This is a genomic window from Methylobacterium sp. Leaf106 (assembly GCF_001422895.1).
In the GTDB taxonomy this organism is placed as follows: Bacteria; Pseudomonadota; Alphaproteobacteria; order Rhizobiales; family Beijerinckiaceae; genus Methylobacterium; species Methylobacterium bullatum.
Genome location: NZ_LMNB01000031.1, coordinates 1 through 56783 on the forward strand (window position 1 = coordinate 1; position 56783 = coordinate 56783).

Consider the following 56783-nt stretch of genomic DNA (forward strand, 5'->3'; position numbering starts at 1 on the left):
TGTCAAACAGCGTTGAACATTGACCCTGGATCGGCGTCGAACTTTGACCCCCCGGATGGGTATGGCGGGACGCCCCTGATCAGCCCGGCGAAGCGGGTCGGGGTGGCGCAGCCGGGCTGATCAGGGGTCCAGCAGGCGCGACGTGTGTGCCGGCCTCAGGCGCGGTTCTTAAAGCGCCAGCTCTCGTTGCCGGTCTCGACGATCTCGCAATGGTGGGTGAGCCGGTCGAGCAGCGCCGTGGTCATCTTGGCATCGCCGGCGAACACGCTCGGCCACTCCCCGAAGGCGAGATTGGTGGTGACCACGATCGAGGTGGTCTCGTAGAGCTTGCTGATCAGGTGGAACAGGAGTTGGCCGCCCGACTGCGCGAACGGCAGGTACCCGAGCTCGTCGAGCACCACGAGGTCGAGCCGGGCGAGATGGTCGGCGATGCGGCCCTGGCGGCCGGCACGTGCCTCGGCTTCGAGCCGGTTGACGAGGTCGACGACGTTGTAGAACCGGCCCCGCGCCCCGTCTCGGATGCAGGCTCGCGCGATGGCGATGGCGAGGTGGGTCTTGCCGGTCCCGGTCCCGCCGACGAGTACGACGTTGCGCTGGTGAGCCAGGAACTCGCCGCCGGAGAGCGCGCGTACCAAACCCTCGTTGATCGGGGTGCCGTCGAAGGCGAACTCGGCGATGTCCTTGGCCAGGGGCAGCTTGGCGATCGTCATCTGGTAGCGGATCGAACGTGCCTGCTTCTCGGAGATCTCGGCCTGGAGCAAGTCGCCGACGATCTGCTGCGGCTCGTGGGTGCGCTTGAGCGCGACCTTGATGATCTCATCGTAGGCGGCCTTCATCCCGAMGAGCTTCAGCTCGCCCATGGTGGCGAGGATGTTCTGGCGTTCCATCATGGGGGGCTCCTCAGGCTGTCGTAGCGGGCGCAATCCGCGACCGGCTCGTGGCGCAGCCGCAGGCTCTCGGGGGTCAGGATGGTGACGGGCGCGGTCGGCTCGCGCTGCCGGGCGAGGATGTTGAGGACGATGTCGGCCGAGTGCACGCCCTCGCGCAGCGCCTCGGCACAGGCCGCCTCGACGGCCGGCAACCCGTCGGCGAGCACGGCGGTGAGGATCTCAACCATCTGACGGTCCCCTCCGGCACTGCCGGCGAGCTTGCGTCGGACCCGGTCAAGGGCGGGAGGCAGGACCCAGTCCTTGAACGGTGCACCGTTCCGGAGCGCGCCGGGCTTGCGGGCGAGCACGGGGACATAGTGCCAGGGATCGAACACGGTCTGATCCCGCCCGAAGGCGCGCTCGTGCTCGGCGACGACGCGCCCGTCTTGCCGGATCTCGACGCGCTCKGCGTAGGCCCGTACCTCGACCGGCCGACCGATGGCCGAGGCGGCGACCGAGTAGCGGTTGTTGTCGAAGCGCACGAGGCAGGTCGTGGACACCGAAGCGGTGACGGCGTGGAAGCCGTCGAAGCGGCCGGCATAGGGAACGAGGGCTGCTCGCTCGGCCTCGAACCGCTCCCAGACGGTGCGCTCGCGCTCCTCAGGATGGGGATGGGCCTTGGCGTAGGCGATCACCCCATCGAGCAGGAGCGCGTTCAGCTCCTCGTAGCTCTTCACTCGGACACGCGGGGTGAAGAAGCGCTCGCGCACCAGTCCGACCTGGTTCTCGACCTGCCCCTTCTCCCAGCCCGAGGCCGGCGTGCAGGCGACCGGATCGACGAGGTAGTGCGAGCACATCTGCAGGAAGCGACGGTTGTAGGCGCGCTCGCGCCCGACGAAGATCGTCTCCACCGCGGTCTTCATGTTGTCGTAGATGCCGCGCTGGCAGGTGCCTTTGAAGAACGCGAACGCCCGGTCGTGAGCGTCGAACACCATCTCCTGGCTCTCGCGCGGATAGGCCCGCACGAACAKCATGCGCGAGTGGCASAGYCGGACGTGGGCGACCTTGACCGTGACGGTCGTGCCGCCGATCAGCACGATCTCGTGGCTCCAGTCGAACTGGTAGGCCTCGCCCGGGGCGAAGATGAGCGGCACGAAGGCCTGGGCCGTGACCGAGGCGCGCTCGCGCTTCCAGGTTTTGGCATAGCGCCGAACGGCATCGTAGCCGCCCTCGTAGCCGAGCCCGCGSAGCGCCTCGTAGATCCGGATCAGCGTCAGCCGCTCGCGGGCGAACTTGCCGGTGTTGGTGGTCAGCATCCGATCGAGATCGTCGCGCCACGGCCCGAGCTTGGGCAGCGGCTGCACTTCGCGCTCGTAGGCGAAGGCGGTGGCCCCCGAYCGGATGACCTTCCGGACCGTGTTGCGGGAGACRTGCAGATCGCGGACGATGTCCTTGATCGCGCGGCCGCGGGTGAAGAACTCGCGCCGGATGCGCGCAATCGTGTCCACGCCCTTCATCCCCCTACACCACCCTTCCGGCCGTACCGGAGAGCAGTCTGCGAGAACGAGGTTAGGGGGTCAGAATTGGACGCCGATCCCCCGCCTCACGGGGTCAAAGTTGCACGCCGAAACACATACCGGCGACCTGACGGTGAACCTCGACGAGAAGATGGCGGCCATTGCCGGCAACCGGGTGAGCCTCACCGGCAAGGAGTACCAGATGCTGGAACTCCTTGCGCTGCGGAAGGGCACGACCCTTACCAAGGAGATGTTCCTCAACCACCTCTACGGCGGAATGGACGAGCCAGAGTTGAAGATCATCGACGTCTTCATCTGCAAGCTGCGCAAGAAGCTAGCCAATGCCTCCGCTGGCAAGAACTACATCGAGACCGTCTGGGGACGCGGGTACGTCCTGCGCGATGGCGTAGCCGAGATGCAGGCCTTGGCCGGTTAGAGCCTCTCACGCGCGTTTTGCGAGCAGGCTCCAGAACCGTTGCGCGTCGAACAGCGGCGTCTGGCCGCCTATCGGACCAGCATGTCGGGGAACTATGCCGCCTCCGGTTGAGCTTGCGCGGCCGGTGTTCCGCCCATGGTCGCAGATCCACCCGCCGATTTCCGCCTGTAGGACGCTCGCAGCACTGAACAAGTGAGTTGCCCGAGCTTCCGTTGGCATCTGCCTCGGTGTCACCGGCCCGGCCGTAGCTGACGCACTCGACACACCGAACTGACCTCAGGGGATGAGGCTGCGTCCGGCATCCGCATGCCGAGGTGTCCCGCGGCCATTTGCTCAAGTCGTGAACCGCCGGGGCGAACCCTGACGGGGGCCGCTCAAGATACAATCGAATAATAGACGAACATTTGCGCTCCTCCCCGCCTGCGCGGCCGGATCGCTGAAGATGAGGGAAACACAAGGACAAGGTTTTGGCGAAGGTGACTTCGTCGAAAACCCCGGAAGGAGGGGAACAACGGAACGCGGCTCTCGGACAGAGCCCGCGGGACGTCGGCGCGGCTCCTTCGATCCTTTCCTCAACCTGAGAACCCAACATCATGACATCTGATAACGTGCCCCAGGGCGCGAACGCCGTCGCACGCCTTGCGGAGCCCACCGGCATTACGGTGCGCGCCGAGATCAGCCGGCTCCGCCGCCATCGGGACGGATGGCAATTCGAGCTCAGCCCCCTCGATCGATCGCGGGCGGGACGACTGAGCGCCTTCATGTCCGACGGCTTCGCCCAACAAATCGAAGACGCCTCCGGCATGCTGTTTCACGCCCAGGATCTCCTCGGGCAGCATGAGGTAATGTTGACGGTCAGCATGGATGCGTTGCTCGGACTGACCGCGCGCATCATCGGCCTCGATCGCGGGATCCTGGTCGAGGCCTGGAACCGGCAGGACGCGGCCCTCGAGGCGGCGCTCATCGCGGAAGGGGTCTGGCAGGCCCAGCGCGCCCTCTCGAGGCCGCAACGGCTGCGCCGCGTGTTGCTGATCGAACCGGACGCGGGCGCCAGTACAGGGGCGATCAGCGGGATCCTGTCTCGATGGGCCGATCTGGGGATGATTGCCCTGATCCGCTGGTCCGTCGCTTTCGAAGAACCCGGATCGCTCGAGGTTCTCCACCAGACCCTCGAGGCCGCGACAGATCAGGTCGAGTGGGGCACCGCCGACGCACTGATCGTCGATCGCGGCCCGGGTTACGCCTTCCGAGCCTTGTCGGACCCGGCTCTCGTCCGGCGGTTATGTCAGTTTCCAGTGCCGATCCTAACGCTGCAGGGGGGCCATCCGAACCTGCTCGATCGGCTGGCCTGGCACGCCTTCGAGACGACCGAGGCAATGGAGGCGGTCCTGACGGACATCCTCAGGGAGGAGGTCCGGCCGGCCGGCCGTGAACGCCTCGACTCGATCGTCCGCGAACTGGAACGGATCGCGGTCGCAGCCGCCATGGCCCGATCAGGGGCCCTCTACGACTGAAAGCTTTCCCCCGGCTGCCGATAGCGGCAGCCGGATCCCATGATCGGGCCTCTGTCGCTCGCTCATGAGCCGATTGCTCGCACCCGCGTTGCGGGCAGCGCCGGGAATGGCGCCGCACCGCTTTCACTTCCCTCAGATCACCCACCCCCATTTTGGAACCCACCATGCGTTACCGCAAAATTCCCGGCTGGCGCGCCGCGCTCCCGGCTGCCCCACCGCCTCGCCCGTTTATCGAGGACGGCGGTAGTCAGCCTCTTACGAGGGAGCTTCCCGCCGCCACAGAAGCCACCACCATCCCACTGCAGCACCTCCTGGCCTCGTTGCGCCAGCAGATGAAGGGCGACCACGTCGTTCATGCCAGCGTGCTCAGCGTCGAGGCGACCACACGGGATGGCTTTGTCCTGCTCCTCGGCGAGGCCGAGCCGGCCAGTCGAAGCGAACCACCCCGACTCGAAGCTCACCTCAGCGAGGATCAGCGAGCCATCATTGAGGCCGAGCTCGGACGGGCCTTCGATCCTTTTCTCCTCGCCAACCGGAGGATCGAGGTGGGGCTTCGAACCTCTTTAAAGCAGCGCTTCAGTCGGGGGGCGACGGTCCAGGCCAAGGTCATCGGCCTTACCGCGATCAGCGAATTTCCGATCGAGCTCGAGATCCAACGCGAGGAGGTGCTGAGATTGCTCCGAATCGGTGGTGTACGGTTCGGGCCGTCGACCTGGAAGGAGCCGGAGGAGCCCTACCACGTCGCTGTCATTGCCTCGGAAGTCGGTGACGCCCTACGCGACGTGGAGTATGTGCTGAAGCCCTTCGAGACTTTGGGGCTGCTCCTAATTCACCGGATCAAGGGCACCTTCGAGGGACCGAGCGCTGAGAGGTCTCTGATCGAGGCGATGGCCAAGGCCGAGGCTCTCCACGCCGAACACGGCTTGTCGGCCACCCTTGTCGTACGCGGCGGCGGCCCCGCCTCGTCCTTCTCACCCCTGAACGCCTGGGCAACCGCCGCGGCGGCGAGGCGCCTTCCGAACCTCGTCGTCGGCGTCGGCCACGCAGCGACGCCGCGCACCGTTCTCGACGACGTGGCGGGACGGTCCGTACCAACGCCGACCGCAGCGGCCATGCTGATCCGCGATCTCGTGCGCGGCACGGCGCTGCGTGCCGAACAGGCCCTCGCTGCGCTGGAGCGGGCTATCCATGAGGACATCGAACAAGAGGCACGCAGAGCGCTCGCACGGGTGATGGCGGCGTATGAAGACGCCGTCCGTCTGTGTGTCGCGAACGCCGAACAGCAGCTTCTGAAGCTCGGCCTGACGGTCGAGCGCAGCCTGCTCGCTTCCATCGCCTCTCACAGCGAGGTGTTGGTCGCAACCGAGATGACGGCCGTCGGCGACGACGAGCATGCTGCGGACCCACACGATGCTCAAGACCCTCTCGTAGAGGGCGGTTTGGCGATGGTCATCGAGGCCGAGACCGGTTTCGTGATGACCACGGCTGCGGATGCCCGTCTCGCCAGCCGCCTCATTCTACAATTCTCAGACGGCCTTATGGGCGTCTGGAATCACCCAAAATCGATCACAACACACTGAACCTCATCATCAAAAGGAGTTCCACCTCATGAACGACACACCGAACACCCCTATCCCCTTCCTCGAGGCACTTCGTCGAATCGAGGCTTTGACCCTAAGCATCCAACGTGAGCGGCTCGCCGCCTTTGAGACCGTCGAAGAAACTTATGCCGAGATGCAGAGCCTACGCCTTGTCCTGGTCGCCCGGGTCGCTGCGCTGCGCAGTGCGACGGGCTGAGCCCGTATCCCTAGAGGCTGTTATGAACCGCTTGCCAGTTGAGCGGCCTGTTTGAGCATGAGGCAGACGAAGGCGACGATGTGGAGATCGGCGAGCGTGCTGGGATAGCGCTCGTAATCCTTGACGAGGCGGCGAAAGCGCGTCGCCCAGGCGAAGGAGCGTTCCACCACCCAGCGTCGCGGCAACAGGACGAAGCCGCGCTTGGCCTCCGGGAGTTTGACGACCTCCAGTTCGATGCCGTGTTCGCGGGCGGCCTTGGCCGGCTTCTTGCCGGTGTAGCCCTGGTCGACATAAGCCAGATCGACGTTGTCCCCGGTGGCGGCCTGCACGGCCTTCGCCAGATGCCCGACCTGGGCACGGTCGTCGGCATCGGCGGGGGTGACGTGCAGGGTCAGGAGGTGGCCCAGGGTGTCGACGGCCAGGTGGACCTTCGAACCCTTTTTGCGCTTCGCCCCATCGTAGCCGGCCCGCTCGCCGCTCTCGGGCGTCGAGCGCAAGGTTCGGCTGTCGAGGATCGCCGCGCTCGGCTCAGGAGAACGCCCGGAGGTCAGGCGCAGGAGCGCCCGCAGATCGTCGGCGAGTTGCTCGAAGCAGCCTGCCGCCAGCCAGCGCTGGGCCTGCTGGTAGACGGCCTCCCAGGGCGGGAGGTCGTGGGGCATCCACCGCCAGGGTGCCCCCGTCTTCACCACGTAGCGCAGTCCGTTGAACGCCTCGCGAAGCGAAGACTCACGCTGCCCCGCATCCTCGCGCAGCAGCGTCAGGTACGGCGCGACCAGCGCCCATTCATCATCGGAAACATCGGACGGGTAGGCTTGGCGCGACGAGGTCATGCCTCCTCATCTGGATTCCAGCCGTCACAGGTCCATAACAGCCTCTAGGACGTTGTCGAACCGGATCAAGATTGAACAGTGACTGCCGGAACGGTCCATGATGGGCTGCTGCGGCTTTTCGATGAACTCCACCGCGCGGGGAGAGCGTCCCGCCGTCGATCACGGAGATCGCCTCATATCATAGTCGTCGATAGGACCGGACCGGGAGGATCCGGTCCATCGCGCATGAGTATCGATTAAAAGCCCAGGAGGACACGGGGTACGACAAGATGCTTGAATACTGGCTCATGGGCGCCCAGATCAGTCATATGTAGCAAGCGCCAGTCATCACCAGTCCATAGTTTGTTTCGTACGAAACATCCTCGGCGAAACGGACAAGCTCTAGAGGCATTGTTTCGTACGATATGATTGAGGTTCTGATGGACCCGACGACTCGAACGTATTCCGGTCTCACGGAAGCCTACGACTTCTTCAACGAGCGCCTGTTCTCGGCCAAGCTGCCGCCGTGCCTAATAACGATGCAGCGGAAAAGTAAAGCCTACGGCTACTTCGCCGGGCGCCGCTTTGGTACGCGCAGCGGAGAGGAAATCACCGATGAGATCGCATTGAACCCAAGTCATTTTGCCGATCGTACTACCGAGGAAACGCTCTCAACCCTGGTCCATGAGATGGTTCATCTGGAGCAGCATCATTTCGGATCGCCGTCGCGACCTAGCTATCACAACAGTGAATGGGCTCGAATGATGCGAGCGGTGGGACTGATCCCGTCCTCAACAAGTGAGCCGGGCGGTAAGGAAACCGGACAGCAGGTCAGTCACTATATTGAGCCAGAAGGACGCTTCTTGGTCGCGTGCGTGGAGCTCATCGACGAGAGGGGCTTCACGCTGCCATATATCGAGCTCTGGGACGAAAGCGAACGCGAAACGCGAGCGAAAAAGGCATCGAGCAAAACGAAGTACAACTGCCCGAGCTGCAGGGTGAACGCATGGGCAAAGCCTCAGACCCAGCTTGATTGTGGGCGTTGCAGATTGCCGATGCAGGCAACCGCAAAGTCCGACAATGGTTGGAGAGACGAGGTGTTAGCTGAAGGTTCGAACCCCATTCTGAAGCTAGCCTGTCATCAGCATTCGCGATGAGATCGTTCCCGAACGGAGCTGCGATACAGCAGGTTGCTCACAGCATCGTAACTCTCGAGCAGCGGATTGTCTTCAAAAGCGATATGGGACCGCTTGCATCTTTCGTAGACCTATGCCAATAAAGGCTTGTCAAGGCAATGAACGGGCCGAGACTAGGGATCTTGCCGACCTGCGGTTTGCATCTCGAAACGCTCAATGTCGCTCATGCGGCATTTATCCTCCGAGTTGGCCTGTGTTGGCACGGCGGAGCGGTTTCCTGGATCAAGCTTCGATCTAGACACCGATCCGACCCGCCCCTTGTCACCGGCATCCGACAGTCCCGTTCGTGGACGATACGCGGATGAACAGTTTGACTGGGTATGTCCCAGTCGCTGAAGGATTGCATTTCAGGCGCTTAAGAACCGGAGCCCTTCGTGGCTGGCGTGAACCGGTTCCCCCCCTCTCTTCCTGTGAGGTTGCGCCATGACACAGTTGCATAATCGTAAGCTTCGTTTTGTTTATGCCAAAGGGGGCGAGCCTCTTTGGCCACCCCGGTTGCTATCGCGCGTGCTCCACACACTTCGGTGAAGGGGGAGACGCTGCCCAATCTGAGCTGGGCGCTCAAGAAGGTCAGGGGCAGCGACAAACGGCTAAAGACCTGGATGTGGCTGCACCGCCAAGCGTTACTCGACGAGTATGGTGCTGGTCGCCTGGATCTTAACGAATTGCTGGCGGCAGTTCTTCTTCTTGGGTTGACCAACGACCGTGGAGATGAACCAAACAAAGATGTAATTTCTCGAACTATGCTTCGCGTTCGAAAGCGTGCAGCTGACGAGAAAGCGAAGTCTATGCGGGAAAAAGAGGTCCGCCTGCCCCTTGGAGTTGTCGTTCAGGAGCCGTCAAAGCGCTCAGGAACGAATCAACCTGTACCGAACACGGACAAACGACCATCTGAAGCGTCGTTACTCAATGGTCTGCCAGTCCGCGCTTCATCTCAAGAACGTGCTTCAGCGCAAAGCATTGGGGCTGAGCAACGGCTGACCGCTGCCGAGAAGAAGGAACGTGTTGTACGGCAGGCGCAAGCCAGCCATCAGCAACTACCTCGACACGACTAAACTATTCCATCTGAACGCATATCGCGTGAGAGAAATTATCGGAGATTTTTGATGAAGAAAATGATGGATAAGAATGTTTCGGATATTGGTATTGACTCTTCATTGCCCGATATCGGGCTTGGGAGTAGTGCTCTGATCAATGACCCCAACCAGCTACGTCATGAATCGAACATGGCGCTTGTCAGCGGTCGTGGACGCATTGGTAAGACAGGATTGCTGCGCGGTGTCGCCAGTCTTGCGCTCCTCGCCGGGAGATCAATCCGCCTGTGCGACTTTGACCGATCCAATGCGAGTATGAGTAAGTACTATCCCGAGTCCAAGGTTTTGCAGACGGCGTCTCAGCTGCCTATGGAGAAAAAAATCGAAGAGGTCATGATGGACTTTCTTGAAGGAAATCAAGGTTATGGCTTGGATATTGGCGGCAACGATAAGACCTTTGAAAAATTCCTGTCGGAAGGAGATATCTCTAAGCTACTGGATCGCCACGATAAATACATAACATGGCTTCAAGTATTTAGCACGGATGAAGAAGACGTTTCCTATTTTCGTACAGCCTATGATGCTCTCTCGTCACATCAACGCATTCGGTGGGTGATCTGCCTGTCATACGCCTCGGCCCCCGATGGAGATGAGGTGGGCCGGTTCGCTCCGATACGTGAGCATCCTTTCATCAACCAAGTGCTTGACGCAGGTGGGGAGATGTTCGGCATTCCCAAGCTTGCAATTCACGCCGAAGTAGTACGGCTACGTCTGCGCTATGAAGATGCAATCGCTAACAAGCCCGGCTCGGAAGGTCTTCGAATAGGTGAATGGAGTGCCACCCGGGTTGAGGCTTGGTTGGACCGCCTTCGTACATCAGTCGAGCCATTCAAGGGTTGGCTGCCATGAGCAACCTGGCAGCACCCCAACCACCGCCCGGGGAACCTACTGACCTCGAGAAAGCCATCGATCGGGTTCTCGAAGAGGCCCGTAAGTCTGGTATGCGAAAGGAGGATCCGCATTACGACTTTCTAGTCACCCTCATGGCTGCATCGAGAAAATTCGATACCAACGTTGCGCGATATACGCAGAAAATTGAGCGTCACAGCGGATTTATTAAAGATGTTACAGACGAAAATCATCAAATACTTGAATTTATTAAGCATTATAGAGTAGCTGTGGCAAAAGATACTGCAGAACGGAGTGAGTTTGAAATATCATTCGAGGAAAAGACTGTTCGCATCCAGCGCGCCACAAGCATAGACCTGCGCTCAACAGTCGCGGGCTACGGTATTGTACTTGGGTTAATCATAGCAGTGAGTCTGCTTATCGGGGTAAGTAGCGGCTACAACCTCGGCGTACGCGAGGTTTTTGGAAGCCGTTACACTGCGGCAGAGCGCCTAAAGTGGATATTCGGGCTCGACGAACTTTCCGCCCGAACCTGGAGTAGTCTTATCCCACTCAACGCCGATTTGGACGCACTTATCGCGCGATGCCATGAACAGCGCTCCTCCTTTGATAGTGAGCGTCGACGCTGCGTCGTACAATTGAACGTTCCCGCGCCGACTAAGAGCCCTAGCCCCTCGCCTTGGTGATACCACGCAGGAAGCTCGGTTGGACCGAGAAGTGGGCATTGCCGGACCTAATCCCTATCCGACACTGCCTGGTTTTCGAAGAGGGTTCCCCAAACCTTTAAGCCGTCAAAACGACGTGTCCGATCCGTTTCGGACAAGTACGCGACACGACGCCAATCGGACGATCCTCACCCTAAATTTCAACCCACAGACCAAGGCACCCCTTGGTGCAGGAAGCGATGAGATGCCCAACCCGACAGCCCGTCCCGTTCCTTCGGCGCCTCTCAATCTAGCGGATGACCCGCCCTGGACCCTAGACCGCCTTGCCGGGCTCACCGTAGCGATAATGCAGGCGCTGGATGCACTGACCGAGACCGCCAACCTCCATACCCAGCTACTTCGCAAGATAATGGAAGCCGCTACCTCTCCAGGGGAGAGCAGCGAGTTCAGCCCCCTTAATCGGAACCTGAGCCAGATCGCTCAGCTGCTCAAGGTAAACGGTGACCTCCTGACCCTAATCTGTCAGCAGGTCGGCGGATCTCCGCCGGCCACGCCGTAGGATCCGCGGCTGTGATGACCTACCTGACCGGGCGGGTCAGTACGCCCGGCCTCGCGATGGGGCGCCACCTCATGCAGGTGACCTTGCCGCCCGACCTCAAGGAGGTCGCCGCTTACTATGGTTGGGCGCATGACCTGGATGCCGGACCAGATGCGGGCCGACCGGTACCTCGGCTGCGTGCGGATCTCGACCCGCGCCTCGCCCGCGTGCTCGGACTCGATCCAGAAGCGCCGCTAGACCTTGCCGCCGTGGCCAACCTGCTCTCCGGGCACCGTGCCGACGGTCGGCCTATTCCAGGCAAACAGCTCCAAGCCGGGGAACGTGTCACCTTCATCGATTTGTGTTTCAGCGCCGATAAGTCGGTGTCGATCGCGTGGGCCCTGGCCCCAACCGAGGCGGAGCGGGCGGTGATCGCACTCGCTGTTCAAAACGCTGTCCAAACGACGATGGCCGACGCTGTCGCCCCACAAATTGGCCGGGCGCGCCGAGGCAAGGCCGGACGTGGCGGTTCCGAGGCCGGCGCGATCGCATGGTTGGCCTTCGACCACTGGACCAGCCGACCGACCCCTGGCGCTGTGGGGGACGCCCAGCTGCATATACATTGTCCGACCATGAATCTCGTTCTGACCCCTGATGGCCGGGTCGGAGGCCTCGACCTACAGCGCCTGCAGGGACGGGTGCACGAGCTCGGGGCGATCTTCCAGGCCCACCTCGCACAAAACTTGCGCCGTGCCGGGATCGCAGTTGCGCTCGATCCCAAACACGGTTCGGCCCGTATCACCGCGATCCCGGAGGATGTCCGCGCCGCTTTCGCCAAGCGCACCGTCATCGGCACGGCCGCCGCGTACGCCCAGGCCGAAAAGCTCGGCCTCGACTGGAACGAGCTCGATGAGCCCGCCCGCGTCGCCATGCTCAAGCAGGGGGTACAGGGTGACCCGCGGGCGGCTAAGCGGGATGACCTCGGCGATCGCGTAAGCTGGCAGGCTGAAGCGGCCGCCCTGGGGTACAAGCATTCCAGCGTGCTCGACACCGAGCCCGCACGACCGCCCCTGACCCGTACGCAGCGTCTGGACAATGCCTACGCGGTCACTCTCGACCTGCTCGAGCCGCAGCTGGACAACAATGCGGTGCTGCCGGAAAGTCGCGTGCGGCTGGCCGCAGCCCGCGCTCTGATCGCGACGGGGATCGATGTTCCCAGCGATGTCGCATCGGTACTCAACCTTATCCATACACGCGGCGTGCGCCAGGAGGGGCGGCGCGTCATGCTTCTCCCGGGCGCCCCCGATCCGGACTTGGATGGGTCAGGCTGGCAGCGGGCTGCTCGAAAGTACACCTCCGGGCTTCATGTCGAGCGCGAAGCCGAGCTGATGGAACTCGTGCGCGAGGCGGCCGCGGAGACGCACGGGAGGCTCGGTACGGACGCGATCAGTGCCGCGGTAGCACGCTCGGGTCGGGACTTCGTTGCTACCGAACACGGACGCAGCCAGCGCGCCGCGATGAACACGCTCGGTACAGGGGGAGCATTCACCGCCGTGATCGGCGTCGCTGGCAGCGGCAAGACCACCCTGCTGCAGCCGCTGGTCGACGCTTACGGCACGGCCGGTGTCCGGGTCTACGGAACGGCCTCCGGCTGGAAGCAGACCCTCGCCCTGGCCGAGACCGGCATTCCAAAGGAGCGCTGCCTCGCCCTGGCCAAGCTCTTGGCACAAGCCGAGCGTGGCAAGCTTGACCTGGGCCAGGAGACCGTGATCGTCATCGACGAGCTTGGACAGATTGGCACCCGCGACCTGCTCCGTCTGATGCAGCTGCGTGCCAGCCACGGCCGCTTCCGCGTGCTGGCGGTGGGCGATCCGCGCCAGTGCGCCTCGGTGGCGGCCGGGCCAGTGATCGAGCTGCTCCAGCAGGCGCTCGGCGTCGAAGCGATACCGGAGATCCATTCGACCGTGCGCCAGCGTGAGCAGCTCGAGCGTGAGACCACCGGATTGTTTCGCGAGGGTCGGGCGGCCGAAGCGCTGGCGCGCAAACGTGCGGACGGTACCGCCCAACTGGTACCCGGTGGCCCGGAGGCCGTCGCCGAAGCGCTCGCCGAGTTGTGGTGGGAGCGACACGTCCTTCATGCCGGCGACCCACGCTACAGCCTGTCGGTCAGCGCACCAACCAACGTCGACGCTTTGATGGTGGCGGGCGCGATCCGAAACCGGCGTCGGACGGCCGGCCAGCTCTCCGGACCGGATTGGGTGATACAGGCGATCGACAATGCTGGGCGAGAGTTCAAGCTCACGCTGGCGGTGGGCGACCGGGTCCGGCTATACGCGCGCACGGCCGCACGCAGCGCCAGTGGCCAGACCCTTGAGATCGGGGTCAACGGCAGCGTGCTGACCGTCGAGGCGGTCGACCCGACGAAGGGGCTGCACCTGCGCGACACCGATGGCCGGTCCGGCTTGGTGGCTTGGGCGACGCTTCTAAGTCCTGCGAGCGATCCCAACAACGCCCGGTACCGGCTCGGATGCGGCGACGTGCTGACGATCGACAGCATCCAGGGCGTGACGAGCGAGGAGAGCATCGTTGTCATGCCGCGCGGCTCGGATCTCGTCGATGCGTTCCGGGGATACACCGCCGCCAGCCGGCACCGTGGCCGCAGCTACATTGTCTGCAGCGAAGCCGCGGAACGGGCGGCACTCGAGAGGCGCCGTCCTATCGGAGCGTCGCGCACTGTCACCGAAGACGAAATCTGGGCTCGGATCGCGGTCAACCTGACGCGTGAGCCTGCGGCGGTGACCGCGACCATGCTGGTGGCAGGTGCGAGAGCGGCGCAGACATCGGCGCGGCAAACCCTGGCCCTGTCACTGGCGCCCGTCGAGGCGGCTGAAAACCGTGGACTGATCCGGGCCAGCCTGCGGCGCGGGGTGGGGCGTGGACGCGAAGTGACGCAGATGGCGGCTTGGGCAGAGCGAGTGGCCGAACCGTTAGCTCGTCAGCTTGCCGATACGGCCGCACTCGCTCGCCATCTGGTCGGTGCCAAAATGATATCCCCACCCCGTGAGGCAATCGAAGAGGCCGAGCCGGTGGGCTTCGGCCGGGTCCGAATGCTGCGGCGGCTGGAGGTTTTGGCCCATGAGAGCGTCGGTCCGATCGGTCAGCAGCTCAGCCGGGCGGCCGGATTGGCGCAGAGCCTGACTGGTGCATCGACTGGTGTGATGTCGAGGCCGGGACAGCTGGCCCAGCGCTTCGGTCACCGCCGGGCTCTCCAACGTATCGACGACTGGGCTCGTTCGCTGGGGGATTGGCTGGACTTACACCTCCACGCCACCGGGGAGCTTCTCACGGCGATCGCTGGAAAATCTTCGAAGGCGAGCAAGCTCGGCAGTCCGCCAGAGCCTATGCCTGTTGGGTTCGTCGCCGATCCGGCAATGGGAGAAGAGCGGGTACGACGGAAGCCGATCAAGAAGGGTTCAGTGAGGAAGGGGGGCGGCCCGGAGCGGTGATCGAGGTTCCAGTGTGTCCAGGGTATTCGGTAGCCATAGAGTACGACCCCCGAAACAGGTCGCCGGAGGCATCGCGCCGGATGCTTTCTCCATCGGCGACATTCATGTTTCGAACGACATGAAGGTTCTTCGGCGCATCAAGCGAAGGCCGCGCCAAAAAGGTCGAGCTGCTTGGAGGTGAGCGCAGACCGAGGCCGGCGGCCTCCACGTCCACGCTTAGGAACCAGCGGGTTAGGAAGCTCGACATTCGCCTTGCCATGCAGGACAGCGCCAACGATCTGACACCCGTCCCCATGGTGAAATACGTACAGGGTATGAGGTCCCGAGCGCAGGATTTCCTGTACGAGCGACGTCTCTGAAGGGATCGCTTGCAGGACGCGGAGAGATTCGGGCAGCCCTGTGAACTGGATGTCCATAGCTCGAAACTCGATACCGCGCGTACTCCAAACCTGCCGCAAGACAGCCGCGCTGGTAATCGCAAAAGGTGCATCGAGGAACTTGGTCGCTTCGTCCAAAACGAAGCCTGCCATCATATCCCGAGCCTCAATATAGGAGGTGCTCAAGAGTGAGGCTGCAAGCTGGCGCTTCGTAACCGGCATCAAAGACTGAACCGCTCTCAGGACCCGACATAGCGTCAAGCTCGCATAAGACCGTGTGGGAAGCGAGCCAAGGAGCGAAATGAGGGCGACGGAACGCCAAGGAGACGGTGGCTAGCAATCAAAATCCGACGGATGGAGCCGATGCCCTGGGTCCGCTTCCGACCCCTTGCTGACCCTCGGAAGGTCCGCTTCCAGGCTGTTGAGATCGAGGCCAACGACCGGGTCGGGTGGACTTCAGCTGGTCCGCTTTGGGGCAGCGATGCGAGGAAGCGGACATCGTCGCCAAGCCCACTCACGACCCTTTGCGGAAGGTCGGAATGTCTGCTTCCGGACACTTGATAGGAAGGAACTAGTCGGCTGGATCCGGTGGATTTCCTGGGTACGGCCTCGGCCTTGACGATCCGAAAAGACCCGAGCAGGCTGGCAAGATGGAGAAACTTTCACCGGGCACCGTATATGACTCAGTTTTACTTTCACCTCCGTGGCCCAGACGGCCTTGACTGCGACGATATAGGCCTGGAGCTCGTTAGCGTTGAGGCAGCTTATCTTGAGGCCTTTAAGGCCGTGCCGGGAATGAGCTCTGATCTGGCCTCCACCGCGGAGAACCCGATCCGGTATGGCTTCGAGATCACCGACGCGCATGGTACCATTCTGATGGTGGTTCCTTTCGAGGAGGTTCTGGATCACGGGCGAAAGCGTCCAAAACAATTCTCTAAGCTACGCTTCCGGAAAGGACGGGCGGAGATGAGGCGCACAGCTGGGCTGATTGTGGAGCTTCGCGATGCGCAAGCGAAGCTGAATGTGACATTGGCAGAGACTCAGCGTCTCCTCGACATGGCGAAGGGGACCCGCTGCTAGCGGCAAGGGCAAGAAGAGGCCTTACCGATTGAAAGCAGAATAGCTGCTCCCGGGAGGTAGGTTAAGGTCCGCTTCTCGGCAATTTCTGAGGTGAAGACCTGAGTGCTTAGAGCATACTTACGTCTGCTCGCTTTATGCGAAAACTGCAAAAAGTCGACCTGCGCTGGATGCTGACGTTCGATACTCCCAACACAATCGATTTCGATCTCAGGATTTCCGCCTCTAGAAATTTAGTGCACGCTCTGAACCGTCTCACATTATTAGTCCATGTGCGAACATGGGACATAAACCGGAGCGCTCCTGATGGGCCGCCTACAAGCAGATCGGTGCCTTGAGGTTGCCCGTGAGTTGCGTGCTGCGGCCGAAGAGGCGCGGCAAACGCTTCAGGTCTCGCGCGATCTCGTGCGGCGCTCACGTGAGCAGTCCGCCGCAGGGCCGCTAGCATGCAGCAAAGATGACAACCTCGGCCCGTCGAACCAATTGGTGATGTCTCTCATCGAGGCCTACGAGGCCGCCGAAAACGAGTCTGACACCCAGACCCGTCTGCTCCTCGGTCACGTGCTACATCATGTCGGTCGTCGCATTGCCGACGTGATCGGACCGCGGATGGCCGGGATCGCAGTGCATTGACCGACGGGTCACAGAGATCGGCGAAAAGCCATGGCGAACGGTGACGATCCGCAGGACGACGGCCCCGATATGCTAGGCCGCATCGCCCAGACGCTGGGTGTTCCGGTCGCGACCTTCCTGACGGCCGACCCAGCTGAGATACCGGACAACGAAACCGCCATGGCGAGTCTAGATCATACCGCTGACGCAGTGGTGTTGCTGCGTCTGTTCGTTCGGCTGAAGAGCCCCGAGGCCCGGGCCCGCTGCTTTGCCTACGTCGTGCAGGAGGCCGCGAACGAAGGCTAATCCGTAGGTCCGTCCTCGACATCGGGCAAGAACGCATGATGCTGAGACGCAACGAACGGCGCGGCATCGATCCGAAGGCTCAGAACGCAGTGATGGACCAGGACCACTTCTTGATCGTCGGCATCGGCGCGTCCGTGGGCGGCATCGAAGCGATGCAAGGCTTCTTCCGCGGGGTGCCGGCGACGATCGGGGCCGCCTTCGTCGTCGTCACGCATCTCGGCCGGGAGCACAAGAGCCTGCTCCCGGACGTCTTGGCCCGGTTCACCCCGCTTGAGGTCGAGGCTGCCGCCGACGGTGTGTCGGTCCGACCAGGCCACGTCTACGTCATGCCGCCCGGTTTCGTCATGGGAATCGCGGGCGGCCGGCTGACGTTGACGCCGCTTGAGCCGAAGGTCCGCGAGACCAAGCCGATCGACATCTTCCTGACTGCATTGGCTCTCGACCAGAGGGAGCGCGCGGTCGGGGTAATCCTGTCCGGCGGCGACGGCGACGGCGCCATTGGCGTCAAGGTGATCAAGGAGCACGGCGGCCTGACCCTGGCCCAGACCGCGGATGGCGACGGCCCGGACACCGCCGACATGCCTATCAGCGCGCTGCGGACCGGCTTCGTCGACTTAGGCGAGACGGCCGAACGGATGGGCGACCTGATCGCCGCGCATGTCGCCGCAGCGCGTGATGCGCAGGCCGAGTCGGTCGCGCGGGAGCCTGACGCTGAGCTACTAAACGAGATCTTCGCCATCCTCCGCTCGCAGGTCGGCCATGACTTCTCGGGTTATAAGCCCAGCACCTTTGTACGTCGCCTGCAGCGGCGCATCAGCGTCGTGGGTGCGGCCGGGCCGCACGGCTACCTCAAGCTGCTGCGTTCCAATCCGGCCGAGGTTGGAATGCTGTTTCGGGATCTGCTGATCGGTGTGACGAACTTCTTCCGCGACGCCGCCGCCTTCGAGGCTTTGGCCACCCACGTCATCCCGAAGCTGTTCGACGAGCGCGCGGCGACCGATGTTGTGCGGATCTGGGTGCCGGCGTGCTCGACCGGCGAGGAGGTCTACTCCCTAGCCATCCTCCTGCGCGAGCACATGCTGACCCTGGCGGATCCGCCGCGCGTACAGATCTTCGCTACCGACATTGACGAGCGCGCGCTCACGGTCGCCCGGACCGGCCGATACCCGACGGCCTACCTGTCCGCCGTCTCGCCCGAGCGGATCGCGCAGCACTTCGTCGTCGAGGGCGACAGCGCAGTGGTCGAGAAGGCCGTGCGCGACCTCTGCACCTTCGCTCCGCACAGCGTGCTGCGCGACCCACCGTTCTCACGCCTTGATCTCGTCTCCTGCCGCAACCTGATGATCTACCTCGGCGTAGAGGCCCAGCAGCAGCTGCTGCCGGTGCTGCACTACGCTCTACGCCCGCGCGGCTACCTGTTCATCGGGATGTCCGAGAACGTGACGCGATTCGAGGACCTGTTCGAGACGACCAATAAGCGGCACCGCATCTTCCAAGCCCGTGATACGATCCCGCCGGCCCGGTTGCCGTCGATGTCCGGGCCGGACACGCCGATCTTCGCGAGTGCCGGCCAGCTGCACCGGCGCAACGTCACGACGCATGCGGCCCTGCGGCACACAGTCGAGACGTTGATGCTGTCCGAGTTCACGCCGCCCCACGCCGTCGTGTCGCGGACGGGCGAGGCCGTGCACTACTCGCCGCGGATCGGCGATCACCTGGAGGTCGTGCCGGGTCAGCCGACCCGGGAACTGGCCGCGATGGCACGCAAGGGCCTGCGGCTGGATCTCAGGACGGCACTACGCGAGGCGATCGAGGGCAACACTCGGGTGGTGCGCGACGGCATCGGCGTCGCGCTGCCAGACGGCCGTTTCCAGTCGATCTCCCTGGTGGTCAAGCCGCTGGACACGCCCGGCGCGACCGAGCCGCTGTTCCTGGTCGTGTTCAACGAAGCCGCTGCGCCCGTTGAAAAGGAGCGGCAGAGGGCCTTGGTGGCGAACGATCGGGACACGGCGCTTCAGGGCCTGGAACGCGAATTGAGCGTGACGCGCGAACGGCTCCAGGCCGTGATCGAGGAATACGAGACCTCACTGGAGGAGCTCAAATCCTCGAACGAGGAGCTGTCATCGGTCAACGAGGAAATGCAGGCCGCCAACGAGGAGCTTGAGGCTTCGAAGGAGGAGACGCAGTCTCTGAACGAGGAGCTTCAGACGGTGAATGCCGAGCTGACGTCCAAGATCGAGGCCGTCGATCAATTGAGCAACGACCAAGCCACGCTGTTCGAGGGCATGGACATCGCCAGCGTGCTCCTGACGCCGGATCTCCACATCCGCATGTTCACCAGCGCCGCGGCGCAGATCTTCGGCCTTCAGCCAAGCGACATCGGCCGATCCCTGCTCAATTTCTCGGCGCCGATCCCCCTGACGTGGCTCTCGGACGAGATCCCGACAGTGCTGGCGACAAGCCGGCCCTCCGAGCGGACGGTCGGGGGCGCAGACGGTGCTCGCTACCATGTCCGGTTGATGGCCTCGTCCCGCAAGGGCAGCCGGACGCCCGGGATCGTCGCGAACTTCACGAACCTACTGGAGCAGGGATGAGCGAAGGGTTTGGGCTCCGCGCCCAGGACCCGGGCGGTCCATCCGCGCTGGCGTGACGCGGATACGGGTAGCTACGCAAGGGTGTCCGACGTCAGCACCTGTGGGACAGATTGAGGGTCTTCACGAACGGAGGATGGCTGGTTCATCGTAGCCCCTAAGGAGCGAAGATGAAGCAGACATCCGGACCGGCCAAGAAGCCGGCAGAAGCGGTGATCAAGGACATTCGTCGGGCCACACGTCGGCAGTTCTCCTCCGAGGAGAAGATCCGCGTGGTGCTGGAAGGCTTGCGTGGCGAGGACAGCATCGCCGAGTTGTGCCGACGTGAGGGGATCGCCGCCTCGATGTACTACGGCTGGTCCAAGGAGTTCCTGGAGGCTGGCAAGAAGCGCCTGTCCGGCGACACGGCGCGTGCGGCAACGACGGACGAGGTGCGGGATCTGCGCCGCGAGACGGGGGCGCTGAAGGAGGTCGTAGCTGATCTCGTCCTGGAGAACCGTCTGCTTAAAAAAAGCATGAGCGGGGCTGGGGGCGACGAAGCATGAGGTACCCGGCCCCCGAGAAGCTGGAGATCATCCGGCTCGTCGAGCAATCCCACCTGCCGGTACGTACCACCCTGGACAAGCTCGGCATCACGCGCTCGACGTTCTACCGGTGGTACGACGCCTACCAGCGCGGCGGCCCCGAGGCGTTGAATGACCATCCCTCGCGGCCGAGCCGGGTCTGGAACCGCCTGCCTGCGGAGATCCGCGAGCAGATCGTTGCCCTGGCTCTGGAGCAGCCTGAACTCAGTCCGCGTGAGCTGGCGGTGCGCTTCACAGACGAGCGTCGCTACTTCGTCTCGGAAGCGACCGTCTACCGGTTGCTCAAGTCTCAGGACCTGATCACCAGCCCGGCCTATATCGTCATCAAGGCCGCCGACGAGTTCCGCGATAAGACCACCGCGCCCAATCAGCTTTGGCAGACGGACTTCACCTACCTGAAGGTCGTTGGCTGGGGCTGGTACTACCTGTCGACGGTGCTGGACGACTTCTCACGCTACATCGTGGCCTGGAAGCTGTGCACGACGATGCAGGCCAGCGACGTCACCGCCACGCTCGACCTGGCGCTGGGTGCGGCTGGGCTCGATCAGGCGCGGGTGATGCATCGGCCACGCCTGCTCTCCGACAATGGGCCGAGCTACGTCGCCAGCGACCTGGCTGACTGGCTCGGCAGCCGGGGCATGACTCACATCCGCGGTGCGCCATGCCATCCTCAAACGCAGGGCAAGATCGAGCGTTGGCATCAGACGCTCAAGAACCGCATCCTGCTCGAACACGCCTACTTGCCCGGCGAACTGGAGACGCAGGTTGCCGACTTCGTCGAACACTACAACCATGCCCGAGCCCATGAGAGCCTGAGCAACCTCACGCCCGCTGACGTCTACTTCGGACGCGGCGAAGGGATCCTGGCCGAGCGGGAACGCATCAAGCGCCAGACCCTCATGGATCGCCGCTTGCGCCACCACGCGCAGGCCGCCTAACCTCTTACCCCAGATGGACCAGAGCCTCCGCTCCTGAACTTCGCAGAATGTCCCAAATCATCTGACGACGGACACGTTAGCTCTCAAGCTTGACATCAAGTTTCTGATTGGAATTGACGATGCAGCATCCACTCAGGCCGCATGCTGATTTGTGATCTCTGGCTCAATGATCCGTTTTTGGGACCAAAGTTCCGTTTAATTTAACCTCAGGTATGGCGGGGCCGCTTCTTTGGTGAGGCGGCCTCGTCTACGTTTAGATCGGTTTTTTGGTCGGCCAGGCACTTCGACCTTCCGAGGTTTCGTCGGAAACCCTGGGCCTACCGAAGCGTCGCAGTTTCGCCAGGCTTCAGATGGCGGTCTTCGCCTTCCGGTCCACCTAGCGAGACGTGGGAGTTGAGCCGGTCCAAATGGTCAAAGACGTGTTCGAAGGCGTCGGTGACCGCCTGCTCGAACGATCCGTCGGATTTGCCCATGGCCGCCTTGAGGCCGCTGATCAGGGCGTGGTGCTTTTCCGTATCGCTGGACATGGCGTTCCTTGTGTCCCGACGTGCTGTCGCAGAGCGAAGGCAAGCCCCGACCACGGACCAGCGTTCCATTTGGTCGGTTGCGGCACCGCTCAAAGCGCATTGTCTCACTCGTCGGCACAGGTGCATTAGCACCTGCCCCATGCTCGTAGTTCGAAGCCGCGTAGGGGTGGCCCGAAGCAAGCTGCGTAAGCTTCAATGGCTTTCGTGCGCGCATTTCGCATGATCGGACAGCGTCTCGATCACCCGGCATTCGCCAACGCGGCCCTGGCCGCATTCCGATATCATCCGGTCGAGCTCGCCCCGCAACGCCATGAGCCGCTCGATCCGCCGGTCTACCTCGGAAAGGTGGCGGCGGGCGATCAGGTCGACGTCGGCGCATGACCGGTCGGGGTACGCGTTCATGGTCAGCAACTCCCGGATGGCGTCGACTTCGAAGCCGAGCTCGCGGGAATGCCGAATGAAGTTCAGCCGCGCGACATCGGCCTCGCCGTAGCGGCGCTGCGACCCGGCCGACCGGGGCGGTACCGGCATGAGCCCGACCTGCTCGTAGTACCGGATCGTAGGCACCTTCACGCCGGTCCGCCGGTATAGCTCCCCGATTGCGATGTCCATGATTTACCGCTTGCACCTCTAGCCGCTAGAGGTTGTAGCGTCGCCTCCGACCGATGGGAAGGAGACGTGATGAGCGACCATTGCTGCGCGACGACAAAGGCCGACTCCTGCTGTTCCCCGCCGGAGATCGCGATCCCCGGCCCTCCTGCGCAGGCGCACGACCACGCCGGCGGGTCATGCTGCTCGGGAGGCGTGCCGGTCTTCGACGGCGTCGACCCACGCTACAAGGCAGTCCTCTGGACCGTCATCGGCATCAACGGCGCGATGTTCGTGACCGAGATGGCGGCCGGCCAACTCGCCGGATCGCAGGCGCTCAAGGCTGACGCCCTCGACTTCCTCGCCGACACCGTGACCTACGGCTTGAGCCTCGCGGTCATCGGCGCATCGCTGGCCGTCCGTTCCAAGGCCGCCCTGTTCAAGGGCGCGTCGCTGTTCCTGATGGCGCTCTGGGTCTTCGGCAGCACCGTCTACCAGACGATGGTCCTCGGCGTGCCCAGGGCGGAGGTCATGGGCGTCATCGGCGTCATGGCGCTGGCCGCGAACCTTGGATCGGTCCTGCTGCTGCGCCGCTACAAGGATGGCGACGCCAACGTGCGGTCGGTCTGGCTGTGCTCGCGCAACGACGCCATCGGCAACGTCGTCGTGATGGTGGCCGCGCTCGGAGTGTGGGGCTCCTCCAGCGCCTGGCCGGACCTCGCAGTCGCCGCGGTGATGGCCGGCATCTTCCTGACCTCGTCCGTCCAGATCCTGCGCCAGGCCTGGGCGGAGCACCGCGAAGGCACCCTCGCGCCCCATTCCGCGCCGGCCGAATAGGCCGAGCCGCAATCCATCGACCGACACCGCCACGGACAGGACGCCATGACGACGCACGACGTACACGCCGGCCATGATCATGGATCGCATGACCACGAGGCCCATTCGGCCGAGGGCCATGCGGGCCATTCACACGGGCCGGGCCATTCCCATGCCCCCGCGAGCTTCGGCAAGGCGTTCGCCATCGGCATCGCCCTCAACGTCGGCTTCGTCGCCGTCGAGGCAACCTACGGGGTGCTGGGCAACTCGATGGCCCTGTTGGCCGATGCCGGCCACAACCTCTCGGACGTGCTCGGCCTCGTGGTGGCCTGGGTCGCCATGGTGCTGGCCAAGCGCGCGCCGAGCGCCCGCTACACCTACGGGATGAAGGGCTCGTCGATCCTGGCGGCCCTGTTCAACGCGGTGTTCCTACTGGTCGCGGTCGGCGCCATCGCCTGGGAGGCGATCCAACGCTTCGGCGAGCCCGTCCCGGTCGCCGGCAAGACCGTGATGATCGTGGCCGCGGTCGGCATCCTCGTGAACGGCATCACCGCCTGGCTGTTCGCCTCCGGGGCCAAGGGCGACATCAACATCAAGGGCGCCTTCCTGCACATGGCCGCGGACGCCGCCGTCTCGGCGGGCGTGGTCATCGCCGGCCTCGTGATCCTCTACACCGGGTGGACGTGGCTCGATCCCGTCGTCAGCCTCGCCATCGTCGCGGTGATCGTCTGGAGCACCTGGGGACTCCTGCGGGACAGCCTCACGCTGTCCCTCGCCGCCGTCCCGCCGGGCATCGATCCGGCCGCCGTCCGCAGCCACCTCGAAGGACTGCCCGGGGTCACCGCCCTGCACGACCTGCACGTCTGGGCGATGAGCACCACCGAGACCTGCCTGACCGCCCATCTCCTGATGCCCGGCGGCCGCCCTGACGACGCCTTCCTCATGAACGCGGCCGCCGGCATCAAGGACCGGTTCGGCATCGGTCACACCACCCTGCAGGTCGAGACGAGCGCCGACACCGCCTGCGCCCTCGCCCCCGCCCACGTCGTCTGAGCCATCGGGAACATGCTTGAATGGAAGGGGATGCCTTCAACCCGAGCGACCGGAGGAGCCCTGCATCCGCGTGCCGTGAGATTGGTTCGGTACTTTCGGCCGCCGATGGATGAACGGCGGTTTCAGGCTTCGTTCAACCGTCGAAGCCGATCCTGACGGCAGCATCCCTTAAGGAACGAGCCATGCGTGTCCGCATCCCTGCCTTGGTCGCCGCCAGCCTGATCCTCGCCCCGGCCGCGGCGTCCGCCCAATACTACGGCGGCGACTTCGACCGGCGCGGCGACGTCCACGTCGACCGCTACCACCACGGCGACCACGACGACGTCGTCATCCACCGTCCGCATCGGGATTACGGCGACCGGGCCTTCTACAGGGATCGGGAATTCTACGGCGAGCGCAGACACCACCATCACCATCACGACGACTATTGAAGCTCGGCACTCGGCTTTGGCCGCCTGGCATGTACGGGTGGCACTGAATCGTTCATAAGGCGACCATGACCACGGGATACCGGATCAGGGCCTACGAGAGGATGCGCGGCTGGTGGGCGACCACCGTCCGCGTGCTCTCGCTCGTCCTGGTCATGGCGCTCGTCGTCCCCGGCGCGATCCACTCCGCCGAGGCCCACCGTTCGGTCAGCCACGAACTCTCGATGTCGGCCCCGGCAGATGCCGCAAGGCAGGACCATGCCGACGCTTGCCCAGCCTGCCATGCGAATTGCGGCTGCCACCAAGCCCTGCACGTAGACGGGACGCCTGCCTTGCCGTCCCTCGGGACCGCGCGCGCTTCCTACGCGACCGTGACCACCGCCATTGGATCGGTCTCGCCCGACCGCCTTCCCAGGCCGCCTCGCGCCTGAGGCGACGTCGCCACCCCCGTGGCGCGTCCCGGCCGGCTCCTCGCGGGTCCCGGCCGCCTCACCATCGCGAACCCCCCAGTAGGGGACCGTCCCAAGCCGCATGAGCGGCGCTGCGACGTCCCTGGCGGACCCGGCCCATTCCCATGCGTGCATTCCTCTCCGTGGCCTTCCTGGCCATCGGCATCGCCGTCGGCGGTGCCTTCCCCCGTGTGTCCGAGGTCGTGCAGGGCGCGCTCGCCGCCGCCGGCCTGACGAACGCCCGGACGGCGCCGCCGACCAACGCGGCCATGACCAAGACGGCGACACCCGCAGCCAACGATGGCCACGGTCATGGCGAGCATGGCCACGAGCATGCCGACGGCGAGCCCAAGCCTGCCGGCGAGCACAAGCACGCCGAAGGCGAGGCGCACGGCCACGACGAGGAGGGCGAGGGCAAGATCAAGATGACAGCCGAGCAGGCCGCCGAGCAGGACATTAAGCTCGCCACGGTCGAGGGTGGCATCCTCTCGCGACATCTCCTGGTGCCCGGCACCATCGCCCAGGACGCCGACCGGATCGCCCGCGTCCCCGTGCGGGTCGTTGGAACCGTGGCCGAGATGCGCAAGCGCCTCGGCGAGGAGGTCGCCAAGGGCGAGGTCGTGGCCGTCCTCGACAGCCGCGAGGTCGCCGAGGCCAAGAGCGACTTCCTCACCGCGACGGTCAAGGTGGACCTGGAGAAGACCAACTTCGACCGTCAGCAGGCCCTCTGGGACAAGCGGATTTCGGCCGAGTCCGCATTCCTGAACGCCAAGGCCGCCTACTCGGAGGCGACCCTTCGGGTCGACCTGGCACGCCAGAAGCTCTCGGCCCTGGGGCTCAACGCAGCCGAGGTCGCGACGTCCGCCAAGAAGGACGAAACCACCCCGAACCTATCTTCGCTACGCCGCTACGAGCTCAAGTCCCCGCTCGCCGGCCGTGTGGTCGAGCGTAAGGTCGATGTCGGAACCGCCGTCGGCAAGGAGGGCGACCCGGCCGACGTCTACACCGTCGCCGATCTGTCCTCCGTGTGGATCGAGCTCGCCATCCCGACCACGGAGCTGTCGAAGGTCCGCGAGGGCGCCAAGGTTACCATCGTCGGAGGCGACGACGCCTCCCGCGGCGTGGGCAAGGTCGTCTTCGTCAGCCCGATCCTCAACCCCGAGACGCGCTCGGCCCGGGTCATCGTCGCCCTGCCGAACAAGGAGATGACCTGGCGACCCGGGACCTTCGTCACCACCGAGGTCGAGATCGCCCAGGACAAGGTCGCTGTCCGGCTGCCGAAATCCGCCATCCAAACCATCGGCGGTGAGAAGGTCGTGTTCGTCCGCACCCCGGAGGGCTTCGAACGCCGGGACGTGACGATCGGCAAGGCCGACGACGACGCCTTCGAGATCCTCACTGGCTTGAAGCCCGGGGACGAGGTCGCGGTGGCAAATTCCTTCGTCCTGAAGGCCGAGCTCGGCAAGGCCGAAGCCGACCACGACCACTGAGGGGGCCGGCCATGATCTCGAAGATCCTCGACTTCTCGGTCCACCAGCGCTGGCTCGTGGTGCTCCTGTCGCTGCTGGCGGCGGGCTTCGGCGTGTTCTCGCTGACCAAGCTCCCCATCGACGCGGTGCCGGACATCACCAACAACCAGGTGCAGATCAACACCACCGCGCCGTCGCTCTCGCCGGTCGACATCGAGAAGCAGGTGACCTACCCGGTCGAGACCGCGCTCGCCGGGATCAAGGGCCTCGAATACACCCGCTCGCTCTCGCGGAACGGCTTCTCTCAGGTCACCGCCGTCTTCTCTGAGAAGCTCGACATCTACTTCGCACGGCAGCAGGTCGCCGAGCGGATCGGTGAGGCGAAGTCGACCCTGCCGCCGGGGGCCGAGCCGCACATGGGGCCGATCTCGACGGGCCTGGGCGAGATCTACATGTGGTCGATCCACTACGCCCAACCGAAGGATCGTAAGGTCTCCCCGGATGGCAAGGCGGGCTGGCAAGGTGACGGGAGCTACCTGACCCCGGAGGGCCAGAGCCTCGCGACCGAGCTCGAACGAACGGCCTACCTGCGCACGGTCCAGGACTGGATCATCCGCCCCCAGGTGAAGACCGTGCCGGGGGTCGCCGGGGTCGACAGCATCGGCGGCTTCGACAAGCAGTACCACGTCCAGCCGGACCCGATGAAGCTGACGGCCCTCGATCTGTCCTTCGCCGACATCGGCCGGGCGCTGGAGGCCAACAACGCCAACCAGGGCGCCCGCTACCTGGAGGACAACGGCGAGGGCTACGTCGTCCGTGCCGCCGGTCGCCTGGAGACCATGGAGGACATCGGCTCCGTGGTCGTGATCACGCGCGGCGGCGTGCCGGTCCGCATCTCGGACATCGCGGAAGTCCGGATCGGGCGCGACCTGCGCACCGGGTCGGGCAGCGAGGACGGGCGCGAGGTCGTCATCGGCACTGCCCTGATGCTGATAGGCGAGAACAGCCGCACTGTCTCGGCCGCCGTCGACGCGAAGATGACCGAGATCAGGCGCACCCTCCCGCCCGGCGTCGAGGTCCAGACCGTCCTTAACCGGACCCTGCTGGTCGAGGCGACCATCCGCACGGTCGCCAAGAACCTGGCCGAGGGCGCCGCCCTCGTCATCGTCATTCTGTTCCTGCTGCTCGGCAACATCCGGGCGGCCATCGTAACCGCCCTCGTCATCCCGGTGGCGATGCTCATGACCATGACCGGCATGGTCCAGGGGCGCATCAGCGCCAACCTGATGAGCCTGGGCGCCCTCGACTTCGGCCTCATCGTCGACGGGGCGGTCATCATCACCGAGAACGCCCTACGCCATCTTGCCGAGCGGCAGGCCGAGCTCGGGCGCAAGCTCGACCTGGAGGAGCGCCTGGTCACCGTCCGCGCGTCGGCCGAGGAGATGATCAAGCCGTCCCTCTACGGGCAGGCGATCATCATCCTCGTCTACGTGCCGCTCCTCACCTTCACCGGGGTCGAGGGCAAGATGTTCGAGCCGATGGCGCTGACCGTCATCATCGCCCTCGTCTCGGCCTTCGTCCTCTCGCTGACCTTCGTCCCGGCGATGATCGCCATCGTCATCACCGGGAAGGTGACCGAGACCGACAACGTCCTCATCCGCGGGATCAAGGCCGCCTACCGACCGGTCCTCGGCGCCGCCCTGCGGGTTCCGATGACGTTCGTCGCGGTCGCCCTGGTGCTGCTCGTCGGCGCCGGCTTCCTGTTCAGGGGGCTTGGCCAGGAGTTCATCCCGCAGCTCGACGAGAAGAGCATCGCGCTGAACGCCCAGCGCATCCCCTCGACCTCCCTGACCCAGTCGCAGGCGATGCAGCTGAAGGTCGAGCAGGCGATCAGCCGATTCCCGCAGGTCGCCTACGTCTTCTCAAAGACCGGCACCGCCGAGGTCGCCTCCGACCCGATGCCGCCGAGCTCGTCCGACACCTTCGTCATCCTCAAGCCCCAAGACGAATGGCCCGACCCGGACCTGTCGAAGGCCGAGTTGCAGGAGCAGATCGAAAAGTCCCTCGGGGCGCTTGCGGGCAACGTCTACGAGTTCTCCCAGCCCATCCAACTGCGCTTCAACGAACTCCTGGCCGGAACCCGCGGCGACCTCGCCGTGAAGGTATTCGGCGAGGAGTTCGAGCCGATGCTCAAGGCCGCCAATCAGGTCGCGGCGATCCTGCGCGGGACCGAGGGCGCCGACGACGTCAAGGTCGAGCAGACCGCCGGGCTGCCGTTCCTAGAGATCAAGATCAACAAGACCGAGGCCGCACGGCTCGGCCTGAGCACGTCCGCGATCCAGGACGTCATCGGCGCGGCCATCGGCGGCCGCGAGGCCGGCATGGTTTTCGAGGGTGACCGGCGCTTCCCCATCGTCGTGCGCCTGAACGACAAGGTGCGCGAGGACCGCGAGGCCCTGGAGAACATCCCCGTGCCGCTGCCCCCGGGCGTCAACGGGCGGGCGTCCTCAGTCCTCCTTAAGCAGGTCGCGAGCTTCTCCGTCACCGAGGGGCCGAACCAGATCTCGCGCGAGAACGGCCGCCGCCGGGTCGTGGTCACCGCCAACGTGCGCGGCCGCGACATCGGATCGCTCGTGGCGGAGGCGCAGGCCAAGGTCGCGTCGGGCGTCCAGCTTCCTGCCGGATACTACGTGACCTGGGGCGGGCAGTTCGAGAACCTGGCCTCGGCCCGGCAGCGCCTGATGGTCGTGGTGCCGGTGTGCTTCTTCCTGATCTTCCTGCTGTTGTTCTCGGCCCTGAACTCGGCGCGCGACGCCCTGCTGGTGTTCAGCGCCGTCCCGCTGGCACTCACCGGCGGCATCGCCGCCCTATGGCTGCGGGGGATGCCGTTCTCGGTGCCGGCGGCGGTCGGGTTCATCGCCCTGTCGGGGGTGGCGGTCCTCAACGGGCTCGTGATGCTGACCTACATCAAGCAGCTGATCGCGGAAGGGAAGCCGCACCGCGAGGCGATCCTGGAGGGTGCGATGACCCGTCTACGGCCAGTGGCGATGACCGCCCTGGTGGCGTCGCTGGGCTTCGTGCCGATGGCCCTGGCGACCGAGACGGGGGCCGAAATCCAGAGGCCGCTCGCGACCGTCGTCATCGGCGGCCTCATCAGTGCGACCCTCCTGACGCTGGTGATCCTCCCCGCCCTCTATGCCCGGTTCGCCCGGACCACGACGGTCAGCTCATCGGCGCGGGTAACGGAGGCCCCGGCTTGCCTCAACGCGGCGGAGTAGCCCGATGCCGTGCCGTCCAGCACTCGCCATCGCGGCATGGGCTGCCATTTCGACGCCGGCGGCCGCTTCGGGCGACGAGGCACCGTTCGGTCTCTCGTGGGGACCGGTCGACCGGATCGCGCCGCCTTCCATGGTCGACCGCGAGGCGAACCTGACCGGGCTGTTCTACTTCCATGATCGGCCGCTCGCCTCGGGCTCCGACACGGCGCAGATCATCCTCGTCGTTTGCCGGGACCAGGGCCTGCAGCAATTGGTCTGGGTCGGGCGCCCGCTCGGCGACGTCGCCGCCGCGTCGGCGTTGGGAGGCGATGCGGCGGGAAGGCGTGCAGCGCCATGGCAAGGCCCGGATCGGGCCTGCCGCGAACGCCCTGGAATGGCCAGAGGCGCGCATCACCCTGGCGACGCGCATGGGGTACGACGGCACCTGCATGTTGGTCATGACGGTTTCGGGTCCGAGGTTCGCGGCATGCTCCGCAGTGCATCGTGGCGCCACCGGCCATCCGGCCGAGGACCACGTCACGGACCTGCTCGGAGAGAAGGGGCCGCCGGCCGGCCACTACACGCCTCCGTAGCAAGCGACGCCGATTGATGCATCCCCTCCGGGGGGATAGGATCGCGGGATGGAACACGCCTCGCATCCGGATATCGTCAAGCGCCTGAAGCGCGCGCACGGCCACCTCGCCGGGGTGATCTCCATGATCGAGGAAGGCCGCCCCTGCGTGGACCTCGCCCAGCAACTGCACGCGGTCGAGAGCGCGATCACGAACGCCAAGCGCGTCCTCATCGAGGACCACATGGAGCACTGCCTCGCGGACGGCGTCGGGCAGGGAGGCAAATCCACCAAGGACGCCCTCGCCGAGTTCAAGCTGCTCGCGAAGTACCTGTGAGGCGCTTCCGATGCTGAGCGTCCTCGCCCATCGCACCTACCGTCACCTGTTCGCGGCCCAGGTCGTCGCCCTGATCGGCACGGGTCTGCTCACGGTCGCCCTCGGGCTTCTGGCATTCCGGATCGCCGGTAACCGCGCTGGCACCGTCCTCGGGACGGCGCTGGCCATCAAGATGGTGGCCTACGTCCTCGTCGCCCCGGTGGCCCAGGCCTTCACGGGTCGGTTGCCACGACGCGCATTCCTGGTGGGCACGGACCTCGTCCGCGCCGCCATCACACTGACGCTGCCCTTCGTCGATCAGGTCTGGCAGGTCTACGCCCTGATCTTCGTCCTGCAATCGGCCTCGGCGGCGTTCACCCCGACCTTCCAGGCCACCATCCCGGACATCCTACCGGACGAACGGGACTACACCCGTGCCCTCTCGCTCTCGCGCCTCGCCTACGACATGGAGAACCTGCTCAGCCCGACCCTGGCGGCCCTTCTCCTGACCGTGGTCCCCTACAACGCGCTGTTCGGCGGCACGGTCGTCGGCTTCATGTGCTCGGCGGCACTGGTGGTGTCCGTGACCTTGCCGACCGCCGCCCGGACCGACCCGCATGGCGGCGTCTACGACCGGACGACGCGAGGCCTTCGGATCTACCTCGCGACGCCGCGCCTGCGCGGGTTGCTCGCCCTGAACCTCGCGGTCGCCGCGGCAGGCGCCATGGTCATCGTCAACACCGTGGTGATCGTGCAGGGCCTCCTGGACCGACCCCAGACCGACGTGGCCCTCGCCCTCGGCTTGTTCGGGGGCGGCTCCATGATCGCCGCCCTGACACTGCCAAGACTGCTCGACCGGCTATCGGACCGCGCAATCATGATCCCGGCGGCGGCCCTGCTCGGCGCGGTTCTCCTGGGTGTCGCGGCCATGACATGGGGCGGGACCATCGGTTGGCCGCTTCTCCTCGGGACCTGGCTGATCCTCGGCATCGCCTACGCCGCCGTGCAGACCCCCACCGGCAGACTCCTGCGCCGCTCGGCGACCCCGGAGGACCGCCCGGCCGTCTTCGCCGCCCAGTTCGCCCTGTCCCATGCCGCGTGGTTGCTCACCTATCCGCTGGCCGGGTGGCTGAGCCCGTCCGTGGGGATGCCATCCACGCTGGCGATCCTCGGGGCTGTGACGCTTGCCGGCGTCGCTACGGCGGCCCGGCTATGGCCGGCGGCGGACCCCGACGTGATCGAGCATGCCCACGCAGACCTCGACGTCCGGCACCCGCACCTGCATGGAGGCCGCCGTCACGCCCACGCCTACGTCATCGACGACCTGCATCATCGTTGGCCGGCCAGGGCGGGGTGAGCGCCGTTGGATGTCATTGCCTGCTGAGTCGAACGTCGGGCCGGCCGACCAGCCCAGCGGAAGTCGAATGTTCCGTTAGGCACGCGAGTAGGAGGAGAACGTACCCCGCGGAACGGTCTTGGAAGCGGAGCCGTTCACAAGGCTCGGGTGCCGTCTGTTTCGACGCATTGCCGACAACGACGTGAGGAAGCCCATGAGAAAGTCCCTTTTCGCCGCCGCCATCCTGGCAACCCTGGGTGCCGCTTCGGTCGCTCCCGCCTCGGCCGCCCCCGGCATGGTCGGTGCCGTCGATGCCCCGACCGCCGTGACTGAGGTCCGGATGGACGGCATGCACGGTCATCGCGGCCACGGCATGCGCCATCACCATCATCGTGGGCACATGATGCGGCACCACCATCACCACCGTGGCCACATGATGCGCCACGGGCATGGCCATCGCCACCATCGCATGTGATCGGCAGGGGCCCTTCGGGGCCCCTTATCGTATCCGACTACACCCGGGCCAGGTGTCGCGGCGTGATCGCGGAGGCCTGACACAGGAGCTCCCGCAGTCCAGGCGCAGTCCGTACTTCCAAAGCTGTACTTCCATCAGACGAAGTGGGCGTAACGGGTCGACCAACCTTAGAAGGCTAAGTTTGGAAATCTGACACCGGTTACCGCCACGAACGTCCGGGATGAATGGGGAGCGGACCTTGGCTTTTCGCTCTGGAGCGGACGTGCCGTATCCGACCCAACCACGCCGTAGGTTAGGGACTTGGCCTTCCCTCGAAAGCAGACATGCAGAGAGCGATCCCATCGGATCTGACTGTCAACTCATGTGCCGATCAAGGAACGCTAGCAGATGGCTTGCGGTCGGATACGGTCGCTCGACGGCCAGCATATGCGCGGCACGCGGCAACAGGATTAACTCCGCCTGGGGGATGCCCTCGCAGATGACCTCGGCCATCGCCGGTGGCGTCGACGAATCGTCGCGTCCGGCTACGACGAGGGTCGGCGCCGTAATGCGGTTCAGCACGGGCCGCAGGTCCATCCGGCCTATCGCTCCGCACGCGACCGCATAGCCGGCCGGGTTGCACGCGGCGAAGGCGTCCCGGATAGGCACGAACACGGCAGGAGATCGCTCCGCGAAGCCCGGCGTGAACCAGCGCTGGAACGTCGGCTCCATGATCGCCGCCATCCCCGTCGCGCGTACGGTCGCCGCCCGCTCGTTCCACATCGACTCGCTCGGCAGATGGGCGGCGGTCGCCATAAGGGTCAGGCTCGACGCCCGCTCCGGCTCGGCGGCCGCCAATGCCTGCATGGTCATGCCGCCAAGCGAAAGGCCGACCAAGTGGGCTCGCTCGATGCCGAGAATGTCGAGCAGGTTGCGGAGGTCCCCTGCCAGGTCCAGGATCTCGCAGGATTCATCGCGGGTGGCCGAGCCCCCATGTCCACGAGTGTCGTAGCGCAGCACCCGATAGCGTTCGGCGACACGAGGCGCCACGCCGTCCCACATCGCCATCGTCGTCCCAAGGGAGTTAGAGAAGGCGACGACTGGCGCGCCGCCAGGGCCGGTCAACTCATAGTTCAGGGAGAGACCGTTGACGTGGACCAGTGGCATATCGGGTTCCCGTCTTCTCGCCGCGTCCAATGTGAGTAGGGGGGATGCCCGGAGGGCGGTCAATCCCAGCGGTCTTAATAGCGAGCGTCGGCAGCAAGCCTCCGGACGTTCATGCCAGTCCGGACGCCAGCCTCTCTCATCGACCCCAGGGAGCAATGCCCCCGAGGTCGATGGTCGGCCCACCTAGATCTTTACGAGGTTCAGGGTGGCGAGCGACCCGAAGGGCAGTCCAGCCAGGGGCCCGCCGACGTCCAGCGTTCCGAGGTCGATGGGGAAGAAGCCCGCGGTCTCGATCACGTCGCGGACCGCGCCCTTCGCCGCGACGTCGTCGCCCGAGTAGAACAGGACGCGCTTGCCGCCGGCCGTCTCGGGCTCAGGGAGGACATTGACGTCGAGGTGGTTGAACGCCTTGACCACGCGGGCACCCGGGACGAACTCGCTGAACACCGCACTGGAATGTTGACCGCCGAGGTCGATGGCCTTGATGCCGTAGGCGGCGAGCGGGTTGCTCGCGTCGTTCCGGTCCGGGGAGTCGGGGGCGAGAAACTCGACCGCGTTGGTGCCGTCGATGACGACGCGGCCGTTCCACGCCGGCAGGCCGTGCAGGGCCGCCTGGATGTGGACCCACGGCACGGCTACCAGCACGATGTCGGCGCCCGCGGCCTCCGCGATGGTCCCGGCCTTCGCGTGCGGCCCGATCTCCTGGACCAGGCCCGCAAGGGACTCCGGACCGCGGCTGTTCGAGAGGATGACGTCGAGGCCCTTCGCGGCGAAGGCCCGGGCCGCGTTCGAACCGAGGGCGCCCGAACCGATGATGCCGATACTCATGGACTTGTTTCCTGTTTGGATGCGGGGCTGGGGAAGACGGGTCGTCGGCGCCCCGAAGGCCGAGGACCCGCCATGATCGGTCGCGCGGGATGACATATATGATAGTATGTCGTCGTCGCTACGACAGAATTTGGTAAAGCTTCACCAGACGAGAGGGATCGTGAACTTGCCCAGTCGTGCCACCTCGGCGGCGATGTCGGCGACCGTGACCCCGGACAACTCGCCCTCCATCGACTTGCGCGCCCGATCCAGGGTCGGCCGGAGCGCTTCCTGGATGTTGCCCCCGACGGCGCAGTTCGCGCAGGGCGCCGTCCGGTGAAGGGTGAACAATTCCGTGTCCTCGACCGCCTCGTAGACGTCGATGAGGCGGATCGCTGCGGCATCCTTGGCGAGCAGGGCGCCGCCACCGGCCCCCAACTGGGACTTGGTCAAGCCAGCGTCGTTCAGGCGAGAGAGCAACCCGCGAATGACGACCGCCCCGGTGTTAGCGGAGTAGGCGAGATCCTCGGACCGCATCGGCTTTCCGTCACCGACCGCAAGCGCGGCGAGGACATGGACGGCGACGACGAAGCGGGAACTGGTTGGCATCGGAGCGTTTGAACCGTTGGTGTGTCACCGTCGGTATTACACATTTCCTGGTTCGTCAACCGCTTCCTCGACGAAAGCCTGGTTCGGGCATTGCTTGAGGCGCTCGATCATCCAGCGGCCAGCCGGACCGGGCGGCTCGGACGTCCGGTAAACCGCGGACATCGGAAGCGAGAGGCCGCCTTCCGGAATATCCTCGATGGACAGGATCACGAGGCGGCCGTCGTCGATGTCCTGGCGTACGATGTGAAGCGGCATGCCGCCCCAGCCCAGGCCGCTCAGCAGGAAGGCGTGTTTGGCGAAGAGGTCTCCCAGCCGCCAGGTCGAGGGCGACATCACGCCGAACTCGCGCCCGGCCGAGAGATCGGATCGGTCCGTCAGGACGAGTTGTACGTGCTCGGCCAGCGCGGCCTTCGGAATGAGTCCGCGATGCGCCGCGAGCGGGTGATCCGCCGCCGCGACCATGACGAAGGTCACGCTGGTTAGGCGCTCGGCCGTGAGGCCGGCAGGCAAGGTAGGCAGCGAACCCACCAGGCCGAAGCTCGCGCGCCCGTCCATAACGGGTTGGACAGTTGCTCCAAGCGCCTCGACGTAGAGGCGCAGCGGGGTCGCGGAGAAGCTCTCCCGGAACTCCCGTGCGACCTCGGCGAAGGCGGTAATGGGAAAGAACACGTCGATGACGGCGGTGAGCTCGGGCTCCAACCCGCCGGCGATGCCCTTGGCCCGTGCCTTCAGGCCGTTGACGCCCGCGACGATGGCCCGGGCATCGGCGAGCAGCACGGCCCCCTCGGTCGTGAGGCGCGGGTAGCGGGCGCTCCGGTCGAACAGGACGACCCCAAGCTGCGCCTCCAGGTTGGCCATCGTCTCGCTGACCGCGGATTGCGTCCGCCGAAGCTTTCGGGCCGCCGCCGAGAAGCTGCCCTCGTCGACCGCCGCCTCGAAGATCCGCAACTGGTCCAGAGACAATCCGTCGAGCATGGGGAGAGCGATCCATCGGGAAAGCCGATGGATAACATCGAAACGTACGGAGTGCCATCGCGGTCGCGGCCATGGGATGTGTCCGACGGAATGCCGCCGCATCGAAGGGAAAGCCCATGGACACGAACAAGATCGCCCTGGTGACGGGCAGCAGCCGAGGCCTCGGACGGAACACGGCCCTGGCCCTCGCGTGCTCCGGCGTCGACGTCGTGGTCACCTACCGGAGCGACGAGGGCAGTGCGGTCGCGGTGGCACGCGAGATCGAGGGACTCGGCCGGAAGGCCATCGTGCTCCGGCTGGATACGGCGGAGGTTTCATCCTTCCCGGCCTTCGTCGACAGACTTCGGCAGGGCCTGCGGGAGACCTGGTCACGCGAGACCGTCGACTTCCTCGTCAATAACGCCGGCATCGGCATCGCCGCGCCCTTCGCTGAGACCGGCGAGGAGATGTTCGACCGGCTGATGTCGATCCACCTCAAGGGCGTCTTCTTCCTGACCCAGTCCCTGCTGCCGGTCATCGTCGACGGTGGCCGCGTCGTGAACCTGTCGACCGGGCTCACCCGCTTCTCGCTGCCGGGCTACGCCGCCTACGCGGCGATGAAGGGCGGCGTCGAGACGCTGACCCGCTACCTGGCCAAGGAGCTCGGACCGCGACGGATCGCGGTCAACGCCATTGCGCCTGGCGCCATCGAGACCGACTTCGCCGGCGGCGTCGTGCGCGACAACGACGGGCTCAATAAGATGATCGCCGGCCAGACCGCCCTCGGCCGCGTCGGCCTCCCCGACGACATCGGCCCCGCCATCGCCTCCCTGCTCTCGGACGCCAACCGCTGGGTCAACGGACAGCGCATCGAGGTCTCCGGCGGCATGTTCCTGTGAGAGAACGCCGCGATCCTCACAGGGTTCACCACCGTCGTCCATCGCCACGCCCGATGGTAAGCATCGCAACGAACTGGCTTCCTCGATGCCCGGGCGGGTCGTCTAATCAGCGTGTCCTCGGGGGTGGCGGCTTCCCGCCATCGACCCCGATACCCTTATCGTTCGCCCGTAGGCCCACACCATGACTAAAATCCTCCACATCGATTCAAGCATCCTCGGCGCTCATTCGGTCAGCCGCGCGCTCACCGCCGACATCGTGGCCAGGCTGCAGGCGCTCCACCCGGGCGCGGAGGTCATCCGACGCGACCTCGTCGCCGACCCGACCCTCCACCTGTCGGACGCCCACCTGGCGGTCTTCCAGGGCGGCGAGGTCGGCAGCCAGGCCCTCGGCGAGGATCTCGCCAAGGGCGGCGCCTACGTCGACGACCTGTTCGCGTCCGAAGTCATCGTCATCGGCGCGCCGATGTACAACTTCTCGGTCCCGTCGCAGCTCAAGGCCTGGATCGACCGGGTCTGCGTCGCCGGCAAGACCTTCAACTACGGACCGAACGGCCCCGAGGGGTTGGTCAAGGGCAAGACGGTCTACGTCGCCTCGACCCGCGGCGGCGCCTACTCCGGGGACAGCCCGATTGCGGGCCTCGACCATCAGGAGAGCTACCTGCGCGTCGCGCTGGGCTTCATCGGGCTCACCGACATCACCATCGTGCGGGCCGAGGGCCTCGCGAAGGGCGGGGAGACGAAGGAGCACGCCGTCGCCGAGGCCAAGGCGCAGGTCGCGGCGCTCGCCGCCTGAGCCCGGCACCGACAGGCAATCGAAGGGCCGACGGCATCGCCGGCCTTGAGCGACCGCGGGTCGGCCCGACCGATCCCGCCGAGGACAAGACGATGGAAATCGGTATCGACAGCTTCGCCGCCACGATTCCCGACCCGGCGACGGGCCGAACGGTCCCGCCGGCGGACCGGTTGGAAGCGCTGCTGGCCGAGGTGGAGACCGCCGACCGGGTCGGCCTTGACGTCTTCGGCATCGGCGAGCACCACCGTCCGGAGTTCCTTGATGCCGCCCCCACGGTCATCCTGGCCGCCGCGGCGGCGCGTACCAAGCGCATCCGCCTCGCCAGTGCGGTCACGGTCTTGAGCGCCGCCGATCCGGTGCGGGTCTTTCAAGAGTTCGCCACTGTCGACCTCATCGCCAAGGGGCGCGCCGAGATCGTGGTCGGGCGGGGCTCCTTCGGCGAGGCCTACCCGCTCTTCGGCTTCGCCATGCAGGACTATGACGCCCTGTTCGCGGAGAAACTCGACCTGCTCCTCAAGCTGCGCGACGAGGTCAAGGTGACCTGGAGCGGTCGCTTCCGGGCGCCCCTGAACGGCCAGGGCGTGTACCCGCGGCCGCATCAGGCGCAGATCCCGATCTGGCTCGGGGTCGGTGGCACCCCGGCCTCCTTCGCCCGCGCCGGTACGTTAGGGTTGCCGCTGATGGTGGCCATCATCGGCGGCGGCTTCGAGCGCTTCCGCCCCCTCGTCGACCTCTACCGCGAGGCCGGCCGCAGGGCGGGCCACGCACCGGAGGCGCTCAAGGTCGGGGTCCACGCCATGGGCTTCGTCGGCGACACCGACCGCGCCGCCCGCGACGCCTTCTACCCCGGCTGGGCCCACATGTTCACCGAGATCGGGCGCGAGCGCGGTTGGACCCGCGTCACCCGCGCCCAGTTCGACGCCATGTGCGGCCCCGGGGGCGCCTTCCTGATCGGCTCGCCCGGCACCGTCCGCGACAAGGTCCTCGCGGCGAGCGAGGCGCTTGGCGGGCTCTCGCGCATCACCTTCCAGATGAGCTCAGCCATGCTGGAGACCGAGGCGATGCAGCGCTCGATCACGCTGCTCGGCACCGAGGTGTCGCCGGCCGTCAAGAAAGCACTGGGGGAGCCAAGCCATGGGTGAGCTGATCGGCGGCGTATGGCGCACCGGTGGGATCGAGAGCGTGCTGTCCGACGGCACGCTGCGTCGGCCGCCCTCGGTCTTCCGGGACCGGGTCACCGCGGACGACGGTCCTTTCCGGGCCGAGGCAGGACGCTATCACCTCTACGTCTCCCTGGCCTGCCCGTGGGCGCACCGCACCCTCATCATGCGCAGCCTCAAGGGGCTCGCGCCGATGGTCGGCCTCTCCGTCGTGCACTGGCTGATGGGCGAGGACGGCTGGACCTTCGCGCCGGGCCCCGGGGTCGTCCCCGACACGGTCAACGGCGTGACAGCGCTCCACCAGCTCTACACCTTGGCCGATCCGAACTGCACGACGCGCGTGACCGTGCCGGTGCTGTGGGACAAGGCGACCGGTCGCATCGTCTCGAACGAATCCGCCGAGATCCTGCGGATGTTCATCGCGGCCTTCGACGGGCTCGGGGCGACCGCGGGTGACTACTATCCGGAGGCCCACCGCGCCGAGATCGACGCCGTCAACGAGCGTGTCTACGCGAACCTCAACAACGGGGTCTACCGAGCCGGCTTCGCCACGACGCAAGCTGCCTACGAGGCCGCCATCGAGGGGGTCTTCGATACCCTCGACTGGCTTGAGGAGCGCCTTGCCGGACAGCGTTTCCTGGTCGGCGATGCGCTCACCGAGGCCGACATCCGGCTGTTCACGACCCTCGTGCGCTTCAACGCGGTCTATCACGGCCACTTCAAGTGCAATCGCCGGGCGCTCGTCACGTACCCGGCGCTCTGGGCCTACACCCGCGACCTCTACCAGCACCCGGCTATCCGACCGACGGTCGATCTCGGGCACATCAAGGGGCACTACTACGGCAGCCACCCCTGGCTGAACCCGAGCCGCATCGTCCCCCTCGGCCCCGACCTCGATTTCGATGCGCCCTCGGGACGGGAGCGCCTGTCGAACTGAGCGACACGGACCGGTCCAGGCCGCCTTCGTGATCCATCGCCATGTCCGATGGATCGCATCGATATATACCGGCTATCGAACGACCCGGTGATCGAAGAAGAAGGGGCCGCAGAGGTCCCCGTCTCGGGACCGACCCGCACCCCGGGCGACCAGCGTCGCCCCCATCCGGAGAACGACGTTGAAGACCCTTCTCATCCCGACCATCGCGCTGACCCTCGCCTTGGCCGCCCCGGCCCTGGCCCAGACACCGCCGACGCGCGACCCCGCCCAGATCCAGGCCGGAACCTATGCCGTCGACGCCGGCCACACCCAGGTGGGCTGGAAGGTCTCGCACATGGGCTTCTCGAACTACCACGGCGGCTTCTCGGACGTGTCGGGCTCCCTGACCCTCGATCCGAAGAACCCGGCCCAGTCGAAGCTCTCGATCAAGATCCCGGTCGCCTCGGTCTCGACCACCAGCGACAAGCTCACCGGCGAGCTCAAGGGCGACCAGTGGCTCGACGGGGCCAAGTTCCCGGAGATGACCTTCGTGTCCACGAAGGTCGAGCCGCAGGGCAAGGACAAGGCGAAGGTACTGGGCAACCTCACACTGCACGGCGTCACGAAGCCCGTCACGCTCGACGTCACCCTGGTCGGCGCCGGCGCCAACCCGATGAGCAAGAAGTACACGGTCGGCTTCGACGCGACCGGCACGATCAAGCGCTCCGAGTTCGGCGTGAAGACCTACGTGCCCCTGATCGGCGACGATCTTCACCTCACCATCGCGGGCGCCTTCGAGCGTCAGGACTGACACCTGGGTCCGGGAGACGGAGGGCGGTCATGTCGGAAGCAACGCGGCGATACACCCGCGTGGCGATCCTGCTGCACTGGGTCAGCGCGCTCTGCGTGCTGGGCCTGCTCGGGATGGGCCTGCTCATGGTGCACGGGGACCTGGCGCCGATGCGCCGGTTCCAACTGTACCAGTGGCACAAGTCGGTGGGCATCACCGTCCTCCTGCTGACCGTCCTGCGTCTCGCGTGGCGTCTCGGTCAAAAGCCGCCGCCCCATCCTGACGGCATGCCGGCGCGTGAGCGCCGGGCGGCCGCGGCGGCCCACCTCGCCCTGTACGGGTTGCTGCTTGGATTGCCGCTCGCCGGCTGGGCCGTCGTTTCGCTCTCGCCCTTCAACATCCCGACGGTGCTGTTCGGGCAGATTCCATGGCCGCACCTGCCTCTCTCCGGACTCGTCGATCCCGCCGCCGGCGAGGCGGTGATGAAGTGGGTCCACGCCTACGGCGCCTGGTTCCTCGGCCTGCTCGTACTGCTGCACGTGGCGGCGGCGCTGCGCCATCACTGGGTTCTTCGCGACGACGTCCTGCGCCGCATGTCGCTGGCCCTGCGCGGCGCGGGCGGGCATCCCCTCACGAGATCATCGTCATGAACGTCCGTCACCTGCTCGTCCTGCTGGCCCTCCAGACGGTGCCGTCCCACGGGTTCGCCGCCGAGTGGCAGGTCGATCCTTCGAAGAGCGCGATCAGGTTCTCGGGTGTTCAGGTTGGGGTGCCGTTCACGGGGGGCTTCCAGCGCTTCGAGGCGGCGGTGGACTTCGACCCCGCCAAGCCCGAGACCGGCCACGCCACCGTCCTGATCGACCTGAGTTCGGCGAAGACCGGCGACGTCCAGCGCGACGAGGCGCTGCCGCAAAAGGACTGGTTCGACGTCAAGGCGGAGGCGAAGGCCCGCTTCGAGGCGACCCGCTTCGTCGACAAGGGCGACGGCCGCTACGACGCGGTCGGCACACTGACCATCCGTGGCAAGAGCAAGCCCGTCACACTGCCGTTCCGTTTCACCCTCGACGGCGGGAAGGCGCACGCGGTCGGGCATCTCGACCTTGTCCGCACCGAGTTCGGTGTCGGCCAGGGCCCCTGGGCATCGGGGCAATGGGTGGCCCTGGAGGTGGGAGTCGACGTGGATCTCGTGGCATCAGCCGAGCCGGGAACATGACCCAAGCACGCCGAAGGTTCAGAGCTCGGCCGCTACGAGGTCTATGAAACGCCGGACCTTGGAGGCCAGGTGGCGCCGGCTCGGATAAAGCGCGCAGATCGGGACGGGGGGAGCTGCGTAGGCCGAGAGCACGGTCCGCAGGCGGTCGTTCGCGACGTCATCGTCGACAACGTAGCTCGGCAGGTAGGCCAGGCCAGCACCGGAGATGGCGGCATCCCGCAAGGCCTCGCCGCCATCCAGCGAGAGCCGCGCCCGTGGTCGGATCGAAGCGGTCCTGCCATCGATGGCGAAGCGCCAACCCCGGTGCTGGCCGGCGCTGAGATAGCTCAGGCAGGCATGGTCCGTAAGGTCGTCGGGATGCAGGGGCGGCGGTCGCGTGGACAGGTAGCCCGGGCTTGCCACGACGACATCCTGCTGCCGCGTCAGGGTCCTGGCGATCAGGCTGCCGTGCTCGCGGGGTTCCCCGATCCGGATCGCCAAGTCGTAGCCATCGTCGATGATGTCGTTGACCCGGTCGGTGAGGCTGACCTCGGCACGCAGCTTCGGCCACGACGCCAGGAACCGGTTGAGCACGGGCAGGATCACCACCCGTCCGAAGGTGGCCGGAGCCGTGAGGCGGAGTAGACCCTGCGGTTCGCCGCTCCCGTTGGCCATCGATAGCTCCGCATCCTCAAGATCGGAGAGGATTTGGGTGCATCGGTCGAGGAAGATACGGCCATCGTCCGTCAGGGCGAGACTTCGCGTCGTCCGATGGAACAGCCGCACGCCGAGGCGGCCCTCAAGCCGCCCCACGCTCTTCGCGATCCCGGATCTCGTCATCGCTCGGATGCGCGCGGCGGCGACGAAGCTGCCCGCTTCCGCCGCCGCCACGAACGCTGCGATGTCTCCGATGTTTCCTGATGACATGCGGTCTACCCGGTCCCCGGTGTGTTGACGCACATTCGCCAATCGTCCGCATATATGGGTCACCTGAACCGATTATCGGCGATAGGAAGCGCGTATCATGACCTTCAGCGATCTCGTGACCCAGCGGCTCGACCAGTGGGCCGGCAGCCTCCAGGACCTCGGCCCCGTCATCCTCGGCGAGAACAGGGACGTGACCCTGACTCAGATCCGGCGCTCCTACATCGACAAGATGGCGGAGCATCCGACGCCCGACGGCGTTCGGATCGAACCTGTCGACATGGGCGGCGTCCCGGGCACTCTCGTGACGCCGGAGGACGTCGCCGGCGACCGGGTGCTCTTCTACATCCACGGCGGAGCCTACATCGTCGGAGGACCGGGCGGATATTACGGCTTGGCCGGCGCCTTCGCCAAGGCGATGAAGGCGCGGGTCTACCTGCCGGATTACAGGCTCGCTCCGGAGCATCCCTTCCCGACCCCGATTGAGGATACCTTCGCCGCGTACCGTTGGTTGATCGACCAGGGCCAGGACCCACGGTCGGTCACCTTCGCGGGCGACTCCGCGGGCGGTGCCATGGTGGTCACGGTGATGGTCATGGCCCGCAACGCCGGCGTGCCGCTACCCGCGGGCGGGGCCGCCCTCTCCCCGTGGGCGAACCTGGAGCATACCGGCGCATCCATGTTCAACCGCGAGGGCCTCGATCCGCTGAACACCAAGGCGGGCCTCGACCTGATGGCTCGAACCTTCCTCGGCGGCGCCCTCCCGAACAGCCCAGAGGCTTCGCCGGTTTTCGCCGACGTCCGAGGGCTACCCCCGATCCTGGTGCAGATCGGCGAGGCCGAATTGATGCTTAGCGACGCCATCCGGCTCGCATCGCACCTGGGCGAGAACCGCGTTCGCGTCTCGCTGGAGATATGGCCCGGCATGTTCCACGTCTGGCACATGTTCCACGCCGAACTTGCGGACGGACAGGCGGCGGTGGCGAACGCCGCTTCGTTCCTCGGACAGGCCATCTGTTCGGCGCGCGTCGGATCGTGAACGAACGAACCGCATGCGCTTCGTAGGCGGTCATCGAAGTCGGGCTGCGCGACCACTTGAGGGATGCCGCCGGGAGGGATCGACCTCTTGCATCCCCTGAATGCCGACTGACGGCTTCGCGACTCAGGCGCCCGAAAGCGGACGGACCGCAAACCACCCAACCCGGTCGTAGAGCGGACGGACGGGTCCCGACCCAACCCAGCCGCCAAACTCGTCATCAGCGCTTCCCATAAGCGGTCGTCCGTCGGCCGTCCGGCCACTACGGCTCGGGACAGGCCCGGACTTTAGCTTTTGGGCAAGAAGCGGACGATCCGCATTCTACCTGCGACCCCGATATTGAAATAGTACGCCATCGTCCTATTTCATTCCGATGCATGCTACGACCGTCCGACAATCCGATTGCAGGGTCCTTCTTTGGCTTGCCGAAGATCTGAGGCTTGAGGACAACCTTGCCCTCCGGCGGGCCATGACCGGCTACGGGGGCTTCACGGTGCTGCGCATCGCCCCGGAGGGGCGGGGGCGACCCAGGCGGACTCCGCATCGGCGCGCCCTTGAGGAGGCAGCCGAGGCGCGACTTGAGGCGCATTTCTCGGCCAAAGGCATACCTTTCGAGGTGCGCGGCCCTGGTGACGACACGTCCGTCGCGGCGGCCTGTCGGCGGCATGGATGTTCCGTGGTCATCCGCAACGCCGCCGATGGCATGGCCGCGGAACTTGCCCATCACCGGCGATGGGCGGACGAGTTGGCGGCGGCTTGCATCCCGTTGCTGACCGTCAACGGCGAGATGATCCGTCGCAAGGGAGCGGGCGGAGCTAGACCCGACGTGCCGTTCCTGTCCGATGCGGTCGAGGTCGCACCGGGGGCGCTGCCGGACGATCACCCGATAGCCTTGTTGCGGGCCTTCCTCAGGGTCCTGCCGGATCGGGATTACCTGGCCAGCATGTGGATGCCGGGCCGAGACCGGCTGAGCACAAGCCTACTATCGACCCACTTTGCGGCGGGCACCTTGTCCAGCGACAGGGCGAGGGCCGAAACGGAGGCGGCGGAACGCGCCTGGCATCGCGCGAACCCGGGTCAGGCCCGGACAGTCGCGGGGAAATCCTTCGGCGCCTTCAAGGGGCGCGTCCGCTACCGTCCCGGCTTCCTGACGACCTTCTCCCGCTATGAGGACGATCTGCGTCCGCTCCCGATCACGCCGGAGATGCGGCGCAGGGTCGAAGTTTGGCGGGACGGGTGCACCGGCATCCCCATGCCTGATGCGGCCATGCGCGAGCTGAAGGCGACCGGCTGGATCAATTTCCGCCTCCGTCAGCTTGCCGCCTCTTATGCGGTGCAGCTCCTGGGCTTGCCTCCGTTCGAGGTCGGAACGGTACTGGCGGAGTTGTTCGACGACTACGAGCCCGGCATCACCTGGCTCCAGGTCGCGATCAACGACGGCCGGGTCAATCAGGATCGTGGGCCGCGCATCCTGAACCCGGTCAAGCAAGGCCGCGACCTCGACCCCGACGAGAGCTACGTCCGCGCCTGGTTGCCCGAACTGGCCAGCCTTCCGGCCGGGTTCGCCCACGAGCCATGGCTGCATCCCGCATCACCCCTGCCGCCGCCCCTGGTCGACCACCTGGCCGCCGCTCGCGCGGCTCGCGCGGCTTGGGGGGCGAAGTCACCCGCGCTCGGGGCGCGTCCTGTTCACGAAACCCCATCGTTCGATTTCGGCGAAAGGAATGCCCCCAGATGATTGAGAAGCACACCTTCGACTTCCTGAAGGGCATCGCGGCCCACAACGACAAGGAATGGTTCGAGGAACATCGGGACGACTACGAGCGTGCGAAGTCCAACCTCGTCGAGGTGGCAGGTCTCCTGATCGACGCGGCATCACGCTTCGATCCCAAGGTGAAGAAGGCGAACGCCGAGCCGACGAAGTGCGTGACCCGCATCAACCGGGACATGCGCTTCGCCAAGGGCAAGCCGCCGTACAAGACGGACCTGTTCGTGATGCTCAACGGTGTCGGCGACTACCAGGGGTCGGCCTCGTACTACCTCCATGTCGAGCCCGGGGCCTGCTACGCGGGTGGGGGCATCTTCACGACCGAGCCGAAGGCGCTCGACAACATCCGCAAGCGGATCGCGGCCTCGGTGCCGAAATGGACCGGTGTCGTCGAGTCCCGCGAGATGAAGGCGATGTTCCCCGACGGGCTGACGAGCCCTGGCGAGCTCAAGCGGGCGCCTCAGGGGTACGATCCCGACCACCCGGCCATCGAGTACCTGCGCTTGAAGGGGTTCTGCGCCAACCGCAAACTGACGAACAAGCAAGTCCAGGGTGACGACGCCCTCGATGTGGTCGTCGAGACCTTCGCGGCGGCCCAGCCCCTCGTGGCCTACCTCAACGACGCCATCGTCGGCTGACGGACCTGATCGAAAAACCGGAACCGGCCAGGAACCATGGGCCGAAACGCGACTTCTCATAATAGGACGACATCGTCCTTTTAATGCTCCAAGTATGGTGCGCGGACCGCTCCGCTCCCGGCGTGGCGGACCACACGACCCAACAGACAGGCAGTTCGAATGTCCCGCGAGACGATCAAGACTTGGTACATCGCCGGCCTCCAGGCCTACCGTTCGGCCTCTGAGCAGGGCAAGGCGGCAGCCTCGCAGGCCGAGGGGCAGTTCACCGATCCGGAGTTCAAGAAGCTGGCCGGCGAAGGCGCGGCGCTGTGCGGCCGCCAGCAGCAGGCGATGATCGACTTCCTCAAGGAGCTCGACACCCAGCCGAACGACTTCAAGGACCGTATCCAGGCCGGCATCGCCGAAGGCACTGAGATGTCCGTCAAGGCTGCCCAGGACGACGAGACACGCGACGTCGCCATCGGCTTCGGTGCCCGAGCCGGCCTGACCTACGTGGCCACAGCGTTCCAGTGCCACGTGATTTACGCGAAGGCACTCGGCCTCTCGAAGCAGGCCGAGGAGTTCGAGCGCCTCGGCCAGGAGAGCAAGGCGCTGGAAGAGCGTTACGCAAAGGCCGCCGAGGCCGCGGTCGGCAAGCAGGCCGCCTAGCACTCGGGCGATAGGGATCACGGGGCCTTCGGCCTCGTGATGACGGCGACCGGCCGGCGCTCCGCCCCCTCGCGCAGGTCGCTCGCCGCTCACCATCACAGATGGACGGCCGTGCGGGACGCCTTGGCTTGGCCGTTCGCACGCACCACCTTCGGTGCATGCGTCCCCCAGCGAAATCGGCTCCGATCTTGGACCAATCCGGCAAGCGTACCCCCGTCCATTCGTCGCCGGACCGCCCGCGGCGTGGACGCCCGCGCGCCGACCAGGCCGGGCAGATCGAGGAACGCATCATCACTGTCGCCTCGTCCCTGTTCCTGGAGCAGGGGTTCGGTCGCACGACGGTCGACCAGATTGCGGAGCTCGCCCACACGGGCAAGACGACGCTGTACGGGCGCTTCCCGACCAAGGAGGCCCTCTTCTCGGCGGTGGTGCTCCGCTACGTCGACGTGTTGCAGGCCCGGATGGCCATCGTGCCCACGAGTGGGTCGTTGAAGGAGCGTCTCGTCCAGGTCGGCATCGAGCTCGCGAACCTCACCCTTGCCGAGGAGAGCATCGCCCTGATGCGCCTAACCATCGCCGAGGCGAAGGCATTTCCCGAGCTCGGTCGTGAGGGATTCCGGATCGGTTTCGGGGGGTGCGTCAGCTGCATCGCCGAATGCCTGGCGACGGATGCCTCCGACGCAGCGCTGGCCGAGGCCACCCCGACGGCGGTGCGGTTCGTCGAGATGGCCCTCCACCCCCTCTACATGCACGCCTTCTCCGGTGCAGACCTTTCCGGGTTGTGCGAGCGGGCGACCCGAGACGTGCCCGAAGTCGCCGAGATCCTGTTGAGCGGACGATGTTGATGTCCGCTTGAAGCATTTGGCGACCGAAAACGGTCTCGCCGCTTCCACCCAACCCAGTCGTTGACCTCTGCCTCAACAGGCTGGGCGCGGACCTTCTGAGGGTCGGCAAGGGGCCGGGAGTGGGCCCAGGGAACGGGTTCTATCCGTCAGATTTCCTCCACTAGAGATACCTGAGCCAGGCGATCTCGCGTCGGGATGCCTTGAAGCGCGAGAACCAGGCCGTCGGCCAGTAGAGGGGCACGACCAAGCCGACGTACCAGACCAGCACCCACCCGTAATCTGCCACGCCGAACACGCTGCCCTGCGTCGGGCCCCAGATGGCGGCGGCACCGTGATACAGGAGCCGCAGGATCGTCAGGTGGAGCAAGTAGAAGAACATCGGCGCACCGCCGAACACTGCTAAGGCCGCGACGACTGGGGCGTCGCGCCTTCGTTCAAGCGCGACGACGAGCAGCGCCCCGATCCCGAGCGTCAGCAGCAGGAACAGCAGCGAAGGGGGATACTTCGTCAGCGAAACGAAGCTCATCGTGGTTCGAAGCGCGTCGCCCTCGACGGCGAACCAGGGCATGTCGCCGTAGCCGTTCGCCAGACGTAGGATCACGAAGGCAATGAACATCCCGCAGCCGAGAGCCACAAACCGGCGCTCGCGGGTTTGCGCCGCGACGGTGGGCAGAAACCACGGGCCGACCGCGTAGCCGAGCACAATCACGCCAATCCACGGGAGCACGGGATAGGTCGTCTTGGCGACCAGCCCGAACGGCAGCGCGATGACGTCACGCTGGTGCAGCATCGCCCAGACCGGGAAGAACGGTTGGTGAGGCTGGAGGTGGATCGGGTCGAGGAGGTTGTGGCCACCGACGATCAGCAGTCCGACCGCGAGGAGGACAGGGCGTGGAAGGCCGACCAGCACCGCCAGGACGATCATGCAGACGCCGATGCACCAGATCACCTGCAGCCAGAGCGTCGGACTGGCGACGCCCCAGTACAGTTCCGAGAGGTAGAGGACCTCCAGCGCCATCAGCACGAGCCCACGCTTCAGCAGGTAGGCCCGTGTCTCCGCCAGTGTATGCCTGGTACCGAACAGGTACGCAGCCACGCCGGTCAACGCGATGAAGATGGGCGCGCACAGGCTGACGAGGAGGCGGGCCAGGGCCACGGCCGGCAGGGCAGCCCGTGCGTCGACCGGGTCGGCCACGGGTACGTGCAGGAACCAGGTCTCGCGCAGGTGATCGAGGAGCATCAGTACCATCACCAGTCCGCGTAGGGCATCGATGGAGGCGATGCGGGCGGACAGGGGCGATAGACTGACCGACGCCTCTGGCGGCTCCGGACGCTCGCCCATCAGAACCGCGCCGTCATGCTGACGGTGACGCGCCGCGGTTCACCGACGCCGACCCAGAAGGTGTTGTAGGAGCGCTCGTAGTAGGTCTCGTCGAAAATGTTGTCGACGTTCAGCCCGAAGCGCAGGTTCTCGTAGCGGTAGTAGGCCAGCGCGTCCGTCAAGACGTAGCCCGGCAAGCGGAAGCTCTCGACGCCGCTGTCGCCGAGCCGCGAGCCGATGGCGCGGAACCCGCCGCCGATCCCAAAACCCTTCCAGTCGCCCGCCTGGACCTCGTAGATGCCGAGCAGCGAGCCGCTGTGGCGTGGAATGTTGAGCAGCGGTGATCCGACCCTTAGCACCTCGTCGCGGGTGACCGCCGCGTCGATGAAGGCGTATCCGCCAATCACCCGGAACTCGGGCGTGACCTGCCCAACCAGGCTGACGTCGAAGCCCTGGCTGCGCACCGCCCCGGCGGCGATCTGGAAGAAGAAGTCTGCCGGGTCGGTGGTGAGTACGTTCTCCTTCTCGATGTGGAAGGCGGCGGCCGTCACGCTGAGGCCGTCGAACAGGTCGAGCTTGGTCCCGACCTCGTAGGCGAACCCGGTCTCGGGCGCGAAGGGCCGCGACGCGCTATCGAAGCCGGTGTTGGGGCGGAACGAGGCGGCGACGTTGCCGTAGAGCGCCAGGAACGACAGCGGCTGGTAGACGAGACCGGCCCGCGGCGAGAAGCCGGTACGGTCCTGCTCGGTGCGTTCGTTCGCGACCTTGTCGCGGAAGGTCTGGTTGTAAAAGTCGGTGCGGTTGCCCAGCAACAGCTTCCATTCCGGGCTCAGGGCGATCTGGTCCTGGAGGTAGACCGCCGTGTTGCCGACGTTCTCGCTGGCGCTGTAGCGGCGCGTGAACGGAGGCTTGGCCTGCCCGTAGACCGGGTTGAACAGGTCGATGGCGAAGGGGTCGAGACGCGGGGTCGAGCGCAGCAGGTTCTCGGTGCTGTTGTAGCGCTCGTGCTCCAGGCCGAGCAGCAGGGTGTGGGCGATGGGCCCGGTCTCGAAGCGCCCGACGAGTTCGGCCTGGCCGATGGCGACGCCCCAGGTGAAGTCGTGCTGGCGGAACTCGCGCAAGAGCGTGCGCCCGTCGTCGAGGATCCCGGTCGCGCCGGTCTGCAGGCCGGTGAGGCTACCGGTGTTGAGGTGCGTGGCGACCCGCAAATGCCAGTTGGTGTTGAAGGCGTGCTCCAGCCGCACCTGCAGCAGCGCGCTCTCGGACACGGAATCGTCGCCCGGCTCGCCGAAGAAGCGTGAGCGCGGGACGAGGCCGAGGCGGTTGTTCACCGCGACGGTGCCGCGGTCGAAGGTCTGGCGGTTGCGCAGGTACTGCGCCTCGAACGTGATCTTGGTGTCGGGGGTGACCTGCCAGCTCACCACCGGCGCCAGGAGCACCCGGTCGCCGTCGACGTAATCGCGAAAGCTGTCCTGGCGGGCGAGCGCGCCGTTGAAGCGATAGAGGACGCTGCCGTCCTCGCTCAGCGCGCCGCCGGCATCGACCGTGGTGCGGGCGGTGCCGAAGCTGCCGAACAGCGTGCCCATCTCGACGAAGGGTCGCGCTACGGGCTGCTTGGTCAGGATGTTGACGGTGCCCCCCGGATCGCTGCGGCCGTAGAGGGCTCCGGCCGGGCCCTTCAGGACCTCGATGGACTGGACGTTCTGGGTGTCGGGGGCGCCGTTGTAGCCGCGGGCGATGTTGAAGCCATTGAAGAAGATGTCCTGGGTCGCGAATCCCCGAACGGAGTAGAGGGCGAGGTTCTGAGCGCCAAAATCGTTCTGCTTTCCGACCCCGGGCACGTAGTCGAGCGCGCGCTCGACGCGGGTCGCGGCTGTGTCAATCAGGACTTCCCGGGGGATTACGTCGACCTGCTGCGGCAGGTCGAGGCGGGGCGTGATCGTCTTGGTGCCGCTGTAGAGGTCCGGCACCCGGTAGGTCGGCGTGGCGGTGAGGGTCCCCTCGACCGAGAGCGCGTCGAGCACCACGGCGGTCTCCTCAGAGCGCGCCCCCTGGGCTGCGACGGCGGTGGGGATCGCGCAGGACAAGGCCAGCACGGACATCAGCGGGATGGACGGTGAACGGGACACGTTGATGGGCCTCGGGCGACGGCAGTGGCACGTCACCGCGAACGAGGCCGAACCACGCGCAACGCGCATGCTTCCGCACCCGCCGGGGCACCCCGCCCAGCGTGTCTCGCGTGTGACCACGACTGACGGCAGGTCTCCTGGCTCGCGGGTCACTGCCCTTCACCGTCTTCCCGAGCGAGGCCGCTCAGTGACGTCGGTGGCGAAGGGCTCGCCGCTTACAGTTGCGGGGGCAGCCACGGCGTTGGGGCTACCCCCGCACCGCGTTCCCTTTTGATCCTCCGGGGAGGAACCGTCACGGCCGAGGTACCATGCCGACGCCCATGCCCGTCAACGGACCAAATGCAATGCACGAGGGGTTATGCCCTGCCGGCAACACTTGGGAGAATGGATCGCGCACTCCGTCCGTCAGCTCAGCACCTCGACCTGCTCCGGCGGCAAGCTACGCCACCAAGCGTCCGGGGATCGGAAAACCTCGTAGGTGAACCGGAGGACCTCATCCGGCTGGCGATGCGACGGGTCCACGCGACCACGCTCCGCGTTGCGGGACTTGAGCACCTCCCACGGCACGTCGAACACTTTCCACTCCACGGTGAGCTCGTGTCGGGCGACGATCCCGAGCTCGCGCTCGAACACGGGTCTGGTGAGATGGGTGTCCGCCATCACCACGCTGAAGGCGCTCGTCAGGGCGGCATCCAAGGCTGCTTCCTTGACCCGGTGCAGGAGGTCCCGGGCCGCATCGCCATGTAAGCCCTGCCTCAGTTCCCAGTAGACCTGCCGGTGCGGCGGCCAGAGCGTCTGCCGGAAGTCGTCGAGGGTGAGGTGAACCCAGCCGTCGAGAGGGTCGAAGCGGCGGGCGTAGGTCGTCTTCCCCGCGCCCGGGCAGCCGATCAGGCCGATCACCCTCTGGGGTGCCCCCGGAAGATTCCTGCCGGGCACCGTCCGGGTCACGGTCAGGCCGTCGCCTCCGCATCCTCGTCGTCGCTCGCCGAGCCCTCGATGATCTCGCCGCGCAGGTAACGAGCCTGGGCCTCGGCGACCCGGCGTGCGCCCTGGGCGTGGCGGGTCGACACCGTGCCGCCGGGCGCCTCGGGCCCGCCGCGCTTGATCGCCACGAGTTCCGGATCACCCCAATGGTCGAGCATCGCCTGGAACGCTTCGTAGCGGTCGGTATCGAAGGCGATGCGGTCGCCCATCATGTCCTTGTAGGGATGGGCCGGGTGCAGGCCGGCGCAGGGGACCCAGCCCGCCGGGATCGGGGTCGTGGCGGCATGGGTCCGACCGCTGCGCAGGAGCTTGGGCAGCACATGCGTATGCGGACCTTCAGGACTGGTACCGCCGGGGCCAGGGATCGAGGCATAGACCTCGACGCGCCCGACCCGCGCCAGGAACACCCGGTGCGGGCTCATGGCGACGAGATGCGGCCCAATAGGGTTAGCATGGTCAAACAGGGGCATGCCGACGCCGGCCCGCAGCCGCTCGACGGCCTCCGGATCGCGCACCCGCACGCAGGCATCCACGGCGAGCAGGCCGAGGCCGAGGTCGAACAGGATGTCGTCGCGATCCTCGACCCGGGCGGCGTTCCGGTCGGGCCCGAGTTCCGTCACCACGGTCCTGCGGTTCATCGTGCATGTCGCTTCCGGCAGGCAGAGGGCGACCGCGTGGTTCCAGCCCGAGGCGACCGCGGTCTCAAAGGCGATTGGCCTCAGGTCGGAACTCGGGGTCAGGGCGATGGCGCCGCGCGCGGTCGCAAGTCCCAGGCGCTCGTCCGGCAGCGCCACGACGGGTTCGTCGGGATCGCGCATGAACTCGGCGATGGCACCGAAGCTGCCAAGGCTCCAGGCCGTGGTTGGATCGGCCAGTGCACCGCGCAGAAGGGCGACGGTGGCATCAGGGCTGTTTGGGGAAGGCTGCATCGATCTCCTCCGTATGGGGCCCCGAACGGTTCCAGGGCAGGATGTAGGCGGTTCCGTCCGGTCCAGCCCCACGGCAAACCGTGACGCCGAACACGTCCGAAAGTAGCCGGTCGGTCAACGCAACGTCCGGGTGTCCATCGGCGGCGACACGTCCCTCGCCCAGGACCACGATCCGGTCGCAGAACCGGGCCGCGAGGGAGAGGTCGTGCAGGACGGCCACGACGCCGGTGCCGGCCAGGGCCACGCTCCGCAACAGCGTCATGGCGTCGAGCTGGTGGGCAGGGTCGAGGGCGGTGATCGGTTCGTCGGCCAACAACCACTCCGCTTCGACGGCGAGCGCCCGCGCCAGCAACACGCGCATCCGCTCGCCGGTGGACAGGGTCGGTTCGGTCCGCTCGGCGAATCGCGCAACATCGGTCCGTGTCATCGCTCGGTTTATTGCGGCGTGATCGGTGCCATCGAGGCCACCGAACGCGCGTCGATGCGGCAGCCTGCCGAGGGCGACGAGGTCACGCACCTGCATCGGCCAACCAGCCCCCGTGCCCTGGAAAAGGACCGCGATGCGCTTGGCGCGCGCGTCGCGGGAGATGCCCTTGAGCGCCATACCGTCGAGATTTACGCGGCCCTTGGTCGGGGCGACCAAGCCCGCGAGGGTGCGCAGGAGGGTGGTCTTGCCAGCGCCGTTCGGACCGACCAGACCGACGAGGGTCCCGCGTTCCAGGGACAGGGTGATATCCGACAGGATGGCACGCCCGCCGAGGCGGACATCGAGGGCTGCGGTCGCGAGGCTCATGCGCCGCGCCCTCGCTCACGCAGGAGGAGCACGATCAGGAACGGTGCCCCAACGAGCGCAGTCACCACACCGAGCTTGAGTTCCGGGCGCGTCGCCAGGAGACGAACGCCCAAGTCCGCGGCAAGCACCAGAGCGGCCCCGGCGAGGCCGCTCGGCCATAGGCTGGCGCCGGGACGCGCGCCTACCAGTGGTCGCACGAGGTGGGGCACCACGAGGCCGACGAAGCCGATGGCGCCGCTGACGGCGACGCCACTGCCAATGGCCAGCGCCGCGCCCGTGACGAGGCGCAGACGGACTGAGACCAGATGGAAGCCGAGGCTCGAAGCTGTGTCCTCGCCCAGCGTCAGGGCATCCAGCGCGCGGCCGGTGGACAGCATCAGGCCCCAGCCGACCGCCATCAACGGCAGGCATAGCCAGACATGGTCCATGCTGCGGTCCGCGAGCGACCCCATCAGCCAGAACACGATCTCCAGGGCCGCGTAGGGGTTGGGCGACAGGTTGAGCGCCAGCGCCGTCATGGCGCCGGCGAGGCTCGACAGGGCGACGCCGGCGAGGATCAATCCCAGGGTGGTGCCGCCTCTGGCGGCGACAAGGTTCAGGGCGAGCGCCGCCACGGCGGCGCCGGCGATCCCGCCGAGCGGGAGGGCCAGGCTAAGCGAGGCTGCGAAGCCGCCATAGAACACCACCACGGCCCCGAGGGCCGCCGCGGAGGAGATGCCGAGGATGCCGGGATCGGCGAGCGGGTTGCGCAGGTAGCCCTGCATCGCCGCCCCGGTCAGCCCAAGGCTGAAGCCGACAAGGCTGCCGAGCAAGGCACGAGGTAGGCGCAGTTCCCAGAGCACCAGCGCCGGGAGGGTCGCCCGTCCGGCGATGAGGTCGCCAGCCGCCGCCGGGACGTCGAAAGGGGCATACCCGACCGCGATGGACGCGACCGTCAGGACGAGCACAAGCAGGCCGAGTATCGAGACGACCGCGCGGGGTCCGACGACCGCCCGGTCGACCCGCATGGGAGGCGGGAGGGGAGCGTTCATCGTGCCGCCCGTTGGTGTGCCGCCGCAGCGAGCAAGGCCACGACCTCGGCGAACTGCGGACCTGGACAGGTCCAGAGCCGGTTCGGAATTGAGACGGTACGCCCCTGCCGACGTAGCGCGTCGAGGACGGGATGGTGCAGCAGGGCATCGGCCAGCGACGGCGCGCCGGGCTCCCCCTCGTCGAGGACGATGAGGTCGGCGTCGGCGAAGGCCGCCGCTTCCAGCGGGACCTGGCCGAAGCGGTCGCGACCGAGTTCTGCCGCAACGTTGACGAGGCCGGCGGCGCGGATGATCGCATCGCCAAGGCTGCCGGGTGCGACCGTGAAGGCATTCGGGCGCATGACGAGTGCCCGCAACGGTTTTGCCGCCGGCACCACCTGCGCCAGCCGCGCGTCGAGGTCCGCGACCATCGCCTCGCCGCGCGCCGGGTGCCCGAGGGCCGCGGCGACGGTCCGGATCTGGGCCCGCACCCCCTCGAAGTCGTTGGGTACGCCGAGTTCGAGAAGGGGGAAGCCGACGCGCTTGAGCAGGCCCACCGTGGTCCGCGTCGTGAAGGCTCCGGCCACGACGAGGTCGGGCCGGAGCGCGACGATCTCCTCCGACAGGCCACGGGTCACCGCGATGCCGGTGGCCTCCCGCGCGACGGTGGAGCTGCGCGGGTCATGGGCGAGGTAGGTCACTGCGGTGACCTGGTCGCGGTCGGCGAGCCGCAGGACCAGCTCGTCGGCGCAGAGGTTCATCGAGACGACGTGGACCGGATGCGCCGGCTCGTCTGCCGCCCACCCCGCACCTGACAGACCAGGCCAGACCGCAATCGCTAGCGCAGCCAGCGTCCATCGCATCGACATCGCAATCCTCAGAACGTCGTCACGCGGACGCCGCCGTACACGGCGAGGCCCGGCCCGAGGAAGCCGGTGGGGTTCTCGTAGCGGCGGTCGAACAGGTTATCGATCCGGCCGAACACACTCACCGTCTCGTTCACATCGTAGTTGACCGCGAGGTTGACCAGGGTGAAGCCCGGGTTCTTCAGCCTCTGGATCGAGAAGTCTCGGTTTCCGTCTACGAAGTGGCCAAGCACGATCACCGTCCCGCTGAAGCTCAGGCCGGGGATCGGCGTCCACTGAGCGGTGGCGCTGCCCTTGTGGCGGGGCCGGCGCAGGAGCTCCTGGTTGGTAATCTCATTCTTGGTCACGGTGTTGGTGTAGTCGACCCGGCCCGAGAGCGTGTCGGTGAACCGGACCGCAACGAAGGCCTCGGCCCCGTAGGATTCGGCTCGCCCGACGTTCTCGTTCGAGGTGAAGCTGGCGTTGGTGTTGATCAGGTTCTTGAAGTCGTTGGCGTAATAGGTCGCGCCGACGAGAACGCGCTCGCCGAGCGGCTGTTCGAAGCCGGCATCGTAGCCGAGGCTCTCTTCCGGCTTGAGGTTGGGGTTGGCGAAGAAGTTGAACGCCGGGAAGCTCTGGAACAGCTGGCTCAGGGTCGGCGCCTTGAAGCCGGTGCCGACGCTGCCTTTGATCCGCGTGTCGGTGAACGGCAGGATGTAGCTCGGGGCGACGCGGAACGTGGTGGCCGGTCCGAAGGCGTCGTTCTCGTCGTGGCGAACGTTGGCGACGAAAGAGGCACGGTCGAACGGCGTCAGCTGTATCTCGCCGTAGCCGGCGGTATTGCCGTTCCTGGCCCGCAGGTTGCCGGAACCGAACGGGTTCGGATCGGTGGTCGACAGGCTCTCGTCGTCACGCTGCGCGCCGAACAGAACGAGGTTGCCGGGCGAGAGCTGGTAGTCGCCGCGGTACTCGTACCGCGTGCGCTCGCCGAGGCCGGCGGTCGGGAGCGGGTTGAACGGGTCGTACGCGTTCTGGACCTGGCGGTTGTAGAGGTTCGAGTAGTTGATCGCGAAGACGTTGTGGAAAC

General features: G+C 66.0%; 53 protein-coding genes, 2 pseudogenes and 1 riboswitch (1 of these 56 running past the window's edge). Of the genes and pseudogenes, 36 read left to right on the forward strand and 19 right to left on the reverse strand.

The genetic code is table 11. The features are described 5' to 3' along the window. Positions 1-155 precede the first annotated feature (155 nt). On the reverse strand, positions 156-890 hold the full coding sequence (istB, locus tag ASF34_RS15525) for an IS21-like element helper ATPase IstB (protein ID WP_274533763.1): 735 nt from the start codon (positions 888-890) through the stop codon (positions 156-158). Further along, positions 817-2386, reverse strand: a pseudogene (istA, locus tag ASF34_RS15530) (IS21 family transposase). Before istA ends, istB begins: the two are co-directional and overlap by 74 nt. A 94-nt stretch (positions 2387-2480) precedes the next feature. Here istA and ASF34_RS15535 point away from each other — a divergent pair. The 4 genes and pseudogenes from ASF34_RS15535 to ASF34_RS15550 form a co-directional block, all read left to right on the forward strand. Continuing rightward, positions 2481-2822, forward strand: a pseudogene (locus ASF34_RS15535) (winged helix-turn-helix domain-containing protein); the annotation flags it as partial. Between the two features lie 761 nt (positions 2823-3583). After that, the gene (locus tag ASF34_RS15540; RefSeq protein WP_156465742.1) at positions 3584-4336 is read left to right on the forward strand and encodes a hypothetical protein; all 753 of its coding nucleotides are present in this window, start codon (positions 3584-3586) and stop codon (positions 4334-4336) included. Positions 4337-4500: 164 nt separating this feature from the next. Beyond that, the gene (locus tag ASF34_RS15545) at positions 4501-5916 is read left to right on the forward strand and encodes an exodeoxyribonuclease VII large subunit (protein ID WP_056162212.1); all 1416 of its coding nucleotides are present in this window, start codon (positions 4501-4503) and stop codon (positions 5914-5916) included. Positions 5917-5944: 28 nt separating this feature from the next. Further along, positions 5945-6133 (forward strand): hypothetical protein, encoded by a 189-nt coding sequence (locus ASF34_RS15550; RefSeq protein WP_056162215.1) that lies wholly within the window; start codon positions 5945-5947, stop codon positions 6131-6133. A 20-nt stretch (positions 6134-6153) separates the two neighbouring features. On the opposite strand, the gene ASF34_RS15555 is transcribed toward ASF34_RS15550, so the two are convergent. Continuing rightward, complete coding sequence (locus tag ASF34_RS15555) at positions 6154-6963, reverse strand: IS5 family transposase (RefSeq protein ID WP_056162218.1); 810 nt, start codon at positions 6961-6963, stop codon at positions 6154-6156. 419 nt (positions 6964-7382) lie between these two features. Here ASF34_RS15555 and ASF34_RS15560 point away from each other — a divergent pair, with 419 nt between their 5' ends. From ASF34_RS15560 to mobF, 5 genes are all read left to right on the forward strand, one after another. Then, positions 7383-8099 carry a SprT-like domain-containing protein gene (locus tag ASF34_RS15560; RefSeq protein ID WP_244479014.1) on the forward strand — a complete coding sequence of 239 codons (717 nt, stop codon included), beginning with the start codon at positions 7383-7385 and terminating at the stop codon, positions 8097-8099. Positions 8100-8620: 521 nt separating this feature from the next. Continuing rightward, positions 8621-9193: a hypothetical protein gene (locus ASF34_RS22860; protein ID WP_156465743.1), complete on the forward strand. Its 573-nt coding sequence runs from the start codon at positions 8621-8623 to the stop codon at positions 9191-9193. A gap of 51 nt (positions 9194-9244) precedes the next feature. Next, entirely contained in the window at positions 9245-10081 is an 837-nt protein-coding gene (locus tag ASF34_RS22865) for a hypothetical protein (protein WP_156465744.1), read from the forward strand. Then, positions 10078-10767, forward strand: coding sequence for a hypothetical protein (locus ASF34_RS22870; RefSeq protein WP_156465745.1), 690 nt, complete (start codon positions 10078-10080; stop codon positions 10765-10767). The genes ASF34_RS22865 and ASF34_RS22870 overlap by 4 nt, the downstream gene beginning before the upstream one ends. Positions 10768-11319: 552 nt before the next feature. Continuing rightward, complete coding sequence (mobF, locus tag ASF34_RS15570; RefSeq protein ID WP_056162224.1) at positions 11320-14790, forward strand: MobF family relaxase; 3471 nt, start codon at positions 11320-11322, stop codon at positions 14788-14790. 137 nt (positions 14791-14927) lie between these two features. Here the strand turns inward: mobF and ASF34_RS15575 are convergent, their stop codons facing one another. Then, entirely contained in the window at positions 14928-15323 is a 396-nt protein-coding gene (locus ASF34_RS15575) for a hypothetical protein (protein ID WP_156465746.1), read from the reverse strand. 522 nt (positions 15324-15845) lie between these two features. Between ASF34_RS15575 and ASF34_RS15580 the strand changes: the two genes are divergently transcribed. The 5 genes from ASF34_RS15580 to ASF34_RS15600 all read left to right on the forward strand — a co-directional run bounded on the left by ASF34_RS15580 (position 15846) and on the right by ASF34_RS15600 (position 21275). After that, positions 15846-16247 carry a DUF6894 family protein gene (locus tag ASF34_RS15580; RefSeq protein ID WP_018044599.1) on the forward strand — a complete coding sequence of 134 codons (402 nt, stop codon included), beginning with the start codon at positions 15846-15848 and terminating at the stop codon, positions 16245-16247. A 303-nt stretch (positions 16248-16550) separates the two neighbouring features. Beyond that, complete coding sequence (locus tag ASF34_RS22875) at positions 16551-16877, forward strand: hypothetical protein (RefSeq protein WP_156465747.1); 327 nt, start codon at positions 16551-16553, stop codon at positions 16875-16877. A gap of 30 nt (positions 16878-16907) precedes the next feature. After that, on the forward strand, positions 16908-17162 hold the full coding sequence (locus ASF34_RS15585; RefSeq protein ID WP_018044597.1) for a hypothetical protein: 255 nt from the start codon (positions 16908-16910) through the stop codon (positions 17160-17162). Positions 17163-17197: 35 nt separating this feature from the next. Continuing rightward, positions 17198-19756, forward strand: coding sequence for a CheR family methyltransferase (locus ASF34_RS15590; RefSeq protein WP_082494200.1), 2559 nt, complete (start codon positions 17198-17200; stop codon positions 19754-19756). A gap of 167 nt (positions 19757-19923) precedes the next feature. Further along, positions 19924-21275 (forward strand): IS3 family transposase gene (locus ASF34_RS15600; RefSeq protein ID WP_156465748.1). Its coding sequence is split into 2 segments (ribosomal slippage): positions 19924-20260 and positions 20260-21275, totalling 1353 coding nucleotides; the frame shifts between segments, so codons are not numbered across the junction. A gap of 317 nt (positions 21276-21592) precedes the next feature. Here ASF34_RS15600 and ASF34_RS15605 read toward each other — a convergent pair. Together ASF34_RS15605 and ASF34_RS15610 are read right to left on the reverse strand one after the other, a co-directional pair. Continuing rightward, a complete protein-coding gene (locus tag ASF34_RS15605) occupies positions 21593-21802 on the reverse strand; it encodes a hypothetical protein (protein ID WP_056162231.1) in 210 nt (69 codons plus the stop codon). 192 nt (positions 21803-21994) lie between these two features. Next, positions 21995-22414, reverse strand: a complete 420-nt coding sequence (locus tag ASF34_RS15610) for a MerR family transcriptional regulator (RefSeq protein WP_056162234.1) — start codon at positions 22412-22414, stop codon at positions 21995-21997. A gap of 69 nt (positions 22415-22483) precedes the next feature. On the opposite strand from ASF34_RS15610, the gene ASF34_RS15615 reads away from it, so the two are divergent. The 10 genes from ASF34_RS15615 to ASF34_RS15660 all read left to right on the forward strand — a co-directional run bounded on the left by ASF34_RS15615 (position 22484) and on the right by ASF34_RS15660 (position 32560). Next, positions 22484-23227 carry a cation transporter gene (locus ASF34_RS15615; protein WP_056162237.1) on the forward strand — a complete coding sequence of 248 codons (744 nt, stop codon included), beginning with the start codon at positions 22484-22486 and terminating at the stop codon, positions 23225-23227. A gap of 45 nt (positions 23228-23272) precedes the next feature. Next, the gene (locus tag ASF34_RS15620; protein WP_056162240.1) at positions 23273-24259 is read left to right on the forward strand and encodes a cation diffusion facilitator family transporter; all 987 of its coding nucleotides are present in this window, start codon (positions 23273-23275) and stop codon (positions 24257-24259) included. 182 nt (positions 24260-24441) lie between these two features. Continuing rightward, positions 24442-24690: a hypothetical protein gene (locus ASF34_RS23165; protein ID WP_056162243.1), complete on the forward strand. Its 249-nt coding sequence runs from the start codon at positions 24442-24444 to the stop codon at positions 24688-24690. A gap of 65 nt (positions 24691-24755) precedes the next feature. Next, entirely contained in the window at positions 24756-25118 is a 363-nt protein-coding gene (locus tag ASF34_RS15630; protein ID WP_244479015.1) for a hypothetical protein, read from the forward strand. A 143-nt stretch (positions 25119-25261) separates the two neighbouring features. Continuing rightward, positions 25262-26626: an efflux RND transporter periplasmic adaptor subunit gene (locus ASF34_RS15635; protein ID WP_056162246.1), complete on the forward strand. Its 1365-nt coding sequence runs from the start codon at positions 25262-25264 to the stop codon at positions 26624-26626. Between the two features lie 11 nt (positions 26627-26637). Continuing rightward, on the forward strand, positions 26638-29883 hold the full coding sequence (locus ASF34_RS15640; protein WP_056162248.1) for an efflux RND transporter permease subunit: 3246 nt from the start codon (positions 26638-26640) through the stop codon (positions 29881-29883). 308 nt (positions 29884-30191) lie between these two features. Beyond that, positions 30192-30455 carry a hypothetical protein gene (locus ASF34_RS23530; RefSeq protein WP_244479016.1) on the forward strand — a complete coding sequence of 88 codons (264 nt, stop codon included), beginning with the start codon at positions 30192-30194 and terminating at the stop codon, positions 30453-30455. A 48-nt stretch (positions 30456-30503) separates the two neighbouring features. Beyond that, positions 30504-30770 (forward strand): metal-sensing transcriptional repressor, encoded by a 267-nt coding sequence (locus ASF34_RS15650; RefSeq protein ID WP_056162250.1) that lies wholly within the window; start codon positions 30504-30506, stop codon positions 30768-30770. Between the two features lie 10 nt (positions 30771-30780). Then, a complete protein-coding gene (locus ASF34_RS15655; RefSeq protein WP_056162253.1) occupies positions 30781-32106 on the forward strand; it encodes an MFS transporter in 1326 nt (441 codons plus the stop codon). Between the two features lie 193 nt (positions 32107-32299). Beyond that, the gene (locus ASF34_RS15660) at positions 32300-32560 is read left to right on the forward strand and encodes a hypothetical protein (protein ID WP_056162257.1); all 261 of its coding nucleotides are present in this window, start codon (positions 32300-32302) and stop codon (positions 32558-32560) included. Between the two features lie 354 nt (positions 32561-32914). Here ASF34_RS15660 and pcaD read toward each other — a convergent pair whose 3' ends face one another. From pcaD to ASF34_RS15680, 4 genes are all read right to left on the reverse strand, one after another. Further along, a complete protein-coding gene (pcaD, locus tag ASF34_RS15665) occupies positions 32915-33706 on the reverse strand; it encodes a 3-oxoadipate enol-lactonase (RefSeq protein WP_056093384.1) in 792 nt (263 codons plus the stop codon). A 183-nt stretch (positions 33707-33889) separates the two neighbouring features. Beyond that, positions 33890-34534 (reverse strand): NADPH-dependent F420 reductase, encoded by a 645-nt coding sequence (locus ASF34_RS15670; RefSeq protein WP_056093387.1) that lies wholly within the window; start codon positions 34532-34534, stop codon positions 33890-33892. Positions 34535-34675: 141 nt separating this feature from the next. Further along, the gene (locus ASF34_RS15675) at positions 34676-35122 is read right to left on the reverse strand and encodes an Rrf2 family transcriptional regulator (protein ID WP_056093390.1); all 447 of its coding nucleotides are present in this window, start codon (positions 35120-35122) and stop codon (positions 34676-34678) included. A 36-nt stretch (positions 35123-35158) separates the two neighbouring features. After that, positions 35159-36097 carry a LysR family transcriptional regulator gene (locus ASF34_RS15680; RefSeq protein ID WP_056093393.1) on the reverse strand — a complete coding sequence of 313 codons (939 nt, stop codon included), beginning with the start codon at positions 36095-36097 and terminating at the stop codon, positions 35159-35161. Positions 36098-36213: 116 nt separating this feature from the next. On the opposite strand from ASF34_RS15680, the gene ASF34_RS15685 reads away from it, so the two are divergent. From ASF34_RS15685 to ASF34_RS15715, 7 genes are all read left to right on the forward strand, one after another. Then, complete coding sequence (locus tag ASF34_RS15685) at positions 36214-36975, forward strand: SDR family NAD(P)-dependent oxidoreductase (protein ID WP_056093396.1); 762 nt, start codon at positions 36214-36216, stop codon at positions 36973-36975. A 181-nt stretch (positions 36976-37156) separates the two neighbouring features. After that, a complete protein-coding gene (locus tag ASF34_RS15690) occupies positions 37157-37768 on the forward strand; it encodes an FMN-dependent NADH-azoreductase (RefSeq protein ID WP_056093401.1) in 612 nt (203 codons plus the stop codon). 92 nt (positions 37769-37860) lie between these two features. Next, a complete protein-coding gene (locus ASF34_RS15695; RefSeq protein WP_056093404.1) occupies positions 37861-38910 on the forward strand; it encodes an LLM class flavin-dependent oxidoreductase in 1050 nt (349 codons plus the stop codon). Then, entirely contained in the window at positions 38903-39865 is a 963-nt protein-coding gene (locus tag ASF34_RS15700; RefSeq protein WP_056093406.1) for a glutathione S-transferase family protein, read from the forward strand. The genes ASF34_RS15695 and ASF34_RS15700 overlap by 8 nt, the downstream gene beginning before the upstream one ends. 178 nt (positions 39866-40043) lie before the next feature. Beyond that, entirely contained in the window at positions 40044-40655 is a 612-nt protein-coding gene (locus tag ASF34_RS15705; RefSeq protein ID WP_056093409.1) for a YceI family protein, read from the forward strand. A 29-nt stretch (positions 40656-40684) separates the two neighbouring features. Next, complete coding sequence (locus ASF34_RS15710) at positions 40685-41284, forward strand: cytochrome b (protein ID WP_056162259.1); 600 nt, start codon at positions 40685-40687, stop codon at positions 41282-41284. Next, positions 41281-41847, forward strand: coding sequence for a YceI family protein (locus tag ASF34_RS15715; protein ID WP_056162262.1), 567 nt, complete (start codon positions 41281-41283; stop codon positions 41845-41847). Before ASF34_RS15710 ends, ASF34_RS15715 begins: the two co-directional genes overlap by 4 nt. 18 nt (positions 41848-41865) lie before the next feature. Here ASF34_RS15715 and ASF34_RS15720 read toward each other — a convergent pair whose 3' ends face one another. Beyond that, positions 41866-42753 (reverse strand): LysR family transcriptional regulator, encoded by an 888-nt coding sequence (locus tag ASF34_RS15720; protein WP_056093421.1) that lies wholly within the window; start codon positions 42751-42753, stop codon positions 41866-41868. A 97-nt stretch (positions 42754-42850) separates the two neighbouring features. On the opposite strand from ASF34_RS15720, the gene ASF34_RS15725 reads away from it, so the two are divergent. From ASF34_RS15725 to ASF34_RS15745, 5 genes are all read left to right on the forward strand, one after another. Further along, positions 42851-43789: an alpha/beta hydrolase gene (locus ASF34_RS15725; RefSeq protein WP_056162264.1), complete on the forward strand. Its 939-nt coding sequence runs from the start codon at positions 42851-42853 to the stop codon at positions 43787-43789. A gap of 370 nt (positions 43790-44159) precedes the next feature. Continuing rightward, positions 44160-45524: an FAD-binding domain-containing protein gene (locus ASF34_RS15730; RefSeq protein WP_056162267.1), complete on the forward strand. Its 1365-nt coding sequence runs from the start codon at positions 44160-44162 to the stop codon at positions 45522-45524. After that, positions 45521-46192 (forward strand): DUF2461 domain-containing protein, encoded by a 672-nt coding sequence (locus ASF34_RS15735; RefSeq protein WP_056162270.1) that lies wholly within the window; start codon positions 45521-45523, stop codon positions 46190-46192. The genes ASF34_RS15730 and ASF34_RS15735 overlap by 4 nt, the downstream gene beginning before the upstream one ends. Before the next feature lie 159 nt (positions 46193-46351). Next, positions 46352-46840 (forward strand): DUF892 family protein, encoded by a 489-nt coding sequence (locus tag ASF34_RS15740; RefSeq protein ID WP_056162272.1) that lies wholly within the window; start codon positions 46352-46354, stop codon positions 46838-46840. Positions 46841-47028: 188 nt separating this feature from the next. Beyond that, positions 47029-47685, forward strand: coding sequence for a TetR/AcrR family transcriptional regulator (locus ASF34_RS15745; RefSeq protein WP_056162276.1), 657 nt, complete (start codon positions 47029-47031; stop codon positions 47683-47685). Between the two features lie 160 nt (positions 47686-47845). Here ASF34_RS15745 and ASF34_RS15750 read toward each other — a convergent pair whose 3' ends face one another. From ASF34_RS15750 to ASF34_RS15785, 8 genes are all read right to left on the reverse strand, one after another. Beyond that, the gene (locus ASF34_RS15750; RefSeq protein ID WP_056162279.1) at positions 47846-49027 is read right to left on the reverse strand and encodes a DUF1624 domain-containing protein; all 1182 of its coding nucleotides are present in this window, start codon (positions 49025-49027) and stop codon (positions 47846-47848) included. Next, positions 49027-51108, reverse strand: a complete 2082-nt coding sequence (locus tag ASF34_RS15755) for a TonB-dependent siderophore receptor (protein ID WP_373320883.1) — start codon at positions 51106-51108, stop codon at positions 49027-49029. Before ASF34_RS15755 ends, ASF34_RS15750 begins: the two co-directional genes overlap by 1 nt. A gap of 137 nt (positions 51109-51245) precedes the next feature. After that, a riboswitch (cobalamin riboswitch) is annotated at positions 51246-51444 on the reverse strand. Between the two features lie 96 nt (positions 51445-51540). Next, positions 51541-52083 (reverse strand): AAA family ATPase, encoded by a 543-nt coding sequence (locus ASF34_RS15760; RefSeq protein WP_238279381.1) that lies wholly within the window; start codon positions 52081-52083, stop codon positions 51541-51543. 2 nt (positions 52084-52085) lie between these two features. Beyond that, the gene (locus ASF34_RS15765; protein ID WP_056162285.1) at positions 52086-53048 is read right to left on the reverse strand and encodes a DUF6925 family protein; all 963 of its coding nucleotides are present in this window, start codon (positions 53046-53048) and stop codon (positions 52086-52088) included. Beyond that, on the reverse strand, positions 53023-53841 hold the full coding sequence (locus tag ASF34_RS15770; protein ID WP_056162287.1) for an ABC transporter ATP-binding protein: 819 nt from the start codon (positions 53839-53841) through the stop codon (positions 53023-53025). Before ASF34_RS15770 ends, ASF34_RS15765 begins: the two co-directional genes overlap by 26 nt. Continuing rightward, positions 53838-54848: a FecCD family ABC transporter permease gene (locus ASF34_RS15775; protein WP_409567156.1), complete on the reverse strand. Its 1011-nt coding sequence runs from the start codon at positions 54846-54848 to the stop codon at positions 53838-53840. The genes ASF34_RS15770 and ASF34_RS15775 overlap by 4 nt, the downstream gene beginning before the upstream one ends. A 20-nt stretch (positions 54849-54868) precedes the next feature. After that, complete coding sequence (locus ASF34_RS15780; RefSeq protein WP_056162295.1) at positions 54869-55720, reverse strand: ABC transporter substrate-binding protein; 852 nt, start codon at positions 55718-55720, stop codon at positions 54869-54871. An 8-nt stretch (positions 55721-55728) separates the two neighbouring features. After that, a protein-coding gene (locus tag ASF34_RS15785; protein ID WP_443136543.1) for a TonB-dependent receptor plug domain-containing protein crosses the window boundary here: on the reverse strand, positions 55729-56783 show its 3' portion. Its footprint extends 898 nt past the window's final position; only the last 1055 of its 1953 coding nucleotides appear in the window; its start codon lies beyond the right edge, outside the window — the gene reads right to left on this strand; its stop codon occupies positions 55729-55731.

What these genes read in the sequence shown, in the direction of transcription:
- ASF34_RS22870 (WP_156465745.1), top strand. Translation starts at nt 10,078, where the DNA reads ATGAGCAACCTGGCAGCACCCCAACCACCGCCCGGGGAACCTACTGAC.
- ASF34_RS15710 (WP_056162259.1), top strand. Translation starts at nt 40,685, where the DNA reads ATGTCGGAAGCAACGCGGCGATACACCCGCGTGGCGATCCTGCTGCAC.
- ASF34_RS15575 (WP_156465746.1), bottom strand. Translation starts at nt 15,323, where the DNA reads ATGATGGCAGGCTTCGTTTTGGACGAAGCGACCAAGTTCCTCGATGCA.
- ASF34_RS15750 (WP_056162279.1), bottom strand. Translation starts at nt 49,027, where the DNA reads ATGGGCGAGCGTCCGGAGCCGCCAGAGGCGTCGGTCAGTCTATCGCCC.
- ASF34_RS15550 (WP_056162215.1), top strand. Translation starts at nt 5,945, where the DNA reads ATGAACGACACACCGAACACCCCTATCCCCTTCCTCGAGGCACTTCGT.
- ASF34_RS15690 (WP_056093401.1), top strand. Translation starts at nt 37,157, where the DNA reads ATGACTAAAATCCTCCACATCGATTCAAGCATCCTCGGCGCTCATTCG.
- ASF34_RS15735 (WP_056162270.1), top strand. Translation starts at nt 45,521, where the DNA reads ATGATTGAGAAGCACACCTTCGACTTCCTGAAGGGCATCGCGGCCCAC.
- ASF34_RS15775 (WP_409567156.1), bottom strand. Translation starts at nt 54,848, where the DNA reads ATGCGGGTCGACCGGGCGGTCGTCGGACCCCGCGCGGTCGTCTCGATA.
- ASF34_RS15630 (WP_244479015.1), top strand. Translation starts at nt 24,756, where the DNA reads ATGACCACGGGATACCGGATCAGGGCCTACGAGAGGATGCGCGGCTGG.
- ASF34_RS15580 (WP_018044599.1), top strand. Translation starts at nt 15,846, where the DNA reads ATGACTCAGTTTTACTTTCACCTCCGTGGCCCAGACGGCCTTGACTGC.
- ASF34_RS15620 (WP_056162240.1), top strand. Translation starts at nt 23,273, where the DNA reads ATGACGACGCACGACGTACACGCCGGCCATGATCATGGATCGCATGAC.
- ASF34_RS23165 (WP_056162243.1), top strand. Translation starts at nt 24,442, where the DNA reads ATGCGTGTCCGCATCCCTGCCTTGGTCGCCGCCAGCCTGATCCTCGCC.
- ASF34_RS15675 (WP_056093390.1), bottom strand. Translation starts at nt 35,122, where the DNA reads ATGCCAACCAGTTCCCGCTTCGTCGTCGCCGTCCATGTCCTCGCCGCG.
- ASF34_RS22865 (WP_156465744.1), top strand. Translation starts at nt 9,245, where the DNA reads ATGAAGAAAATGATGGATAAGAATGTTTCGGATATTGGTATTGACTCT.
- ASF34_RS15560 (WP_244479014.1), top strand. Translation starts at nt 7,383, where the DNA reads ATGGACCCGACGACTCGAACGTATTCCGGTCTCACGGAAGCCTACGAC.
- ASF34_RS15700 (WP_056093406.1), top strand. Translation starts at nt 38,903, where the DNA reads ATGGGTGAGCTGATCGGCGGCGTATGGCGCACCGGTGGGATCGAGAGC.
- ASF34_RS15540 (WP_156465742.1), top strand. Translation starts at nt 3,584, where the DNA reads ATGTCCGACGGCTTCGCCCAACAAATCGAAGACGCCTCCGGCATGCTG.
- ASF34_RS15765 (WP_056162285.1), bottom strand. Translation starts at nt 53,048, where the DNA reads ATGCAGCCTTCCCCAAACAGCCCTGATGCCACCGTCGCCCTTCTGCGC.
- ASF34_RS15610 (WP_056162234.1), bottom strand. Translation starts at nt 22,414, where the DNA reads ATGGACATCGCAATCGGGGAGCTATACCGGCGGACCGGCGTGAAGGTG.
- ASF34_RS15655 (WP_056162253.1), top strand. Translation starts at nt 30,781, where the DNA reads ATGCTGAGCGTCCTCGCCCATCGCACCTACCGTCACCTGTTCGCGGCC.
- ASF34_RS15740 (WP_056162272.1), top strand. Translation starts at nt 46,352, where the DNA reads ATGTCCCGCGAGACGATCAAGACTTGGTACATCGCCGGCCTCCAGGCC.
- ASF34_RS23530 (WP_244479016.1), top strand. Translation starts at nt 30,192, where the DNA reads ATGCGGCGGGAAGGCGTGCAGCGCCATGGCAAGGCCCGGATCGGGCCT.
- ASF34_RS15660 (WP_056162257.1), top strand. Translation starts at nt 32,300, where the DNA reads ATGAGAAAGTCCCTTTTCGCCGCCGCCATCCTGGCAACCCTGGGTGCC.
- mobF (WP_056162224.1), top strand. Translation starts at nt 11,320, where the DNA reads ATGACCTACCTGACCGGGCGGGTCAGTACGCCCGGCCTCGCGATGGGG.
- ASF34_RS15670 (WP_056093387.1), bottom strand. Translation starts at nt 34,534, where the DNA reads ATGAGTATCGGCATCATCGGTTCGGGCGCCCTCGGTTCGAACGCGGCC.
- ASF34_RS15780 (WP_056162295.1), bottom strand. Translation starts at nt 55,720, where the DNA reads ATGTCGATGCGATGGACGCTGGCTGCGCTAGCGATTGCGGTCTGGCCT.
- ASF34_RS15650 (WP_056162250.1), top strand. Translation starts at nt 30,504, where the DNA reads ATGGAACACGCCTCGCATCCGGATATCGTCAAGCGCCTGAAGCGCGCG.
- ASF34_RS15715 (WP_056162262.1), top strand. Translation starts at nt 41,281, where the DNA reads ATGAACGTCCGTCACCTGCTCGTCCTGCTGGCCCTCCAGACGGTGCCG.
- ASF34_RS15545 (WP_056162212.1), top strand. Translation starts at nt 4,501, where the DNA reads ATGCGTTACCGCAAAATTCCCGGCTGGCGCGCCGCGCTCCCGGCTGCC.
- ASF34_RS15725 (WP_056162264.1), top strand. Translation starts at nt 42,851, where the DNA reads ATGACCTTCAGCGATCTCGTGACCCAGCGGCTCGACCAGTGGGCCGGC.
- ASF34_RS15640 (WP_056162248.1), top strand. Translation starts at nt 26,638, where the DNA reads ATGATCTCGAAGATCCTCGACTTCTCGGTCCACCAGCGCTGGCTCGTG.
- ASF34_RS15590 (WP_082494200.1), top strand. Translation starts at nt 17,198, where the DNA reads ATGATGCTGAGACGCAACGAACGGCGCGGCATCGATCCGAAGGCTCAG.
- ASF34_RS15635 (WP_056162246.1), top strand. Translation starts at nt 25,262, where the DNA reads ATGCGTGCATTCCTCTCCGTGGCCTTCCTGGCCATCGGCATCGCCGTC.
- ASF34_RS15720 (WP_056093421.1), bottom strand. Translation starts at nt 42,753, where the DNA reads ATGTCATCAGGAAACATCGGAGACATCGCAGCGTTCGTGGCGGCGGCG.
- ASF34_RS15615 (WP_056162237.1), top strand. Translation starts at nt 22,484, where the DNA reads ATGAGCGACCATTGCTGCGCGACGACAAAGGCCGACTCCTGCTGTTCC.
- ASF34_RS15730 (WP_056162267.1), top strand. Translation starts at nt 44,160, where the DNA reads ATGCATGCTACGACCGTCCGACAATCCGATTGCAGGGTCCTTCTTTGG.
- ASF34_RS15770 (WP_056162287.1), bottom strand. Translation starts at nt 53,841, where the DNA reads ATGAGCCTCGCGACCGCAGCCCTCGATGTCCGCCTCGGCGGGCGTGCC.
- ASF34_RS15585 (WP_018044597.1), top strand. Translation starts at nt 16,908, where the DNA reads ATGGCGAACGGTGACGATCCGCAGGACGACGGCCCCGATATGCTAGGC.
- ASF34_RS15695 (WP_056093404.1), top strand. Translation starts at nt 37,861, where the DNA reads ATGGAAATCGGTATCGACAGCTTCGCCGCCACGATTCCCGACCCGGCG.
- ASF34_RS15755 (WP_373320883.1), bottom strand. Translation starts at nt 51,108, where the DNA reads ATGTCCGTGCTGGCCTTGTCCTGCGCGATCCCCACCGCCGTCGCAGCC.
- pcaD (WP_056093384.1), bottom strand. Translation starts at nt 33,706, where the DNA reads ATGCCACTGGTCCACGTCAACGGTCTCTCCCTGAACTATGAGTTGACC.
- ASF34_RS22875 (WP_156465747.1), top strand. Translation starts at nt 16,551, where the DNA reads ATGGGCCGCCTACAAGCAGATCGGTGCCTTGAGGTTGCCCGTGAGTTG.
- ASF34_RS15680 (WP_056093393.1), bottom strand. Translation starts at nt 36,097, where the DNA reads ATGCTCGACGGATTGTCTCTGGACCAGTTGCGGATCTTCGAGGCGGCG.
- ASF34_RS15605 (WP_056162231.1), bottom strand. Translation starts at nt 21,802, where the DNA reads ATGTCCAGCGATACGGAAAAGCACCACGCCCTGATCAGCGGCCTCAAG.
- ASF34_RS15685 (WP_056093396.1), top strand. Translation starts at nt 36,214, where the DNA reads ATGGACACGAACAAGATCGCCCTGGTGACGGGCAGCAGCCGAGGCCTC.
- ASF34_RS15555 (WP_056162218.1), bottom strand. Translation starts at nt 6,963, where the DNA reads ATGACCTCGTCGCGCCAAGCCTACCCGTCCGATGTTTCCGATGATGAA.